Origin of the sequence: Escherichia sp. E14V7, from assembly GCF_004212225.1 — a bacterium.
Lineage (GTDB): Bacteria > Pseudomonadota > Gammaproteobacteria > Enterobacterales > Enterobacteriaceae > Escherichia.
The window spans coordinates 1-57,671 of sequence record NZ_RHJJ01000009.1; the positions used below are offsets into that span (position 1 = coordinate 1).

Genomic DNA, 57,671 nt, shown 5'->3' on the forward strand with positions numbered 1-57,671 from the left:
GAGTCCCGTCCGTTCCGCCACCCTAATTAGGGGCGTAGTTCAATTGGTAGAGCACCGGTCTCCAAAACCGGGTGTTGGGAGTTCGAGTCTCTCCGCCCCTGCCAGAAATCATCCTTAGCGAAAGCTAAGGATTTTTTTTATCTAAAATAACCCTCTCCGAAGTAAATCCTTCCACCGGCGTCCTTGCCAGCCATTCAGATTAATACACTTCATCCAGTACGTTAATTTTTAATAGATCTCGAATCAGCGCGTGTTTGTCGCTATTTTGCAGCCATATGGCATAGAGCGGCCGTGAAAGTGTTGTACTGTCGACCACAGTATGCAAACCGCCTTTTTTGCGCGCCCAACTTACCGGTAGCCAGGTGCAGCCATTAAGCATTTCAATCTGTTGTTGTGCCAGTTCAGCAGAACTGGTTGTCAGGATAGGAACTTCATCAGCACCGATCAAACCTGCCTCATGCTGTTGAAAATCCGGTCCCCATTCCAGACGCAGATAGTTAAGATCACCCTTTAACTTAGAGGGGGCGCTGGCATAGAGCGCTAAAGTGAAATGTCCCAATAACTGGCTACTAAATTCGTCCATTTTGGGCGCTTCAGTGGTAATAAGAAGATCAAGTTGACGTTCATGTAGCTGTTTTACCAGAGACTGTCGTTGGGCAATCCGCGCTTCAAATTGCAGGCCTGTGTGGGCATCCTGATTCTGATACAAGCGCCCCAGCCACTGATTAAGCATACACTCCCACAGCGAGGCGCTGGCACCAATAGAAAACTCATTATGTCGTGAGGTATGCGCCACCTCCTTGCGGGCGGCCTGCCAGGTGCTCATTAGCGTTTCTGCATAAGGCAGAAGCTTTTCTCCGGCAGCGGTTAAACGGATATTGTTTCTGTGGCGGGTGAAAAGATTCACACCCAGTTGATTTTCCAGTTGTCTGATTCGAAAGCTCACGGCTGATTGGGTCAGATAGAGCGATTCAGCAGCTCGACCAAAGTGACGCGTTCGGCTAACTTCCAGGAAAGTTTTTAACAATTCCGTATCCACAGTGCTCTCCGCAAAATTATTTGTCGTTATGATTTAAATGTTTTGTTTTACACTCTGTCAAGCGTAACTAATACTCCGCGCCATAACTAGCTCGGTCAAAGAATTAGGAGCGTGCAGGATGGCGGAAAGCTTTACGACGACTAATCGATATTTCGACAATAAACATTATCCACGTGGATTCTCTCGTCATGGTGATTTCACCATCAAAGAGGCACAACTGCTTGAACGTCATGGTTATGCCTTCAATGAGCTGGATCTCGGCAAACGCGAGCCGGTTACCGAGGAAGAGAAACTCTTCGTAGCAGTATGCCGTGGCGAACGTGAGCCAGTGACAGAAGCAGAACGCGTGTGGTCCAAGTATATGACGCGTATTAAGCGTCCAAAACGTTTTCATACCCTTTCCGGCGGTAAACCGCAGGTTGAAGGAGCTGAAGACTACACCGATTCCGACGATTAATAAAAAGGGCGAAATGCCCTTTTTTTATGTCAGCAGTTTTTGCAAATGGATGAGCAAGCGGTCAATCGCACGATAGCTAACTGCCTCCTGCAAATGCTGCCGTGTGATAATGTCAGATTGATCAATATCAGCAATGGTTCGTGCAACTTTCAGTAACCGCTGCCAGGCACGAATCGATAATCCCAGATGGATCAGCGTTTCTTCCAGCCACTGCGCATCTGCGCTCTCAAGCTTGCAGAATTGGCGTATTTCCGGGCTATCCAGCCAGGCATTCAGTTTATTCTGCCGCTTAAATTGGCGCTCTCTGGCGGCCATTACACGTTGTTTAACGGTGGCGCTGCTTTCTCCCGGCACTACCGTTTTACTCAAAATGCCGGGGGGCGGTAGTGGGATCTCCAGTGAGAGGTCAAAGCGGTCGAGAAAGGGCCCCGAGAGCCGGTTGAGATAACGTAATGTTTGTTCTGGTGTGCAGCGGTTATGGTTTCCCTGATAATGTCCGGTAGGGCTGGGATTCATCGCCGCGACAAGCTGGAAACGGGCCGGATAGGTTATTTTGGCCCGCGTGCGTGAAAGATGGATCTGTCCAGACTCAATGGGTTCCCGCAAGGCATCCAATGTACGCCGTTCAAATTCAGGTAGCTCATCCAGAAAAAGCACGCCGTTATGCGCCAGCGAAATTTCACCTGGCCCTGGAATTGCACCACCGCCCACCATCGCAGTTAACGACGCACTGTGATGCGGTGAGCGGAACGGGCGCTGCCGCCATTGTTTTTGCACTGACTCGGCACTCACCAGGCTTAATATTGCGGCACTTTCCAGAGCTTCTTCATTACTTAAATCTGGCAATAAGCCATTAATACGGCTGGCGAGCATTGTTTTACCTGTTCCTGGTGGCCCAATCAGTAAAAGGTTGTGGCCCCCTGCGGCGGTAATTTCCAGCCCTCGCTTTCCTTGCTCCTGACCGACAACATCACTGAGATCATGTTGTAATATCCGGGATGCAACATCAGTTGGTGACGGGCGTTCGAGAGCATGCTTACCTTCCAGAAACGCACAGACAGCCTGCAGATGATCGGCTATCAGGCATCCTTCACCGTTAATTAGCCCCACTTCATCTTCGTTATCTTTCGCGACGATAATTTTTCTGCCCGACTTAATGGCTTCAGTTGCACTGGAGATTGCGCCAGGAACGCCGCGCAGAGCGCCTGTAAGCGCCAGTTCCCCGACTAATTCATATTCATGCAACTTATTGGCTGTAAGCTGTTCAGAGGCTGCCAGCAAAGCAACAGCGATAGGTAAATCATATCGCCCTCCTTCTTTCGGCAGGTCGGCTGGTGCAAGGTTAATGGTGATTTTTTTTGCCGGATATTCATATCCGCTATTGATAATGGCGCTGCGCACGCGATCGCGTGCTTCTTTTACCGTTGTTTCTGGTAAGCCCACCATCGTTAATCCTGGTAGACCTTTACTGATATGAACCTCAACAGTGATCGGGGGAGCGTTTACCCCCAGAGCCGCACGAGTATGAACAATTGACAGTGACATAAGCCCTCCTTGAGCCACCATTATGTGCATAAGAGATCACTGCTGTAGTCTGCCAAATTGCGTTAATTAGCGGCTGATTCCCGTTTATTTATGCAACGTGATCTGAGTTGTATGAGTGATGGAATAACTCTCGCAAAAATGAGAAGTAAAAAAATTAGCCTCTGAGTGAGGGCAAGAAATATACGGAAATTGAATTTTTTTCACTCACCTTTTTTTATATAAAAAACAATGCTTTTTATCGAAATGATTGGGAATACAACAAAACGTGATTAAAAAATATCTTGTGCCATTCGCAAAATCTATGGTAACTCTTTAGGCATTCCTTCGAACAAGATGCAAGAAAAGACAAAATGACAGCCCTTCTACGAGTGATTAGCCTGGTCGTGATTAGCGTGGTGGTGATTATTATCCCACCGTGCGGGGCTGCACTTGGACGAGGAAAGGCTTAGAGATCAAGCCTTAACGAACTAAGACCCCCGCACCGAAAGGTCCGGGGGTTTTTTTTGACCTTAAAAACATAACCGAGGAGCAGACAATGAATAACAGCACAAAATTCTGTTTCTCAAGATTCAGGACGGGGAACTAACTATGAATGGCGCACAGTGGGTGGTACATGCGTTGCGGGCACAGGGTGTGAATACCGTTTTCGGTTATCCGGGTGGCGCAATTATGCCGGTTTACGATGCATTGTATGACGGCGGCGTGGAGCACTTGCTGTGCCGACATGAGCAGGGAGCGGCAATGGCGGCTATCGGCTATGCCCGTGCTACTGGCAAAACTGGCGTATGTATCGCCACGTCTGGTCCGGGCGCAACCAACCTGATAACCGGGCTTGCGGACGCGCTGTTAGATTCCATCCCTGTCGTTGCCATCACCGGTCAGGTGTCCGCACCGTTCATCGGTACCGACGCATTTCAGGAAGTGGATGTCCTGGGATTGTCATTAGCCTGTACCAAACACAGCTTCCTGGTACAGTCGCTGGAAGAGTTGCCGCGCATCATGGCTGAAGCATTCGAAGTTGCCAGCTCAGGTCGTCCTGGTCCGGTTCTGGTCGATATCCCAAAAGATATCCAGTTAGCCAGCGGCGATCTGGAACCGTGGTTCACCACCGTTGAAAACGAAGTGACTTTCCCACATGCCGAAGTCGAGCAAGCGCGCCAGATGCTGGCAAAAGCGCAAAAACCGATGCTGTACGTTGGGGGTGGCGTGGGTATGGCGCAGGCAGTTCCTGCTTTACGTGAATTTCTCGCTGCCATAAAAATGCCTGTCACCTGCACGCTGAAAGGGCTGGGTGCAGTTGAAGCGGATTATCCGTACTATCTGGGGATGCTGGGGATGCACGGCACCAAAGCGGCAAACTTCGCGGTGCAGGAGTGCGATTTGCTGATCGCCGTGGGCGCACGTTTTGATGACCGGGTGACCGGCAAGCTGAACACCTTCGCACCGCACGCCAGTGTTATCCATATGGATATCGACCCGGCAGAAATGAACAAGCTGCGTCAGGTGCATGTGGCATTACAGGGTGATTTAAATGCTCTGTTACCAGCATTACAGCAGCCGTTAAATATCAATGACTGGCAGCAATACTGCGCGCAGCTGCGTGATGAACATGCCTGGCGTTACGACCATCCCGGTGATGCTATCTACGCGCCGTTGTTGCTAAAACAACTGTCGGATCGTAAACCTGTAGATTGCGTTGTGACCACAGATGTGGGGCAGCATCAGATGTGGGCTGCGCAGCACATCGCCCACTCTCGCCCGGAAAATTTCATCACCTCCAGCGGCTTAGGCACTATGGGATTCGGTTTACCGGCAGCGGTTGGCGCGCAAGTCGCACGACCGAACGATACCGTCGTCTGTATCTCCGGTGACGGCTCTTTCATGATGAATGTGCAAGAGCTGGGCACCGTAAAACGCAAGCAGTTACCGTTGAAAATCGTCTTACTCGATAACCAACGGTTAGGGATGGTTCGACAATGGCAGCAACTGTTTTTCCAGGAACGATATAGCGAAACCACCCTTACCGATAATCCCGATTTCCTCATGTTAGCCAGCGCCTTCGGCATCCCTGGCCAACACATCACCCGTAAAGACCAGGTTGAAGCGGCACTCGACACCATGCTGAACAGTGATGGGCCATACCTGCTTCATGTCTCAATCGACGAACTTGAGAACGTCTGGCCGCTGGTGCCGCCTGGTGCCAGTAATTCAGAAATGTTGGAGAAATTATCATGATGCAACATCAGGTCAATGTATCGGCTCGCTTCAATCCGGAAACCTTAGAACGTGTTTTACGCGTGGTGCGTCATCGTGGTTTCCACGTCTGCTCAATGAATATGGCCGCCGCCAGCGATGCACAAAATATAAATATCGAATTGACCGTTGCCAGCCCACGGTCGGTCGACTTACTGTTTAGTCAGTTAAATAAACTGGTGGACGTCGCACACGTTGCCATCTGCCAGAGCACAACCACATCACAACAAATCCGCGCCTGAGCGCAAAAGGAATATAAAAATGACCACGAAGAAAGCTGATTACATTTGGTTCAATGGGGAGATGGTTCGCTGGGAAGACGCGAAGGTGCATGTGATGTCGCACGCGCTGCACTATGGCACCTCGGTTTTTGAAGGCATCCGTTGCTACGACTCGCACAAAGGACCGGTTGTATTCCGCCATCGTGAGCATATGCAGCGTCTGCATGACTCCGCCAAAATCTATCGCTTCCCGGTTTCGCAGAGTATTGATGAGCTGATGGAAGCTTGTCGTGACGTGATCCGCAAAAACAATCTCACCAGCGCCTATATCCGTCCGCTGATCTTCGTCGGTGATGTTGGCATGGGCGTAAACCCGCCAGCGGGATACTCAACCGATGTGATTATCGCTGCTTTCCCGTGGGGAGCGTATCTGGGCGCAGAAGCGCTGGAGCAGGGGATCGATGCGATGGTTTCCTCCTGGAACCGCGCAGCACCAAACACCATCCCAACCGCGGCAAAAGCCGGTGGTAACTACCTCTCTTCCCTGCTGGTGGGTAGCGAAGCGCGCCGCCACGGTTATCAGGAAGGTATCGCGTTGGATGTGAATGGTTACATCTCTGAAGGCGCAGGCGAAAACCTGTTTGAAGTGAAAGACGGTGTGCTGTTCACCCCACCGTTTACCTCCTCCGCGCTGCCGGGGATTACCCGTGATGCCATCATCAAACTGGCGAAAGAGCTGGGAATTGAAGTGCGTGAGCAGGTGCTGTCGCGCGAATCACTGTACCTGGCGGATGAAGTGTTTATGTCTGGGACAGCGGCAGAAATCACGCCAGTGCGCAGCGTAGACGGTATTCAGGTAGGTGAAGGCCGTTGCGGCCCGGTTACCAAACGCATCCAGCAAGCCTTCTTCGGCCTCTTCACTGGCGAAACCGAAGATAAATGGGGCTGGTTAGATCAAGTTAATCAATAAATACAAAAAATGGGACGGCACGCACCGTCCCATTTACGAGACAGACACTGGGAGTAAATAAAGTATGCCTAAGTACCGTTCCGCCACCACCACTCATGGTCGTAATATGGCGGGTGCTCGTGCGCTGTGGCGCGCCACCGGAATGACCGACGCCGATTTCGGTAAGCCGATTATCGCGGTTGTGAACTCGTTCACCCAATTTGTACCGGGTCACGTCCATCTGCGCGATCTCGGTAAACTGGTCGCCGAACAAATTGAAGCGGCTGGCGGCGTTGCCAAAGAGTTCAACACCATTGCGGTGGATGATGGGATTGCCATGGGCCACGGGGGGATGCTTTATTCACTGCCATCTCGCGAACTGATCGCTGATTCCGTTGAGTATATGGTCAACGCCCACTGCGCCGACGCCATGGTCTGCATCTCTAACTGTGACAAAATCACCCCGGGGATGCTGATGGCTTCCCTGCGCCTGAATATTCCGGTGATCTTTGTTTCCGGCGGCCCGATGGAGGCCGGGAAAACCAAACTGTCCGATCAGATCATCAAGCTCGATCTGGTTGATGCGATGATCCAGGGCGCAGACCCGAAAGTCTCTGACTCCCAGAGCGATCAGGTTGAACGTTCCGCTTGCCCAACCTGCGGTTCCTGCTCCGGGATGTTCACCGCTAACTCGATGAATTGCCTGACCGAAGCGCTGGGCCTGTCGCAGCCGGGTAATGGCTCGCTGCTGGCAACCCACGCCGACCGTAAGCAACTGTTCCTCAACGCTGGTAAACGCATTGTTGAGCTGACCAAACGTTACTACGAGCAGGATGATGAAAGCGCCCTGCCGCGTAACATCGCCAGCAAAGCGGCGTTTGAAAATGCCATGACGCTGGATATCGCGATGGGCGGCTCTACCAACACCGTTCTCCACCTGCTGGCGGCGGCGCAGGAAGCGGAAATCGACTTCACCATGAGTGATATCGACAAGCTTTCGCGTAAAGTCCCGCAGTTATGCAAAGTTGCGCCGAGTACCCAAAAATACCATATGGAAGATGTTCACCGGGCTGGTGGGGTTATCGGCATTCTCGGCGAACTGGATCGCGCGGGATTACTGAACCGTGATGTGAAAAACGTACTTGGCCTGACGTTGCCGCAAACGCTGGAACAATACGACGTTATGCTGACCCAGGATGACGCGGTAAAAAATATGTTCCGCGCTGGCCCAGCGGGCATTCGTACTACACAGGCATTCTCGCAGGATTGCCGTTGGGATTCTCTCGATGACGATCGCGCAAACGGCTGTATCCGCTCGCTGGAACACGCCTACAGCAAAGACGGTGGTCTGGCGGTGCTCTACGGTAATTTCGCAGAAAACGGCTGCATCGTTAAAACCGCAGGCGTGGATGACAGCATCCTCAAATTCATCGGCCCGGCGAAAGTATACGAAAGCCAGGACGACGCGGTAGAAGCGATTCTCGGCGGCAAAGTTGTCGCGGGCGATGTTGTGGTGATCCGCTACGAAGGTCCGAAAGGCGGGCCGGGTATGCAGGAGATGCTCTATCCGACCACCTTCCTGAAATCGATGGGCCTCGGCAAAGCCTGTGCGCTGATCACCGATGGCCGTTTCTCCGGCGGGACTTCCGGTCTCTCCATCGGCCACGTCTCGCCGGAAGCGGCAAGCGGCGGCAGCATTGGCCTGATTGAAGACGGCGATCTTATCGCTATCGACATTCCGAACCGTGGCATTCAGTTGCAGGTAAGCGATGCCGAACTGGCGGCGCGTCGTGAAGCGCAGGAAGCCCGTGGCGACAAAGCCTGGACGCCGAAAAACCGTGAACGCCAGGTTTCCTTTGCCCTGCGCGCTTATGCCAGCCTGGCAACCAGCGCCGACAAAGGCGCGGTGCGCGATAAATCGAAACTGGGGGGTTAATAATGGCTGACTCACAACCCCTCTCCGGCGCCCCGGAAGGTGCCGAATATTTAAGAGCGGTGCTACGCGCACCGGTCTACGAGGCGGCGCAGGTCACGCCGCTACAAAAAATGGAAAAGCTCTCGTCGCGTCTTGATAACGTCATTCTAGTGAAGCGCGAAGATCGCCAGCCAGTGCACAGCTTTAAGCTGCGCGGCGCATACGCCATGATGGCGGGCCTGACGGAAGAACAGAAAGCGCATGGCGTGATCACCGCCTCGGCGGGTAACCACGCGCAGGGCGTGGCGTTTTCTTCCGCACGGTTAGGTGTGAAGGCGCTGATCGTCATGCCAACCGCCACCGCCGACATCAAAGTCGATGCGGTGCGCGGCTTCGGTGGCGAAGTGCTGCTTCACGGCGCAAACTTTGATGAAGCGAAAGCCAAAGCAATTGAACTGTCGCAGCAGCAGGGCTTCACCTGGGTACCGCCGTTCGATCATCCGATGGTGATCGCCGGGCAAGGCACGCTGGCGCTGGAACTGCTCCAGCAGGACGCCCATCTTGATCGCGTATTTGTACCGGTCGGCGGCGGCGGCCTGGCGGCGGGTGTAGCAGTGCTGATCAAACAGCTGATGCCGCAAATCAAAGTGATCGCCGTGGAAGCGGAAGACTCCGCCTGCCTGAAAGCGGCGCTGGATGCCGGTCATCCGGTTGATTTGCCGCGCGTAGGGCTGTTTGCTGAAGGTGTTGCGGTAAAACGCATCGGCGATGAAACCTTCCGTTTGTGCCAGGAGTATCTCGACGACATCATCACCGTCGATAGCGATGCTATCTGTGCGGCGATGAAAGACCTGTTCGAAGATGTGCGCGCGGTGGCGGAGCCGTCTGGCGCGTTGGCGCTGGCGGGAATGAAAAAATATATCGCCCAGCACAACATTCGCGGCGAACGACTGGCGCATGTACTTTCGGGGGCAAACGTCAATTTCCACGGTCTGCGCTACGTCTCGGAACGCTGCGAACTGGGCGAACAGCGTGAAGCGTTGCTGGCGGTGACCATCCCGGAAGAAAAAGGCAGCTTCCTCAAATTCTGCCAGCTACTTGGCGGGCGTTCGGTCACTGAGTTCAACTACCGCTTTGCCGATGCCAAAAATGCCTGCATTTTTGTTGGCGTGCGCCTGAGCCGCGGCCTCGAAGAGCGCAAAGAAATTTTGCAGATGCTCAACGACGGCGGCTACAGCGTGGTAGATCTCTCCGACGACGAAATGGCGAAGCTGCATGTGCGCTATATGGTCGGCGGACGTCCATCGCATCCGTTGCAGGAACGCCTCTACAGCTTCGAATTCCCGGAATCACCGGGCGCGCTGCTGCGCTTCCTCAACACGCTGGGTACGCACTGGAACATTTCTCTGTTCCATTATCGCAGCCACGGTACCGACTACGGGCGCGTATTGGCGGCGTTCGAACTTGGCGACCATGAACCGGATTTCGAAACCCGGCTAAATGAGCTGGGCTACGATTGCCACGACGAAACCAATAACCCGGCGTTCAGGTTCTTTTTGGCGGGTTAGGGAAAAATGCCTGATGGCGCTTCGCTTATCAGGCCTACTCACGCGTCAACGTTATTTGTGGTTGGGTAAAATCTTCCAGAACGCTTCAATCAGTGGCTCATGCAGCCGCTTTTTTTGTGCACAAACGCCCAGCTCAAACGGCGTTTTCTCATCGCTACGCTCTAAAATCATTACACGGTTACGCACCGGTTCGGGGCTGTTTTCCAGCACCACTTCTGGCAACAAGGCCACGCCGCAACCGAGCGCCACCATCGATACCATCGCTTCATGCCCGCCAACCGTGGCGTAAATCATCGGGTTGCTGATTTTATTGCGTCGAAACCACAGTTCAATACGGCGGCGTACCGGTCCTTGATCGGCCATGATAAACGGCACTGTAGACCAGTCGGGCTTCTCTACCGAAACCTGATTACGCACCGGGCAGGGTAGCGCGGGGGCAATCAGCACTACTGCCAGATTCTCCAGCATCGAAAACGCCACTGCGCCGGGCAAGGTTTCCGGTTTACCCGCAATCGCCAGATCCGCTTCTCCCGTGACCACTTTTTCCATTGCATCTGCCGCATCACCGGTAGTGAGTTTGATCTCCACCGACGGGTGTTCCGCGCGGAAGCGATCCAGAATCGGCGGCAGATGGCTGTAGGCAGCGGTGACCGAGCAGAAGATATGCAGCTCGCCGGAGAGCGACGGACCTTGCTGATCGATGGTGTGGCGCAATTGCTGATACTGCAACAGTGTTTGCTGGGCGAAAACGCGCAGCTCTTCGCCCGCTTCCGTCAGCGTTACCGTGCGGTTATCGCGCACAAACAGCGGCTGACCGAGATCTTCTTCCAGCCGCTGAATCTGACGCGAAAGCGTGGACGGGCTAACGTGCATCGCCCGCGCACTACGGCCAAAATGACGGCTTTCCGCCAGATGCAGGAAGGTTTTCAGATCGCGTAAATCCAATGGCGCAGCCCTCAATGTTGACGTTGCAGAAATTGCAATGTGACGTTGTGAATATATCAATTTCCGCAATAAATTTCCTGTCATATAGTGAATTCAATCTCGCAAACGCGAACCGAACAATAAGAAGCACAACATCACGAGGAATCACCATGGCTAACTACTTCAATACACTGAACCTGCGCCAGCAGCTGGCACAGTTGGGCAAATGTCGCTTTATGGGGCGCGACGAATTCGCCGATGGCGCGAGCTACCTTCAGGGTAAAAAAGTGGTCATCGTCGGCTGCGGCGCACAGGGTCTGAACCAGGGCCTGAACATGCGTGATTCAGGTCTGGATATCTCTTACGCCCTGCGTAAAGAAGCGATTGCCGAAAAGCGCGCATCCTGGCGTAAAGCGACCGAAAACGGTTTTAAAGTTGGCACTTACGAAGAACTGATCCCGCAGGCGGATCTGGTTGTTAACCTGACGCCAGACAAGCAGCACTCTGATGTAGTGCGCACCGTACAGCCGCTGATGAAAGACGGCGCGGCGCTGGGTTACTCGCACGGTTTCAACATCGTGGAAGTGGGCGAGCAGATCCGTAAAGACATCACCGTGGTGATGGTTGCGCCGAAATGCCCAGGCACCGAAGTGCGTGAAGAATACAAACGTGGATTCGGCGTACCGACGCTGATTGCCGTTCACCCGGAAAACGATCCGAAAGGCGAAGGCATGGCGATCGCTAAAGCATGGGCGGCAGCAACCGGTGGTCACCGTGCGGGCGTGCTGGAATCGTCCTTCGTTGCGGAAGTGAAATCTGACCTGATGGGCGAGCAAACCATCCTGTGCGGTATGTTGCAGGCGGGCTCTCTGCTGTGCTTCGACAAGCTGGTGGAAGAAGGCACCGATCCGGCATACGCAGAAAAACTGATTCAGTTCGGTTGGGAAACCATCACCGAAGCGCTGAAACAGGGCGGCATCACCCTGATGATGGACCGTCTGTCTAATCCAGCGAAACTGCGAGCTTATGCGCTGTCAGAACAACTGAAAGAGATCATGGCACCGCTGTTCCAGAAACATATGGACGACATCATCTCTGGCGAATTCTCCTCCGGCATGATGGCGGACTGGGCCAACGACGATAAGAAACTGCTGACCTGGCGTGAAGAGACCGGCAAAACCGCGTTTGAAACCGCGCCGCAGTATGAAGGTAAAATCGGCGAGCAGGAGTACTTCGATAAAGGCGTACTGATGATCGCAATGGTGAAAGCGGGCGTTGAACTGGCGTTCGAAACCATGGTTGATTCCGGCATCATTGAAGAATCTGCTTACTATGAATCACTGCACGAACTGCCGCTGATTGCCAACACCATCGCCCGTAAGCGTCTGTACGAAATGAACGTGGTTATCTCTGATACCGCCGAGTACGGTAACTATCTGTTCTCTTACGCCTGTGTGCCGCTGCTGAAACCGTTTATGGCAGAGCTGCAACCGGGCGATTTGGGTAAAGCTATTCCGGAAGGCGCGGTAGATAACGCGCAGCTGCGTGATGTGAATGAAGCCATTCGCGGTCATGCGATTGAGCAGGTAGGTAAGAAACTGCGCGGCTATATGACGGATATGAAACGTATTGCTGTTGCGGGATAATAGCGATTCAGAGTTCAAGGCCTTCTCCCGGAGAAGGCCTTGCTATTAGTTACGGTACAGCACCTTAATGATGTGGTAACCGAACTGGGTGTGCAGCGGGCCGGTTGGCTCCAGTACCGGACAAGAGAACACCACTTTATCGAACGCCGGAACCATCTGACCCTGGCGGAATTCACCTAAATCACCGCCGCGTTTGCCTGACGGGCAAATGGAGTGTTTCTTCGCCAGCTTGCCGAAATCGGCACCGTTCTTAATCTGCTCGAGAAGATCCAGAGCCAGTTTCTCTTCTTTTACAAGGATATGCAGTGCTGCTGCTGTTTTTGCCATGATCGTGCCTTGAGTGGTAAGGATGAGGCTGGCTATACTACCACGCTGTTATTTTCCCCTCCCGACTTTCATTGAGCGATTTTCCTATGCGTCTAAACCCCGGCCAACAACAAGCTGTCGAATTCGTTACCGGCCCTTGCCTGGTGCTGGCGGGCGCGGGTTCCGGTAAAACTCGTGTTATCACCAATAAAATCGCCCATCTGATCCGCGGTTGCGGTTATCAGGCGCGACATATCGCGGCGGTGACCTTTACCAATAAGGCGGCGCGCGAGATGAAAGAGCGTGTCGGGCAGACGCTGGGGCGTAAAGAGGCGCGCGGGCTGATGATCTCCACCTTCCACACGCTGGGGCTGGATATCATCAAACGCGAGTATGCAGCATTGGGGATGAAGGCGAACTTCTCGTTGTTTGACGATACCGATCAGCTTGCTTTGCTTAAAGAGTTGACCGAAGGGCTGATCGAAGATGACAAAGTTCTCTTGCAACAGCTAATTTCGACCATCTCCAACTGGAAGAACGATCTCAAAACACCGGCGCAGGCGGCGGCAGAGGCAAAGGGCGAGCGGGATCGAATTTTTGCCCATTGTTATGGACTGTATGATGCGCACCTGAAAGCGTGCAATGTTCTCGACTTCGACGATCTGATTTTATTGCCGACGCTACTTCTGCAACGCAATGAAGAAGTACGTGAGCGCTGGCAGAACAAAATTCGCTACCTGCTGGTGGATGAGTATCAGGACACCAACACCAGCCAGTATGAACTGGTGAAACTGCTGGTGGGCAGCCGCGCGCGCTTTACCGTGGTGGGTGATGATGACCAGTCGATCTACTCCTGGCGCGGCGCACGTCCGCAAAATCTGGTGCTGTTAAGCCAGGATTTTCCGGCGTTGAAGGTGATTAAACTCGAGCAGAACTACCGCTCTTCCGGGCGTATTCTGAAAGCGGCGAATATTCTGATCGCCAATAACCCGCACGTCTTTGAAAAGCGTCTGTTCTCCGAACTGGGCTACGGCGCGGAGCTAAAAGTTTTAAGCGCGAATAATGAAGAACATGAAGCCGAGCGCGTCACCGGTGAACTGATTGCGCATCACTTCGTCAATAAAACGCAGTACAAAGATTACGCCATTCTCTATCGCGGCAACCATCAGTCGCGGGTGTTTGAAAAATTCCTGATGCAAAACCGCATCCCGTACAAAATATCTGGTGGTACGTCGTTTTTCTCTCGTCCTGAAATCAAGGATTTGCTGGCTTATCTGCGCGTGCTGACTAACCCGGACGATGACAGCGCATTTCTGCGTATCGTCAACACGCCGAAGCGAGAGATTGGCCCGGCGACGCTGAAAAAGCTGGGTGAGTGGGCGATGACGCGCAATAAAAGCATGTTTACCGCCAGCTTTGATATGGGCCTGAGTCAGACGCTTAGCGGACGTGGTTATGAAGCATTGACCCGCTTCACTCACTGGTTGGCAGAAATCCAGCGTCTGGCGGAGCGGGAGCCGATTGCCGCGGTGCGTGATCTGATCCACGGCATGGATTATGAATCCTGGCTGTACGAAACATCGCCCAGCCCGAAAGCCGCCGAAATGCGCATGAAGAACGTTAACCAGTTATTTAGCTGGATGACGGAGATGCTGGAAGGCAGCGAACTGGATGAGCCGATGACGTTAACCCAGGTGGTGACGCGCTTTACTCTGCGCGACATGATGGAGCGGGGGGAAAGCGAGGAAGAGCTGGATCAGGTGCAACTGATGACTCTGCACGCGTCGAAAGGGCTGGAGTTTCCCTATGTCTACATGGTCGGTATGGAAGAAGGATTTTTGCCGCACCAGAGCAGCATCGATGAAGACAATATCGATGAGGAGCGGCGGCTGGCCTATGTCGGCATCACCCGCGCCCAGAAGGAATTGACCTTTACGCTGTGTAAAGAACGCCGTCAGTACGGCGAACTGGTGCGCCCGGAGCCGAGCCGCTTTTTGCTGGAGCTGCCGCAGGATGATCTGATTTGGGAACAAGAGCGTAAAGTGGTCAGCGCCGAAGAACGGATGCAGAAAGGGCAAAGCCATCTGGCGAATCTGAAAGCGATGATGGCGGCAAAACGAGGGAAATAATCACTCCCCGGGGAAGCCGGAAAAGATGCGTCAGTATCGCATCCAGCACCTTGCACGTTAATGCACTTCCAGCGGCCAGTGGACATAGCTCTGCCACTGGCTTTCCTGATCGATAACCTCTGTACCCAGCGGATGCTGGGTCAGCCAACCTTGTGGCAGCGTTAAGGTCAACTGCTCATGATCGGCCTGTAATTTAATATCTGGTACTAAATCATCACGACGACGGCTGGCAAAAATGATGGCGAGGCGCAGTAAACGACAGAGTTGTTCTGCGACGCGCGGCGGTACGGCATTTTGCTGATGCAGCGATGAGAGATCGACCGGATTCGTCTGGTTGAGTAATAACGTCGCCAGCAGCTTTTTCTGCGCGGGGGTAAAACCAGGAAGATCCAGGTTACGCACCAGATAAGCGGCATGTTGCGGCGCTTGTTTGAAGTCAACGCTAAGGCCAATTTCATGAAGCTGACAGGCGCTGATCAGTAAATCGCGGCTAATCGCTTCAAGATGCCAGGTATTTTCGACCTGATCGAACAAGTTAGCGGCAAGTTTAGCCACACGCTGTGCTTGATCGGTATCAATCATAAAGCGACGTTGAATATTACGCAGTGTTCGGCTGCGAATATCCTGCTCGACCGCCAGATGTAACATGCCGTAAACCAGGCCTTCACGCAGTGCGCCGCCGGCCAGCGTCATACACTGGATATTCAGCTCGGTAAAAATGGCTATCAGGATCGCCAGACCACTTGGGAATACTAACGCGCGTTCCAGCGTCAGCCCTTCGATTTCCAGCTCTTCCAGCCTGCCACAGTGAATAGCGCGCTGTTTCAGTTGCTGCAATTTCGCCAGGGTAATGCGTTCATCCATACCCTGCGCCATCATGATTTCCTGCAAAGCCTGCACGGTGCCGGAAGCACCAACGCACACCTTCCAGCCGTGATACCGTAATTCATCGGCAACAGGACGTAGCACTTCGCGCGCGGCTTGTTCGGCTGCGACAAAGTTTTCTTGCCCCAGATTACGATCGGAAAAATAGCGCTCAAGCCAGGTAACGCAGCCCATAGACAGGCTGAACAAGGACGTCGTTTGTGCGCCAGTGCCGGTTACCAGTTCAGTACTGGCGCCGCCGATATCTACCACCAGGCGCTGATCTGCACCGCCAGTGGTGTGAGCAACGCCCTGATAAATCAGGCGTGCTTCCTCTTCACCGCTAATGACCTGTACCGGACAGCCAAGGATTTCCTGCGCTTTTGCGATGAAATCACCAGCATTGACGGCAAGACGTAACGTCGCCGTGGCGACAACGCGAATTTGCGAGGGAGGGATATCTTGCAAACGTTCAGCAAACAGACGCAGGCATTGCCAGCCGCGCTCCATTGCTTCATTAGACAGGGCATTTTCGCTGTTCAGGCCAGCAGCCAGACGCACTTTGCGTTTAATTCGCGTCAGCGTCTGGATACTGCCAGCCACCTCGCGCACAACCAGCATATGAAAACTATTCGAACCGAGATCAATAGCGGCATAAAGCGACGAGGTGGAACCCATACTCTTCATCCTTCAATCTGTCTCTGCGTTGGCTGCGTTCTTTCACCCGAATCACTTACTACAGTAAGCTCGTCGGGATTCATTCTCTTGCCATCTTGATACAGTTTGAATGATTTTGAGTATGACATTTTTTATTTAACCTGAACGACGACGATTACGCGGAGCGCCAGTACGACGCGGACCATTGCCTGTACGTGGGCGCGTGAGGCGCAGCGGTTTTGGCAGATCGGTCATCAATGCGTCCGGATTGTATTTGCTTACCGGAATTGAGTGACCAATATAGGTCTCAATAGCAGGCAAATTCAATGCATACTCTTCACATGCCAGGCTGATGGAATGACCACTTGCGCCAGCGCGACCTGTACGACCAATACGGTGAACGTAATCTTCACAGTCATCGGGTAAATCGTAGTTAAAGACGTGCGTCACAGCCGGGATATGCAGGCCACGCGCGGCAACATCGGTGGCAACCAGAATATCCAAATCACCACGGGTAAATTCATCAAGAATACGCAGACGTTTTTTCTGCGCTACATCACCCGTTAACAGGCCAACACGATGACCATCTGCCGCCAGGTGACCCCAGATCTCTTCACAACGATGTTTGGTGTTGGCGAAAATAATCGCTCTGTCTGGCCACTCTTCTTCGATCAGCGTTTGCAATAAACGCATCTTTTCTTCGTTAGAAGGGTAGAAAAGTTCTTCTTTAATGCGGTGGCCCGTTTTCTGTTCCGGTTCCACTTCAATATATTCGGCATTGTTCATCTGCTCGAACGCCAGTTCACGTACCCGGTACGAAAGCGTGGCGGAGAACAACATGTTGAGACGCTGGTTTGCAGGCGGCATACGGCGGAACAGCCAGCGGATATCTTTAATAAAGCCCAGATCGTACATACGATCGGCTTCGTCCAGCACCACTACCTGAATGGCGCCGAGGTTGATGTGGTTCTGTTTGGCGTAGTCGATCAAACGACCCGTGGTGCCAATCAAAATGTCAACGCCGCTTTCCAGCACTTTCAGCTGTTTGTCGTAGCCGTCGCCACCGTAAGCCAGACCCAATTTCAGGCCAGTAGCTTGCGCCAGTGGTTCCGCATCGGCGTGGATCTGCACGGCAAGTTCACGCGTCGGTGCCATAATTAAGGCACGCGGTTGATTCACCTTGCGATCGGCAATCGCGGGATGAGAGAGAAGATAATGAAACGTTGACGTAAGAAACGCCATCGTTTTTCCGGTACCGGTTTGCGCCTGCCCGGCTACGTCACGACCCACCAGCGTTAGTGGAAGGGCCAGTGCCTGAATGGGCGTACAGTTATGAAACCCTTTTTTTTCAAGGGCTTCTACAACTTTCGGATGCAGGGCGAAGTCGGAAAACTTCTGTTCTGTTAAATGTGTTTTGCTCATAGTGTGGTAGAATATCAGCTTACTATTGCTTTACGAAAGCGTATCCGGTGAAATAAAGTCAACCTTTAGTTGGTTAATGTTACACCAACAACGAAACCAACACGCCAGGCTTATTCCTGTGGAGTTATATATGAGCGATAAAATTATTCACCTGACTGACGACAGTTTTGACACGGATGTACTCAAAGCGGACGGGGCGATCCTCGTTGATTTCTGGGCAGAGTGGTGCGGTCCGTGCAAAATGATCGCCCCGATTCTGGATGAAATCGCTGACGAATATCAGGGCAAACTGACTGTTGCAAAACTGAACATCGATCAAAACCCTGGCACTGCGCCGAAATATGGCATCCGTGGTATCCCGACTCTGCTGCTGTTCAAAAACGGCGAATTGGCCGCAACCAAAGTGGGCGCACTGTCTAAAGGTCAGTTGAAAGAGTTCCTCGACGCTAACCTGGCGTAAGGGAATTTCATGTTCGGGTGCCCCGTCGCTAAAAACTGGACGCCCGGCGTGAGTCATGCTAACTTAATGTTGACTTCGTATTAAACATACCTTATTAAGTTTGAATCTTGTAATATCCAACGCTTCCTGTTTTTCTTAAATGCGAAGTGAACAGATTTCTGGCTCGTCACTCAATCCGTCTTGTCGTTTCAGTTCTGCGTACTCTCCTGTGACCAGACAGCGAAAAGACATGAGTTGATGACCGTAAACAGGCATGGATGATCCTGCCATACCATTCACAACATTAAGTTCGAGATTTACCCCAAGTTTAAGAACTCACACCACTATGAATCTTACCGAATTAAAGAATACGCCGGTTTCTGAGCTGATCACTCTCGGCGAAAATATGGGGCTGGAAAACCTGGCTCGTATGCGTAAGCAGGACATTATTTTTGCCATCCTGAAGCAGCACGCAAAGAGTGGCGAAGATATCTTTGGTGATGGCGTACTGGAGATATTGCAGGATGGATTTGGTTTCCTCCGTTCCGCAGACAGCTCCTACCTCGCCGGCCCTGATGACATCTACGTTTCTCCTAGCCAAATCCGCCGTTTCAACCTCCGCACTGGTGATACCATCTCTGGTAAGATTCGCCCGCCGAAAGAAGGTGAACGCTATTTTGCGCTGCTGAAGGTTAACGAAGTTAACTTCGACAAACCAGAAAACGCCCGTAACAAAATCCTCTTTGAGAACTTAACGCCGCTGCACGCAAATTCTCGTCTGCGTATGGAACGTGGTAACGGTTCTACCGAAGATTTAACCGCACGCGTACTGGATCTGGCATCGCCTATCGGTCGTGGGCAACGTGGTCTGATTGTGGCACCGCCAAAAGCGGGTAAAACCATGCTGCTGCAGAACATTGCTCAGAGCATCGCTTACAACCATCCAGACTGCGTACTGATGGTTCTGCTGATTGACGAACGCCCGGAAGAAGTGACCGAGATGCAGCGTCTGGTTAAAGGTGAAGTTGTTGCTTCTACCTTCGACGAACCAGCATCTCGCCACGTTCAGGTTGCGGAAATGGTGATCGAGAAGGCAAAACGCCTGGTTGAGCATAAGAAAGACGTTATTATTCTGCTCGACTCCATCACTCGTCTGGCTCGTGCCTACAACACCGTCGTACCGGCTTCCGGTAAAGTGTTGACCGGTGGTGTGGACGCCAACGCCCTGCATCGTCCGAAACGCTTCTTCGGTGCAGCACGTAATGTGGAAGAGGGCGGTAGCCTGACCATCATTGCAACGGCGCTAATCGATACCGGCTCCAAAATGGACGAAGTTATCTACGAAGAGTTTAAAGGTACAGGTAACATGGAACTGCACCTTTCTCGTAAAATCGCTGAAAAACGCGTCTTCCCGGCAATCGACTACAACCGTTCTGGTACTCGTAAAGAAGAGTTGCTTACCACTCAGGAAGAGCTGCAGAAAATGTGGATCCTGCGCAAAATCATTCACCCGATGGGCGAAATCGACGCAATGGAATTCCTCATTAATAAGCTTGCGATGACCAAGACCAATGATGATTTCTTCGAGATGATGAAACGCTCATAAGTTAGTGTTACAGCAAAACGCCACGTGTTTACGTGGCGTTTTGCTTTTATATCTGTAATCTTAGCGGTATACCTGTGATGGTGTGAAAATTCCTGGTTTTTGCGGGTGTTTTATGCGATTTACATATCAATTGGTTGATTTTTGCTCATTTCTGAGAGATTCAGAAAGTAGTTTCCCTTCTGAATAAAGGTCTTCGTGGGTATACTTCAGCTAATAATTTTCTCTGAGAGCATGCATTGTGAATTTACTGACAGTGAGTACTGATCTCATCAGTATTTTTTTATTCACGACACTGTTTCTGTTTTTTGCCCGCAAGGTGGCAAAAAAAGTCGGTTTAGTGGATAAACCTAACTTCCGCAAACGTCACCAGGGATTGATACCGCTCGTTGGGGGTATTTCGGTTTACGCAGGGATTTGCTTCACGTTCGGAATTGTCGATTACTATATTCCACATGCAGCTCTCTACCTGGCTTGTGCCGGTGTCCTTGTGTTCATCGGCGCGCTGGATGACCGTTTTGATATCAGCGTAAAAATCCGCGCTACCATACAAGCTATCATTGGCGTCGTTATGATGGTGTTCGGCAAACTTTATCTCAGTAGTTTGGGTTATATCTTTGGCTCCTGGGAGATGGTGCTCGGACCGTTTGGTTACTTTCTGACGCTGTTTGCTGTCTGGGCGGCGATTAATGCCTTCAACATGGTCGATGGTATTGATGGCTTGCTGGGCGGGTTATCCTGTGTCTCGTTTGCGGCAATCGGTATGATTTTGTGGTTCGACGGGCAAACCAGCCTCGCTATCTGGTGCTTTGCCATGATCGCCGCCATCCTGCCTTATATCATGCTAAACCTTGGTATTCTGGGGCGTCGCTACAAAGTCTTTATGGGCGATGCGGGTAGTACGTTGATTGGTTTTACTGTTATCTGGATCCTGTTGGAAACTACCCAGGGAGCCACACATCCAATCAGCCCGGTTACCGCCTTATGGATCATTGCTATCCCGCTGATGGACATGGTGGCGATTATGTATCGTCGTTTGCGTAAAGGCATGAGTCCATTCTCACCTGACCGACAGCACATTCATCATTTGATCATGCGCGCTGGATTTACTTCTCGTCAGGCGTTTGTGTTGATTACCCTTGCTGCAGCGCTACTCGCTTCTATTGGCGTACTGGCAGAATATTCTCATTTTGTCCCGGAATGGGTCATGCTGGTGCTCTTTTTGCTAGCATTCTTCCTCTATGGCTATTGCATTAAGCGTGCCTGGAAGGTTGCTCGCTTCATCAAACGCGTGAAACGTCGACTGCGCAGAAACCGTGATGGCAGCCCTAATTTAACCAAATAAAATGAGGATGTAATGACGCAACCAATGCCTGGGAAACCAGCCGAAGACGCTGAAAATGAACTGGATATTCGTGGGTTGTTTCGTACCTTGTGGGCTGGGAAGCTGTGGATTATTGGCATGGGGCTGGTGTTTGCCTTAATCGCGTTGGCGTATACTTTTTTTGCGCGTCAGGAGTGGAGTGCGACGGCGATTACCGATCGTCCAACCGTGAATATGCTGGGCGGGTACTACTCGCAGCAGCAATTTTTGCGTAACCTGGATGTTCGTTCAAATATGGCCCCTGCCGACCAACCATCGGTTATGGATGAAGCCTATAAAGAGTTTGTTATGCAACTGGCGTCGTGGGATACCCGCCGCGATTTCTGGTTGCAGACTGACTATTACAAACAGCGGATGGTCGGTAACAGTAAAGCCGATGCGGCTCTGCTGGATGAAATGATCAACAACATCCTGTTTATTCCTGGTGATTTCGCCCGCGCGGTCAATGACAGCGTTAAGCTGGTTGCCGAAACCGCCCCCGATGCTAATAACCTGCTTCGTCAATATGTTGCTTTTGCCAGCCAGCGTGCAGCCAGCCATCTGAATGATGAGCTGAAAGGCGCATGGGCGGCGCGCACTATTCAGATGAAAGCTCAGGTGAAGCGTCAGGAAGAAGTGGCTAAGTCCATCTACGACCGCCGGATGAACAGTATTGAACAGGCACTTAAAATCGCCGAGCAACACAATATTTCTCGCAGTGCGACAGACGTGCCAGCCGAGGAATTACCTGATTCAGAAATGTTCCTGTTGGGGCGCCCGATGCTCCAGGCGCGACTCGAAAATTTACAGGCTGTCGGCCCAGCCTTTGATCTCGACTATGATCAGAATCGGGCCATGTTAAACACCCTTAATGTTGGTCCAACCCTGGATCCGCGTTTTCAGACCTATCGCTATTTGCGTACACCGGAAGAACCGGTAAAACGCGATAGCCCACGTCGTGCCTTCCTGATGATTATGTGGGGCATTGTCGGGGGGCTGATCGGGGCTGGTGTCGCATTAACCCGCCGTTGCTCGAAATAGCAACACAGCTGTGGTGAGCGCAAAGGCGCTCGCCGCTTATTCGAAGAGAATCGATGTGAAAGTACTGACTGTATTTGGTACGCGCCCGGAAGCCATCAAGATGGCGCCGTTGGTGCATGCGTTGGCAAAAGATCCTTTTTTTGAGGCTAAAGTTTGCGTCACTGCGCAGCATCGGGAGATGCTCGATCAGGTGCTGAAACTCTTTTCCATTGTACCTGACTACGATCTCAACATAATGCAGCCAGGACAGGGCCTGACAGAGATAACCTGTCGGATTCTGGAAGGACTAAAACCTATTCTTGCCGAGTTCAAACCAGACGTTGTGCTGGTTCACGGTGATACTACCACCACATTGGCAACCAGCCTGGCAGCGTTTTATCAGCGAATTCCTGTTGGTCACGTTGAGGCCGGACTGCGCACGGGCGATCTCTATTCGCCGTGGCCGGAAGAGGCTAACCGTACATTGACCGGGCATCTGGCGATGTACCATTTCTCACCAACTGAAACTTCCCGGCAAAATTTGCTGCGTGAAAACGTCGCTGACAGCCGAATATTTATTACCGGTAATACAGTAATTGATGCGCTGCTGTGGGTGCGCGACCAGGTAATGAGCAGCGATACGCTGCGTTCAGAACTGGCGGCAAATTACCCGTTTATCGACCCCGATAAAAAGATGATTCTGGTGACCGGTCACAGGCGTGAGAGCTTTGGTCGTGGTTTTGAAGAAATCTGCCATGCGCTGGCTGAAATCGCTACCACTCATCAGGACATCCAGATTGTTTATCCGGTACACCTTAACCCGAATGTCAGAGAGCCGGTCAATCGCATTCTGGGGCATGTGAAAAATGTCATTTTGATTGATCCCCAGGAGTATTTACCGTTTGTCTGGTTGATGAACCACGCCTGGTTGATTTTGACTGACTCTGGCGGCATTCAGGAAGAAGCACCTTCTCTGGGTAAACCGGTGCTGGTGATGCGCGATACCACCGAACGCCCAGAAGCGGTGACCGCAGGTACGGTACGTCTGGTGGGGACGGATAAGCAACGGATCGTCGAGGAAGTGACGCGTCTTTTAGAAGACGAAGATGAATATCAAACTATGAGCCGCGCCCATAACCCGTATGGTGATGGTCAGGCATGCTCTCGCATTTTGGAAGCGTTAAAAAATAATCGGATATCACTATGAGTTTTGCGACCATTTCTGTTATCGGACTAGGTTATATCGGGCTGCCAACGGCGGCTGCGTTTGCCTCACGGCAAAAACAGGTGATTGGTGTTGATATCAACCAACAAGCGGTTGATACCATCAATCGTGGCGAAATCCATATCGTCGAACCTGATTTAGCGAGCGTGGTAAAAACTGCCGTAGAAGGTGGTTTTTTACGAGCGAGTACGACGCCGGTTGAGGCTGATGCCTGGCTGATTGCTGTCCCAACGCCATTTAAAGGCGATCATGAGCCGGATATGGCCTACGTCGAATCGGCTGCCCGCTCCATTGCGCCGGTGCTGAAAAAAGGCGCGTTGGTGATTCTTGAATCCACCTCGCCGGTGGGCTCAACCGAGAAGATGGCAGAATGGTTAGCAGAGATGCGTCCGGACCTGACTTTCCCGCAGCAGGTGGGTGAGCAGGCGGACGTCAATATTGCTTATTGCCCGGAACGCGTGTTGCCGGGCCAGGTGATGGTCGAGCTGATTAAAAACGATCGCGTCATTGGCGGCATGACGCCAGTTTGCTCGGCGCGCGCCAGCGAACTGTACAAAATTTTCCTCGAAGGTGAGTGTGTCGTCACTAACTCGCGGACGGCGGAAATGTGTAAGCTCACAGAAAACAGCTTCCGCGACGTGAATATTGCTTTTGCTAACGAACTGTCGCTGATTTGTGCCGAGCAAGGAATTAACGTCTGGGAACTGATTCGTCTGGCGAATCGCCATCCACGAGTCAATATTCTCCAGCCTGGTCCGGGCGTGGGCGGTCACTGTATCGCTGTTGATCCGTGGTTTATCGTGGCACAGAACCCGCAGCAGGCGCAGCTTATCCGTACCGCGCGCGAAGTGAACGATCACAAGCCTTTCTGGGTTATCGATCAGGTGAAAGCGGCGGTCGCTGATTGTCTGGCTGCCACTGATAAACGCGCCAGCGAGCTGAAAATTGCCTGCTTTGGTCTGGCGTTTAAACCGAATATAGATGATCTGCGCGAAAGCCCGGCGATGGAAATCGCTGAACTGATCGCCCAGTGGCACAGCGGCGAAACGCTGGTTGTTGAGCCTAATATTCACCAGTTGCCGAAAAAACTGACCGGGCTTTGTATGCTGGCGCAGCTTGACGAGGCGCTGGCGACGGCAGATGTGCTGGTGATGCTGGTAGATCACAGCCAGTTTAAAGCCATTAGCGGCGATGATGTACAGCAGCTGTATGTGGTGGATACCAAAGGAGTCTGGCGCTGATACTGATTACAGTAAAAGACTGTGTTGAGGGAGATAGAGAATGCCCGTCCGCGCCAGTATTGAACCACTAACCTGGGAAAACGCCTTCTTTGGCGTTAACAGCGCCATCGTGCGCATTAGTCCTGATGCACCGCTCCTGACACCAGACGTTTTGGCGCCGTGGTCACGGGTGCAGGCAAAAATTGCCGCATCCAATACCGATGAACTGGATGCTCTGCAACAGCTGGGATTCTCTCTGGTAGAAGGGGAAGTGGATTTGGCTCTCCCCGTGATCAACGTCAGTGAAAGCCATGCGGAAGTGGCTCAGGAATCAGATATTCCAGTACTACGCCAGTTAGCCCGTGAAGCATTCGCGCAAAGCCGTTTTCGTGCGCCGTGGTATGCGCCTGACGCCAGCGGCCGCTTTTATGCGCAGTGGATTGAAAATGCCGTGCGCGGCACCTTTGATCATCAATGCCTGGTTTTACGCGCGGCTTCCGGCGAGATTCGCGGCTATGTTTCTCTGCGAGAGTTGAATGCCACTGACGCGCGCATTGGTTTACTGGCAGGACGCGGAGCAGGTGCGCACCTGATGCAAGCAGCGCTAAACTGGGCGTATGCTCGCGGTAAAACAACTTTGCGGGTGGCGACCCAGATGGGCAACACCGCCGCGCTTAAACGATACATACAAAGTGGTGCGAATATAGAAAGCACCGCGTACTGGTTATACAGGTGATCACATGATTCCATTTAACGCACCGCCGGTGGTGGGAACCGAACTCGACTATATGCAGTCGGCAATGGGTAGCGGCAAACTGTGTGGCGATGGCGGTTTTACCCGTCGCTGCCAGCAGTGGCTGGAGCAACGTTTTGGCAGCGCCAAAGTGCTGCTGACGCCGTCCTGCACCGCTTCGCTGGAGATGGCGGCGTTGCTGCTCGATATCCAGCCTGGCGATGAAGTGATCATGCCGAGCTACACCTTTGTCTCCACCGCCAATGCCTTTGTGCTACGTGGAGCAAAAATCGTTTTTGTTGATGTTCGCCCGGACACCATGAACATCGACGAAACGCGGATTGAAGCGGCGATCACCGATAAAACGCGCGTTATCGTGCCGGTGCATTACGCGGGCGTGGCCTGTGAAATGGACACCATTATGGCGTTGGCGAAAAAGCATAACCTGTTTGTGGTGGAAGATGCCGCTCAGGGCGTGATGTCCACTTACAAAGGGCGCGCGCTGGGAACCATTGGCCATATTGGCTGCTTTAGCTTCCATGAAACCAAAAATTACACGGCGGGTGGTGAAGGCGGGGCGACGCTGATTAACGATAAAGCGTTGATTGAACGTGCCGAGATCATTCGCGAAAAAGGGACTAACCGCAGCCAGTTCTTCCGTGGTCAGGTTGATAAATATACCTGGCGCGATATCGGCTCCAGCTATTTGATGTCCGATCTGCAAGCTGCGTATCTGTGGGCGCAACTGGAAGCAGCCGAACGCATCAACCAGCAACGTCTGGCGCTGTGGCAAAACTACTACGATGCGTTAGCACCTCTGGCGAAAGCCGGGCGTATCGAGCTGCCGTCGATTCCGGATGACTGCGTGCAGAACGCGCATATGTTCTACATCAAGCTGCGGGATATTGATGACCGGAGCGCGTTGATTAGCTTCCTGAAGGAAGCGGAAATCATGGCGGTGTTCCATTACATTCCGCTGCACGCAAGCCCTGCGGGGGAACGCTTTGGTGAGTTTCATGGTGAAGATCGTTACACCACCAAAGAGAGCGAGCGCCTGCTGCGCCTGCCGCTGTTCTACAACCTGTCGTCCGTCAATCAGCGCACGGTAATTGCGACCTTGTTGAACTACTTCTCCTGATATGTCACTGGCAAAAGCGTCCTTGTGGACGGCGGCCAGTACACTGGTCAAGATTGGCGCTGGGTTACTGGTTGGTAAATTACTGGCGGTGTCATTTGGTCCGGCAGGACTAGGGCTGGCGGCAAATTTCCGCCAGTTGATTACCGTGCTCGGCGTGCTTGCCGGGGCGGGCATCTTTAATGGCGTAACCAAATACGTTGCCCAGTACCATGATAATCCGCAGCAGCTGCGCCGTGTGGTCGGCACTTCATCTGCGATGGTGCTTGGCTTCTCCACGCTGATGGCGCTGGTCTTTGTGCTGGCGGCTGAGCCAATCAGCCAGGGATTGTTTGGTAATACCGACTATCAGGGGCTGGTGCGTTTAGTGGCGCTGGTGCAAATGGGGATCGCCTGGGGCAACCTGTTGCTGGCGCTAATGAAAGGCTTTCGCGATGCCGCGGGTAATGCATTATCACTGATTGTCGGCAGCCTGATTGGCGTTATCGCTTATTATGTCAGTTACCGTTTTGGCGGTTATGAAGGCGCGTTGCTTGGTCTGGCGCTGATTCCCGCGCTGGTGGTAATGCCTGCCGCTGTCATGTTAATTAAGCGTGGCGCTGTCCCGTTAAGCTATCTGAAACCCAGTTGGGATAACGGTCTGGCAGGGCAGTTGAGCAAATTTACGCTCATGGCGTTGATTACGTCGGTGACCTTGCCCGTTGCGTACATCATGATGCGTAAACTGCTGGCGGCGCAGTATAGCTGGGATGAAGTGGGGATCTGGCAAGGGGTGAGCAGTATTTCCGACGCCTACCTGCAATTTATTACCGCATCGTTCAGTGTATATTTACTGCCCACGTTGTCGCGGCTAACGGAAAAACGCGATATCACCCGGGAAGTGGTGAAGTCGCTGAAATTTGTTTTACCGGCCGTGGCAGCAGCGAGTTTCACCGTCTGGCTACTGCGTGATTTTGCCATCTGGCTACTGTTGTCGAATAAATTTACCGCCATGCGGGATCTCTTTGCCTGGCAGTTGGTCGGCGATGTGTTGAAAGTGGGCGCCTATGTCTTTGGTTATCTGGTGATCGCCAAAGCGTCGCTGCGGTTTTATATTCTGGCGGAAGTCAGCCAGTTCACTTTATTGATGGTATTTGCCCACTGGTTGATCCCCGTGCATGGCGCCCTGGGCGCGGCGCAGGCCTACATGGCAACCTATATCGTCTATTTCTCTCTTTGTTGTGGCGTGTTTTTACTCTGGCGTAGGCGGGCATGACTGTACTGATTCACGTACTGGGATCGGATATCCCTCACCATAACCAAACCGTTCTGCGGTTTTTCAATGACGCGCTGGCCGCGACGAGCGAGCACGCGCGCGAGTTTATGGTTGCTGGCAAGGACGACGGCTTAAGTGATAGCTGTCCGGCGCTTTCTGTGCAATTTTTCCCTGGGAAAAAATCGCTGGCGGAAGCGGTCATCGCGAAAGCAAAAGCTAACCGTCAGCAGCGGTTTTTCTTCCACGGTCAGTTCAATCCAAAGCTGTGGCTGGCGCTGCTTAGTGGCGGAATCAAGCCCAGCCAGTTTTACTGGCATATCTGGGGGGCAGATCTGTATGAGCTTTCCAGTGGCTTGAGATATAAACTCTTTTATCCTCTGCGCCGACTGGCACAAAAGCGTGTGGGCTGTGTGTTTGCCACTCGGGGAGACTTGAGCTTTTTTGCCAAAACGCATCCAAAGGTGCGGGGCGAACTGATTTACTTCCCAACCCGGATGGACCCTTCTCTCAATACAATGGCGAACGATCGGCAACGTGAAGGGAAAATGACCATTTTAGTAGGGAACTCCGGCGATCGCAGCAATGAGCATATCGCCGCTTTGCGTGCTGTTCATCAGCAGTTTGGCGATACGGTAAAAGTGGTTGTACCGATGGGCTATCCGCCTAATAACGAAGCGTATATCGACGAAGTTCGTCAGGCGGGGCTCGAGTTATTCAGCGAAGAAAATCTGCAAGTGCTGAGCGAAAAACTGGAATTTGACGCCTATCTGGCGCTACTTCGCCAGTGCGATCTCGGCTACTTTATTTTTGCCCGCCAGCAGGGCATTGGTACGCTGTGCTTGCTGATTCAGGCGGGCATTCCTTGTGTGCTTAACCGGGAAAATCCGTTCTGGCAGGATATGACAGAACAGCATTTGCCGGTGCTGTTTACCACTGACGATCTCAATGAAGATATTGTGCGTGAAGCGCAGCGCCAGTTGGCGTCGGTGGATAAAAACAACATTGCCTTCTTTAGTCCGAACTATCTGCAAGGCTGGCAGCGGGCGCTGGCTATTGCCACCGGGGAGGTCGCATGAGCCTGCTGCAATTCAGCGGTCTTTTTGTTGTCTGGCTGCTCTGCACGCTGTTTATCGCCACGCTGACATGGTTTGAGTTTCGCCGCGTGCGCTTTAACTTCAATGTCTTCTTTTCATTGCTGTTTTTGCTGACCTTTTTCTTCGGCTTCCCGCTGACCAGCTTGCTGGTGTTTCGCTTTGATGTTGCCGTGGTGCCGCCAGAGATCTTGTTGCAGGCGTTACTTTCTGCGGGGGGATTTTACGCAGTTTACTACGTCACTTACAAAACACGTTTACGCAAACGCGTTGCCGATGCACCGCGCCGTCCAGTGTTTACCATGAACCGCGTAGAAACCAATCTCACGTGGGTGATTCTGATGGGCATCGCGCTGGTGAGCGTTGGCATCTTTTTCATGCATAACGGTTTTTTGCTGTTCCGGCTTAACTCCTACAGCCAGATCTTCTCCAGCGAAGTCTCCGGCGTGGCGTTAAAGCGTTTCTTTTACTTTTTCATCCCGGCAATGTTAGTGGTCTACTTTCTGCGCCAGGACAGCAAAGCGTGGTTGTTTTTCCTCGTCAGCACGGTTGCCTTCGGTTTGCTGACTTACATGATTGTCGGCGGCACTCGCGCCAATATCATTATCGCGTTTGCTATCTTCCTGTTTATCGGCATTATTCGCGGCTGGATTTCGTTGTGGATGCTGGCGGCGGCGGGCGTGCTGGGGATTGTTGGCATGTTCTGGCTGGCGCTAAAACGCTATGGAATGAGCGTCAGCGGCGATGAGGCGTTCTATACGTTTCTCTATCTCACCCGCGACACCTTCTCGCCGTGGGAGAATCTGGCGCTGCTGTTGCAGAACTATGACAACATCGACTTCCAGGGCCTGGCTCCAATTGTCCGCGATTTCTATGTCTTTATCCCTTCCTGGCTGTGGCCGGGGCGTCCGAGTATGGTGCTGAACTCCGCCAACTACTTTACTTGGGAAGTGCTGAATAACCACTCCGGGCTGGCGATCTCGCCTACGCTTATAGGCTCACTGGTTGTTATGGGCGGCGCGTTGTTCATCCCGCTCGGGGCGATTGTGGTTGGTCTGATCATCAAATGGTTCGACTGGTTGTATGAGCTGGGTAACCGCGAAACTAATCGCTATAAGGCTGCGATTCTCCACAGTTTCTGCTTCGGGGCGATCTTCAATATGATCGTGCTGGCGCGCGAAGGGTTGGATTCGTTTGTCTCGCGTGTCGTCTTTTTTATCGTGGTCTTCGGCGCAAGCCTGATGATTGCAAAACTGCTGTACTGGCTTTTTGATAGCGCCGGACTCGTTCATAAACGAATAAAATCATCGCTCCGGACGCAGGTTGAAGGATAACAATGAATAACAACACCACGGCACCGACCTATACGCTGCGTGGCTTACAGTTGATCGGTTGGCGTGATATGCAGCATGCCCTCGATTATCTGTTCGCTGACGGGCAGCTTAAGCAGGGAACGCTGGTTGCCATTAATGCCGAAAAAATGCTGACCATTGAAGATAACGCCGAGGTCAGGGAGTTAATTAACGCTGCCGAATTTAAATATGCCGATGGCATTAGCGTTGTGCGGTCGGTGCGTAAAAAGTACCCGCAGGCACAGGTTTCCCGCGTTGCCGGTGCCGATCTCTGGGAAGAAGTAATGGCGCGCGCTGGCAAGGAAGAGACGCCGGTATTTCTTGTGGGCGGTAAATCTGATGTGCTGGCGCAGACCGAAGCTAAACTGCGCGACCAGTGGAATGTGAATATCGTTGGCAGCCAGGACGGTTATTTCAAGCCTGAGCAGCGTCAGGCGCTGTTTGAGCGTATTCACGCCAGTGGTGCGCAAATCGTCACTGTCGCAATGGGGTCACCAAAGCAGGAGATCTTCATGCGCGACTGCCGCCTGGTGCACCCTAATGCGCTGTATATGGGCGTTGGCGGGACTTATGATGTTTTCACCGGTCACGTAAAACGCGCGCCGAAAATCTGGCAAACGCTGGGACTGGAGTGGCTTTATAGACTGCTTTCGCAGCCGAGTCGCATTAAGCGCCAGCTTCGTTTGCTGCGTTATTTACGCTGGCATTACACCGGCGATCTCTGATTTTCCTCTCTCTGTAAAGCGACGGAGTGGTCACTTCGTCGCCTGCCTGTCTTTTTATTACACAAAGCATTCAAATTTTTAATGCTTTATTTGCCATTTCTCCTGAATTACGAAAACATTCGCAACACTCGATGTACCCATAACGATAACCGGTAACACCGGAAAGCATGCAAACACAACACGAGGATTTATGGCAGATAACAAACCAGAGCTACAGCGTGGGCTGGAAGCTCGACATATCGAACTCATCGCCCTGGGGGGCACCATTGGCGTCGGCCTGTTTATGGGGGCCGCCAGTACCCTGAAATGGGCCGGGCCATCCGTATTGTTGGCCTATATCATCGCCGGGCTGTTCGTCTTTTTCATCATGCGTTCAATGGGCGAAATGTTGTTCCTCGAACCGGTTACCGGTTCGTTCGCCGTTTATGCGCATCGTTACATGAGCCCGTTCTTTGGCTATCTCACTGCCTGGTCTTACTGGTTTATGTGGATGGCGGTGGGGATCTCAGAAATCACCGCCATTGGCGTTTATGTTCAGTTCTGGTTCCCGGAGATGGCGCAGTGGATACCCGCATTGATCGCGGTGGCGCTGGTGGCACTGGCGAATCTGGCAGCGGTGCGGTTGTACGGTGAAATCGAGTTCTGGTTCGCGATGATCAAAGTCACCACGATTATCGTGATGATTGTCATTGGCCTGGGCGTGATTTTCTTTGGCTTTGGCAATGGTGGGCAGTCGATTGGTTTTAGCAATCTCACAGAGCATGGCGGTTTCTTTGCGGGTGGCTGGAAAGGGTTCCTGACCGCTCTGTGTATTGTGGTGGCGTCCTACCAGGGTGTGGAGCTGATTGGCATCACCGCTGGTGAAGCGAAGAATCCGCAGGTGACGCTGCGCAGTGCCGTAGGCAAGGTGCTGTGGCGAATCCTGATTTTCTACGTTGGCGCGATTTTCGTTATCGTCACCATCTTCCCGTGGAATGAAATAGGCAGCAACGGCAGCCCGTTCGTACTGACTTTTGCCAAAATCGGTATTACCGCAGCGGCGGGCATTATCAACTTTGTGGTGCTGACGGCTGCGCTCTCTGGCTGTAACAGCGGCATGTACAGTTGCGGACGTATGCTCTACGCGCTGGCGAAAAACCGTCAGTTACCGGCGGTGATGGCGAAAGTTTCCCGTCACGGTGTGCCGGTTGCAGGAGTGGCGGTATCCATTGTTATCCTGCTAATTGGCTCATGCCTAAACTATATCATCCCTAACCCACAGCGCGTGTTTGTCTACGTCTACAGTGCCAGCGTGCTTCCGGGCATGGTGCCGTGGTTTGTGATTTTGATAAGCCAGCTGCGTTTTCGTCGTGCACACAAAGCGGCGATTGCCAGCCATCCGTTCCGCTCAATCCTGTTCCCGTGGGCCAACTACGTAACAATGGCATTCCTGATTTGCGTTTTGATCGGTATGTACTTTAATGAAGATACCCGTATGTCGCTGTTTGTCGGCATCATCTTCATGCTGGCGGCGACGGCGATTTATAAAGTTTTTGGCCTTAATCGCCACGGTAAAGCGCATAAACTGGAGAAATAAGCAGCAAAGCGCGCAAACCGTAACCAAACGCGCATTTTATTTAAAAAGGGACTAGACAGAGGGGTGGGAAGTCCGTATTATCCACCCCCGCAACGGCGCTAAGCGCCCGTAGCTCAGCTGGATAGAGCGCTGCCCTCCGGAGGCAGAGGTCTCAGGTTCGAATCCTGTCGGGCGCGCCATTTAGTCCCGGCGCTTGAGCTGCGGTGGTAGTAATACCGCGTAACAAGATTTGTAGTGGTGGCTATAGCTCAGTTGGTAGAGCCCTGGATTGTGATTCCAGTTGTCGTGGGTTCGAATCCCATTAGCCACCCCATTATTAGAAGTTGTGACAATGCGAAGGTGGCGGAATTGGTAGACGCGCTAGCTTCAGGTGTTAGTGTTCTTACGGACGTGGGGGTTCAAGTCCCCCCCCTCGCACCACGACTTTAAAGAATTGAACTAAAAATTCAAAAAGCAGTATTTCGGCGAGTAGCGCAGCTTGGTAGCGCAACTGGTTTGGGACCAGTGGGTCGGAGGTTCGAATCCTCTCTCGCCGACCAATTTTGAACCCCGCTTCGGCGGGGTTTTTTGTTTTCTGTGCATTTCGTCACTCTCCCTTCGCAATAAACGCCCGTAATAACTCATTGCCCCACGGTATGATTTCGCCCTTAACGTATTGAAGGATGACTTCAGGCAAGGAGCGACCATGCTGCAACAGGTTCCAACGCGTGCGTTTCACGTGATGGCGAAACCGAGCGGTTCCGATTGTAATCTGAACTGTGACTACTGTTTTTATCTCGAAAAACAATCCCTTTATCGCGAAAAGCCAGTCACGCATATGGACGATGACACGCTGGAAGCGTATATCCGTCACTATATTGCCGCCAGCGAACCGCAAAACGAAGTCGCTTTTACCTGGCAGGGCGGCGAACCAACGTTACTCGGGCTGGAGTTTTACCGCCGTGCCGTGACGCTACAGGCGAAATACGGTGCTGGCAGGAAGATAAGTAACAGCTTCCAGACTAACGGCGTGCTGCTCGATGACGAATGGTGCGCGTTTTTGGCAGAAAATCATTTTCTTGTTGGGTTATCGCTGGATGGTCCGGCTGAGATCCACAATCAATATCGCGTGACCAAAAGCGGCAGACCAACGCATAAGCTGGTGATGCGTGTCCTGACGCTGCTGCAAAAGCATCATGTCGACTATAACGTGCTGGTCTGCGTTAACCGCACCAGCGCGTTACAACCTTTGCAGGTCTATGATTTTCTGCGTGATGCGGGCGTGGAGTTCATCCAGTTTATTCCGGTAGTGGAGCGTCTGGCTGATGAAACAGCTGCCCGCGATGGACTGAAACTACATGCGCCCGGCGATATTCAGGGCGAACTGACGGAATGGTCGGTGCGCCCCGATGAGTTTGGTGAGTTTCTGGTGGCGATATTCGACCACTGGATCAAACGCGACGTCGGCAAGATTTTCGTGATGAATATCGAATGGGCGTTTGCCAATTTTGTCGGTGCGCCGGGTGCGGTTTGCCATCATCAGCCAACCTGTGGGCGCTCGGTGATTGTTGAGCACAACGGCGACGTTTACGCCTGCGATCACTATGTTTATCCGCAATATCGACTGGGGAATATGCACCAGCAAACAATTGCAGAAATGATCGATTCCCCGCAACAGCAGGTGTTTGGTGAAGATAAATTTAAGCAGTTACCGACGCAGTGTCGCAGTTGTAACGTGTTAAAAGCGTGCTGGGGAGGCTGCCCGAAACACCGCTTTATGCTCGATGCCAGCGGCAAGCCGGGGCTGAATTATTTGTGTGCCGGATATCAGCGTTATTTCCGCCATCTACCGCCATATCTTAAAGCAATGGCTGATTTGTTGGCGCACGGTCGCCCGGCCAGCGACATTATGCAGGCGCGTTTGATGGTGGTGAATAAGTAAAAATCGGCGGTCGCCTGCGGTTGATTGCCGGATGCGATGCTGACGCATCTTATCCGGCCTACAGAATGCTGCAATTTATTGAATTTGCAAGGCTTGTAGGCCGGATAAGGCGTTCACGCCGCATCCGGCAAGGTCAGTGTGGCCCGATGTAGCGATATCGCCGGCTTAATCAGATTTAATCTGCGCGCGTGGAGGATATTTCTTCAGGATCTCCATATACGCGTGCATTTCGGTCTGTAGCGGTACACCCATCGGAATATGGCGCACGCCGATGGAGTCGCTTTCCTGCAGATCGGTGTACAGGTTAAACACCGACGATCCGGCCGTTTGCATTACTGTGCCGGTGAACCCACCCTGATACCCGCTCTGGGTATAAGCGTATGGCTGCTGAATCAGCACATGGTATTTGAACTCATCCATACGTACAGCAGAGAGTTTGCCGTTGAGGAAGTAGTGCTCGGCCTTACGGTTAGACTGGCCGTTTGTTCCCAGGAAGAAAGATGTCTGGTCTACACCATCGATAAAGGTGGTTTTCGGTACTAAATTCGCCACTTTCGCCCCAGGATGCCCCGCCAGATCCAGTGCTGTTGGGAAGAGATCTGCCAGATCAACCATACCGTCAGATTTACGCGGTTGGATCATGCCTTTCCAGTACACGAAAGTCGGAACGCGAACGCCGCCTTCCCAGGTAGATCCTTTCGCACCACGGAACGGTGTGCGGCCGTGCGGAGGCACTTCGGCTTCCGGACCGTTATCGGAGGTGAAGACAATAAGCGTGTTATCCAGCTGACCGTTTTTCTCCAGCGTTTTGTAGAGATTAGCGAACACATCGTTCATCTCTACCATGCAGTCACCATACGAGGTGCGTGCCGGAGAGCTACCCGCATATTTGGCGTTCGGGTAGTTATCGAAGTGGCAGCCGCGAGTGCCATAATAGAGGAAGAAAGGTTTATCACTCTTCGCCATCTTGTTGAGGAACTTAACGCCATATTCCATCCAGCGTTGATCCAGGTCTTCCATATATTTCGGCGTAATGTCAGCAATGGCCTCCTGTTCGCCGCCGCGCACCGCATGAACATCATCTTTGCTAAATGGTAATTGCTTGATGTATTCAGAACGGTCCGGACTCAGGGCGACTTCCGGGTTGACGTGAACATCGCGCCATTCGGTATACATATCGGACACTGAGTTGAAGCCACGGAAATCATCAAAGCCGACGTTCTGCGGCTGCGACTCTTTGTTTTCCCCCATATGCCATTTCCCGATAGCCTGGGTGACGTAACCTTGGTCGTGCAGCAATTGCGGCAGGGTGGTTAACCCTTGCAGACCGCCCGGTTGCCCGTACATCGGCGGCATCAGAATGCCGTGGTGGATGGAGTATTGTCCGGTGAGAATGGTGGCGCGGGTAGGGGAAGAACTTGGTTGAGAATATGCAGAGGTTAAAATCAATCCCTGGCTGGCAACGGCGTCAATATCTGGCGTTGGGTTACCTACCGCCACGCCACCGCCATTAAAGCCGACATCCATCCAGCCCACGTCATCCAGTAAGAAAACAACCACGTTCGGTTTCTTACCGGTCTTTTTCTCTAATTCCGCCAGCTTCTGCTGGGTTTCTTTATCCTGTGCCGGATGCTGCATCACAGGCATCATATTATCGGCAATGGTGGTCGCCGGTTTAACCAGGTACTGGTTAGGGTGATCATACCCGGCATAGCCTTCGCGCGCGGTAGCGGTTGACGGGGTATCTGCAGCACTGGCCAGCAAAGGAATAGCGGCGGCGATTGCGATCACCAGTAGTTTGGGTGAAAACGAAATTTCCATGCAAAATGCTCCGGTTTCATGTCATTAAATGGATGACATAATCAAGCATTGATAATTGAGGTCCCTCTCCCTGATAAAATGGGGTTATAAATAATTATGATGAAAATATATTATTTATTTGCCATGAGGATGAATCGAAAGATCAGGAGAGCGTTTTCAATCCTACCCTTGGTGCGGGGCATATGTAAGGCAGGTTTATTGTATGGTGTTGATTATTGATGCTGTTTTTGATTAGGAGTGTAATTAATATATATTGGTTATTAAATATTTTTAACAATTCACAGTATTTATAATTAAAGAGAGTAAGGTGCTGGATAATATTTGCTCAGGTAATTATTGCGAATGAAAGAAACCTGGATTGCAGAATTATCTCATAACAACTATTAAAGGATGTTATTTCCCGGGCCTGTGTGGCATAATAATTGGGTAGATGCTCATTCCATCTCTTATGTTCGCCTTAGTGCCTCATAAACTTAGGAATGACGCAGAGCCGTTTACGGTGCTTATCGTCCACTGACAGATGTCGCTTATGCCTCATCAGACACCATGGACACAACGTTGAGTGAAGCACCCACTTGTTGTCATACAGACCTGTTTTAACGCCTGCTCCGTAATAAGAGCAGGCGTTTTTTTATGTATCAGAAAGGCCCCGGAGGTGCTTGCCTCCGGGTTAGAAAGAACTATTGCGGTGGGTTGTTCTGCAACGTCAACATCAAGCCGTCGCGGCGCATCGATGCGGCTTCTTCCGGTTTACGCAGTCTGTCCAGCGCGTCGGCAAGCCATGCGTAATCGTAGGCGTCCGGGCGTTGTTTCAGTGCCGCGCGGAAGGCGAGGGATGCTTCCTGCCATTCGCCGTGCTTCATCAGTGACTGGCCCAATGTGCTCCACAACAGCGGGCGATCGCCGACGTTTTTGATTTGCTGGCGTAGCACTTTTTCAAGCTGTTCCGGATTGTTGGTTTTCAGTCGTGGGATCGGCAGCAGTAGGCGATCGTCATACTGGCGTTTCAGGCCGTCGATGATGATTTGCTGGGCAGTATCATGATCGTCACACTCAATAAGATGTTCCGCCATTGCCACCTGCAACGCCACTTGATGACGCGTTTTCCGGCTTTGGTTTTTCCACCAGTTACGCAGACCTTCGCTGCCGTCATCGGCCCGTGCCTGATTCATCAGGCCAATCCATGCCTGTTGTTCGAGCATTGCGCGATGTTCTTCGTCACCAACGTGGGCTTTCGCCATTGACGGGATGATGTCCAGCAGTGAACTCCACGCGCCGGTACGGATATAAGCCTGTTCCGCCAGACGCAGCACTTCCGGATGGCGTGGTGTGACTTCGAGTAACTTATCCACGCCGTGGCGTGCCGCATGGTTTTCATTACGTGCCAGTTGCAGGCGAACGCGGGCGATTTCCACCGGAATGGTGTCGTTACCCGCCAGTTCCGCTGCGCGTTCCAGATGCTGATTGGCGCGCGCTTCATCCCCGCGTTGCTGTGCGGCTTCGGCAGCCAGCAGGTAGTTCACCACCGGCTGTTCAGCGTGATCGGCATTTTTTGACATCAGCTTTTCAACTTGCTGATAATCGCCTTCCGCCAGTTTTAGCAGCGCTTGTTCTGTCTGCTTACGTGCGCGGCGACGCTTACGTCCGACAAACCAACCCCGGGTGTGCGCGCCGGTGCGGAAGATCCGCCGCAGTAGCCACTCAATGGCAAACAGCACGACCATCGCCAGAATCAAAATGATCGCCAGGCCAGTTACGCTGGTTTCGATATTGTAGTTGTCGGTCTGGATCAGTACGTAACCCTGATGACCGGCAATCATCGGGCCGACCACGATCCCCGCAATCAGCAACACAAAGAGCAATAACACTTTTAGCATGGTTATTCTCCTTGCGGCGCGGCTGCCGGGGCATCAGCTTGCGGTGCAGGTGCAGGTGCAGGTGCAGGTGCAGGTGCAGGTGCAGGTGCAGGTTTAGCTTCCGTTGCCCCTGCTGCCGGTTGCGCCAGCAGGTTACGCACGCGAGTCTGCATCAGTTTTTCCAGCATCGCCTGGCTTTGCAGTGTTTCCGGGAGATCCATCGAGATATTTTGCTGGCTTAACTGGTCCACCTCGTCGAGAAACGCTTTGGTGGTGGCATCTTCAGTATCGTAATAAGCACGAACCCAGGTGGAGACGTTCTCCAGCGCCTGGCGGTACGTCTCTTCCTGATGACGCGGCACAGCTTGTGCGGCGACCAGCAGACGGGAACGAATATTTTCGCGCAGATAGATATCCTGATTCGGCGCTAACAGCGGTACGGCAGTATCATCACGACGGCGAATCGTAATGAAGTTGTCCATAAAATTCTGCCAGCTTTTTTGCAGATTGATGCGCCATTCGCTGATGGAGCTGGAAAGCTCTTCACCATCGGAATCCATTGGCGAACCGTCGCTATCATTGTCGGCCAGACGCAGGTTATCCACTTGATTAGAGAGCTGATTCAACTTGAGGATAATACCGTCATAATCCACCTGCGATACCGCAGAAAGGCTGGCGATATCATCGGTAATTGCCCGACGAACAGCAATAAGGCTGGGGTCATTCATATCTGCCAGGCTGGCATCAGCGCTTTTCAGTAACGCTGCTGCGGTGGTAACGTCCTGATCGCTCCAGAGTTTACGTCCGGCAAGTTTTACCAGAAAGTCCGCCTGTGCCAGAAGCCAGGTTTTGGCATCGCTACCAGAGATGGTAGCGACCTTTTGTTGGACTTCATCCAGCTGTTTTGCCAGCGTTTCTTGCTGTCGATTCGCCTGCTCTAACTGTACAGCCTGTTGCTTAATAATGCCTTCCAGCTCCGCTTTTTGGCTTTCCTGGGCTTTTTGCAGTGCCGTGAGTTGGCTCGCCAGGGCATCGCTGGTGGCAGTCTGACTGACGGCCTGTTGTTTACCCCAGCCATACAAACCGACGCCTGCTGCCAGAGCAATGGCGATAGCCACCGCACTGAGAATCAGAGCGGTACTGTTCTTACTCTTCTTTTCTGCAACGACAGGTTGTGGCGTGGTGTCCACGGCCTCCCTGGTATCTTCAACCACGGCGGAGGTTTTTTCTTGTTCCGTCATTATGGCTTCCTGTTATGAGAGTTATTGTAATGCCCGTAATAGCGCATCGTTGTCAGCGTTATCGGCGACCTTAATGTCATTCCAGCCCAGTTCCTGGGCGAGTTTCGCCAAACGCTCACTGACGACCAAAAGCCGACAGCGTAGTAACCAGTGCTCACGATACCATTGTGGGATCAATGACCAGAGTTGATGCAACATTTCACCGCTGGTAACAACGACGGTCGTCACCTCGCGGGATTGCCAACGCATCGCCTCTTCTGCACCGTCATAATGAATGGCGCACCTTTGATAACATTCACAAAAAGTGACTTCAGCACCGCGTGCCGTCAGAGTTTCTCCAATCAGCTCACGACCGCCGTTGCCACGTAATATCAGCGCACGTTTACCCGCAATACTTTGTAATTCCGGTAATTGTAGCAAGACTTCACTGATTTCCCGATCCTGCGGATAACGAACCTGGTGCCCGCTCACGGTATGCAGCGCCAGCGCAGTGGTGCGGCCGATGGCGAAATAATCAGCAAGTAATGGCCATTTAAGAGCTTGTTGATGCAGTTGTGATTGGGCAAAAGCAACGGCGTGTTGCGAAAGGGCAAACAACAGATCGCCTTCACCAAGTGCTGATAGCTGGTCGGCAAGTTGTGGCAATTGCCGACCCGGGGAAAACTCTATCAGCGGAAAATGCCAGGCCACCTGCCCCAGTGTGCGCAGACGGCTCACTAACTCTTCTCCAGCTGGAGATGGGCGGGTGACCAGGATACTCATGCTGGCGCGTCTCCGTTATAGACTTCAGCGAGAATCTCCCGTGCGCCGTTATTCAGTAGCTCTTCCGCCAGTGAAATCCCCATTTGCTCGGCATCCTGCGGCGCACCGCGGCGTTCACCACGAATAATCTGCGAACCGTCCGGCGCACCGACCAGCGCACGCAACCAGATTTTGCCGTCGACAAGTTCGGCATAGCTGCCAATCGGCACCTGACAACCCCCTTCCAGACGGGTATTCATCGCACGTTCAGCGATGACGCGTAGCGCGGTTTCATGGTGATTAAGCGCGGCAAGAAGCTCGCGGGTACGCGTATCATCAAGGCGGCATTCAATACCTACGGCACCTTGTCCGACTGCCGGAAGAGAAATTTCAGGGGGCAGCGCAGCGCGAATGCGGGACTCCAGCCCTAAACGTTTTAATCCAGCCACGGCAAGAATAATGGCATCGTATTCGCCGTTATCCAGCTTGCTAAGGCGTGTTCCAACGTTGCCGCGCAGAGAGCGGATAATCAGGTCCGGGCGGCGTTCCGCCAGTTGGCACTGGCGACGTAAGCTGGAAGTCCCGACGATACTGCCAGCCGGTAATGCATCCAGACTGTCATAATTATTGGACACAAAGGCATCACGCGGATCCTCGCGTTCGCAAATGGTGACCAGCCCCAGACCTTGCGGGAATTCAACCGGCACATCTTTCATCGAATGTACGGCGATATCGGCGCGGTTTTCCAGAAGCGCGACTTCCAGCTCTTTAACAAATAAGCCTTTTCCGCCTACTTTCGCCAGCGGCGTATCAAGAATTACATCGCCGCGCGTCACCATCGGTACTAGTTCAACGACTAATCCCGGATGGCTCGCCATCAACTTGTCTTTGACATAGTGTGCCTGCCAGAGTGCAAGTGGGCTTTGGCGTGTGGCAATTCTTAAAACATTGTCTAACATGCTTGTTACCGTCATTATCATCCGTGGTCCATCCTAACATCCTTGCTGGAGCGATGTCAGTGTTGTGGTGAAACGTTGACGTTAATGCAAAACGTAAATGGAATCCTGACAGGCGTTTCAAGCCGTCGTAATAAGGAATTTACAGAGAATAAACGGTGCTACACTTGTATGTAGCGCATCTTTCTTTACGGTCAATCAGCAAGGTGTTAAATTGATCACGTTTTAGACCATTTTTTCGTCGTGAAACTAAAAAAACCAGGCGCGGAAAGTGGTAACAGTTACCTTTGACATACGAAATATCCCGAATGCCGCGTGTTTCCGTTGATGTTGCCGGAATCACAGACATGACGGGTAGCAAATCAGGCGATACGTCTTGTACCTCTATATTGAGACTCTGAAACAGAGACTGGATGCCATAAATCAATTGCGCGTGGATCGCGCGCTTGCTGCCATGGGGCCTGCATTCCAACAGGTTTACAGTCTGCTGCCGACATTGTTGCACTATCACCATCCGCTAATGCCGGGTTACCTTGATGGTAACGTTCCCAAAGGCATTTGCCTTTACACGCCTGATGAAACCCAACGTCACTACCTGAACGAACTTGAACTGTATCGTGGAATGTCAGTACAGGACCCGCCGAAAGGCGAGCTTCCGATTACTGGTGTATACACGATGGGCAGTACTTCGTCCGTAGGGCAAAGTTGTTCCTCTGACCTGGATATCTGGGTCTGTCATCAATCCTGGCTCGATAGCGAAGAGCGCCAATTACTACAACGTAAATGTAGCCTGCTGGAAAGCTGGGCCGCCTCGCTGGGGGTGGAAGTTAGCTTCTTCCTGATTGATGAAAACCGTTTCCGCCACAACGAGAGTGGCAGTCTGGGGGGCGAAGATTGCGGCTCTACCCAGCATATACTGCTACTTGATGAATTTTACCGTACTGCCGTGCGTCTCGCTGGTAAGCGTATTCTGTGGAATATGGTGCCTTGCGACGAAGAAGAGCATTACGATGACTACGTAATGACGCTCTACGCGCAGGGCGTGCTGACGCCAAATGAATGGCTGGATCTCGGCGGCTTAAGCTCGCTTTCCGCTGAAGAGTACTTTGGTGCCAGCCTTTGGCAACTCTACAAAAGTATCGATTCCCCGTACAAAGCGGTGCTGAAGACACTGCTGCTGGAAGCCTATTCCTGGGAATATCCGAATCCACGCCTGCTGGCGAAAGATATCAAACAGCGTTTGCACGACGGCGAAATTGTGTCGTTTGGCCTCGATCCGTACTGCATGATGCTCGAGCGTGTTACTGAGTACCTGACGGCGATTGAAGATTTCACCCGTCTGGATTTAGTACGCCGCTGCTTCTATTTAAAAGTGTGCGAAAAACTCAGCCGTGAACGCGCCTGCGTAGGCTGGCGTCGTGAAGTGTTAAGCCAGTTGGTGAAAGAGTGGGAATGGGACGATGCTCGTCTGGCAATGCTCGATAACCGCGCTAACTGGAAGATAGATCAGGTGCGTGAGGCGCACAACGAGCTGCTCGACGCAATGATGCAGAGCTACCGTAATCTGATCCGCTTTGCGCGCCGCAATAACCTTAGCGTCTCCGCCAGCCCGCAGGATATCGGCGTGCTGACGCGTAAACTGTACGCCGCGTTTGAAGCATTACCGGGTAAAGTGACGCTGGTAAACCCGCAGATTTCACCTGATCTCTCGGAACCGAATCTGACCTTTATTTATGTACCGCCGGGCCGTGCTAACCGTTCAGGTTGGTATCTGTATAACCGCGCGCCAAATATTGAGTCGATCATCAGCCATCAGCCGCTGGAATATAACCGTTACCTGAATAAGCTGGTGGCGTGGGCATGGTTTAACGGCCTGCTGACCTCGCGCACCCGTTTGTACATTAAAGGCAACGGCGTTGTCGACTTGCCGAAGTTGCAGGAGATGGTCGCCGACGTGTCGCACCATTTCCCGCTGCGCTTACCTGCACCGACACCGAAGGCGCTCTACAGCCCGTGTGAGATCCGCCATCTGGCGATTATCGTTAACCTGGAATATGACCCGACAGCGGCGTTCCGCAATCAGGTGGTGCATTTTGATTTCCGTAAGCTGGATGTCTTCAGCTTTGGCGAGAATCAAAATTGCCTGGTAGGTAGCGTTGACCTGCTGTACCGCAACTCGTGGAACGAAGTGCGTACGCTGCACTTCAACGGTGAGCAGTCGATGATTGAAGCCCTGAAAACCATTCTCGGCAAAATGCATCAGGACGCCGCACCGCCAGATAGCGTGGAAGTCTTCTGCTATAGCCAGCATCTGCGCGGTTTAATCCGTACTCGCGTGCAGCAACTGGTTTCTGAGTGTATTGAACTGCGTCTTTCCAGCACCCGCCAGGAAACCGGGCGCTTTAAGGCGCTGCGCGTTTCTGGTCAAACCTGGGGCTTGTTCTTCGAACGCCTGAATGTATCGGTACAGAAACTGGAGAACGCCATCGAGTTCTATGGCGCTATTTCGCATAACAAACTGCACGGCCTGTCAGTGCAGGTTGAAACCAATCACGTCAAATTACCGGCGGTGGTGGACGGCTTTGCTAGTGAAGGGATCATCCAGTTCTTCTTCGAAGAAACGCAGGATGAAAATGGCTTTAATATCTACATTCTCGACGAAAGCAACCGGGTTGAGGTGTATCACCACTGCGAAGGTAGCAAAGAGGAGCTGGTGCGTGACGTCAGTCGCTTCTACTCGTCATCGCATGACCGTTTTACCTACGGCTCAAGCTTCATCAACTTCAACCTGCCGCAGTTCTATCAGATTGTGAAGGTTGATGGTCGTGAACAGGTGATTCCGTTCCGCACCAAATCTATCGGCAACATGCCGCCTGCCAATCAGGACAACGATACGCCACTGTTACAGCAGTATTTTTCGTGATGAGCGTGCCGGAAAGCGAGGCTTATCCGGCATGCAATCTTAGCGGAAACTGACTGTTTCACCCGCCTGCTGCGTTGCCGCCTGTTCCAGCAAATCCCAGAAGGTTTCGCCGCTGCGATCACAAATCCACTCATCGCCTTTCAGGTCAAAATGGTAGCCGCCCTGTTTGGTTGCCAGCCATACCTGGTGCAGCGGTTCCTGACGATTAATAATGATTTTGCTGCCGTTTTCAAAGGTAATGGTCAGCACGCCACCGTTGATTTCGCAGTCGATATCGCTGTCGCCATCCCAGTCGTCCAGATGCTCTTCAATGGTCAGCCACAGTTGGTCAGCCAGGCGATGAAATTCACTGTCGTTCATTGTTGTATCCTGTTTTTAAGTGATGGCGGCAGTATAGCGGCATGGGGTCAGGGCTTCAAAGGTTGCACCTCTGCTGCTGCGTTCCGGCATGATTCATCCGTCACCGGAATAATAATGTCTCTGTATAGCGAAAGATTTGTCTCTTCATTAGGGCGCAGGTACACCACGCCTTTCCCTGTTTCTGGTAAACATTATGATCAGGTTCACCGAGCGAGCATCCCCACGCTGACGGAACTAAAAAAGCCAACAAACAAACCACATTGCGATAGTGCATAAAGCCATCCTGGCGCGAGGTGCCGATCACGAAACTACCAGCAAAACATAAATCCCCACGTGTAAGCGTTATACTCGCAGCATTTCCTCACTTTTCAGACTTCATAAAGAGTCGCTAAACGCTTGCTTTTACGCCTTCTCCTGCGATGATAGAAAGCAGAAAGCGATGAACTTTACAGGCAATCCATAATGAAAAACGTGTTTAAGGCACTCACTGTATTACTTACTCTCTTCAGCCTGACGGGCTGCGGTCTGAAAGGTCCGCTCTATTTCCCGCCTGCAGATAAAAACGCGCCGCCGCCGACCAAACCGGTAGAGACGCAAACGCAATCCACGGTGCCGGATAAAAACGACCGCGCCACTGGCGATGGTCCATCCCAGGTGAATTACTAAAAGTCAGTTTCTGTACCCGCGTGATTGGAGTAAATGATGCAGTTCTCGAAAATGCATGGCCTTGGCAACGATTTTATGGTCGTCGACGCGGTAACGCAGAATGTCTTTTTTTCACCGGAACTGATTCGTCGCCTGGCGGATCGGCACCTGGGAGTAGGGTTTGATCAGTTGCTGGTGGTTGAGCCGCCGTATGATCCTGAACTGGATTTTCACTATCGCATTTTTAATGCTGATGGCAGTGAAGTGGCGCAGTGCGGCAACGGCGCGCGCTGCTTTGCCCGTTTTGTGCGTCTGAAAGGGCTGACCAATAAGCGCGATATCCGCGTCAGCACCGCCAACGGGCGGATGGTTCTGACCGTCACCGATGATGATCTGGTCCGCGTAAATATGGGCGAGCCCAACTTCGAACCTTCCGCTGTGCCGTTTCGCGCTAACAAAGCGGAAAAGACCTATATTATGCGCGCCGCCGAGCAGACAATCTTATGCGGTGTGGTGTCGATGGGAAATCCGCACTGCGTGATTCAGGTCGATGATGTCGATACTGCGGCGGTAGAAACACTGGGGCCTGTTCTGGAAAGCCACGAACGTTTTCCGGAGCGCGCCAATATCGGTTTTATGCAAGTGGTTAAGCGCGAGCATATTCGTTTACGCGTTTATGAGCGTGGGGCAGGAGAAACCCAGGCCTGCGGCAGCGGCGCGTGTGCGGCGGTTGCGGTAGGGATTCAGCAAGGTTTGCTGGCCGAAGAAGTACGTGTGGAACTCCCTGGTGGTCGTCTTGATATCGCCTGGAAAGGTCCGGGTCATCCGTTATATATGACGGGTCCGGCAGTACATGTTTACGACGGATTTATTCATCTATGAAGCAACCAGGGGAAGAACTACAGGAAACACTCACGGAGCTTGATGACCGGGCGGTTGTCGATTATCTGATTAAAAATCCTGAGTTTTTTATCCGCAATGCGCGCGCAGTAGAAGCGATACGTGTGCCACATCCGGTACGCGGTACCGTTTCGTTGGTCGAATGGCATATGGCTCGCGCGCGTAACCATATTCATGTTCTGGAAGAGAACATGTCGCTGTTGATGGAACAGGCTATCGCCAACGAAGGCCTGTTTTATCGCTTACTCTACCTGCAGCGCAGTCTCACCGCCGCCAGCAGTCTCGACGATATGCTGATGCGTTTTCACCGCTGGGCGCGCGATCTCGGTCTGGCGGGCGCGAGTGTGCGTCTGTTTCCGGATCGCTGGCGCTTAGGTGCGCCGTCGAACCATACTCATCTGGCATTAAACCGTCAGGCTTTCGAACCACTGCGTATTCAGCGTCTGGGGCAGGAGCAGCACTATCTGGGGCCGCTTAACGGGCCGGAGTTGCTGGTGGTGCTACCGGAAGCGAAAGCGGTGGGATCGGTGGCGATGTCGATGCTGGGAAGCGATGCTGATTTAGGCGTGGTGCTGTTCACCAGCCGCGATGCTAATCACTATCAACAAGGGCAGGGAACGCAGTTACTTGATGAAATTGCGCTGATGTTGCCGGAGCTTCTGGAGCGTTGGATTGAACGCGTATGACCAATTTACATACCGATGTAGAACGCTATCTACGTTATCTGAGCGTGGAGCGTCAGCTTAGCCCGATAACCCTGCTTAACTACCAGCGCCAGCTTGAGGCGATCATCAATTTTGCCAGCGAAAACGGCCTGCAAAGCTGGCAGCAATGTGATGTGACGATGGTGCGCAATTTTGCTGTACGCAGTCGCCGTAAAGGGTTGGGCGCGGCAAGCCTCGCATTACGCCTCTCTGCGCTACGTAGCTTTTTTGACTGGCTGGTCAGCCAGAACGAACTCAAAGCTAACCCGGCAAAAGGTGTTTCGGCACCGAAAGCGCCACGTCATCTGCCGAAGAATATCGACGTCGACGATATGAATCGGCTGCTGGATATTGATATCAACGATCCCCTCGCCGTGCGCGACCGGGCAATGCTGGAAGTGATGTACGGCGCGGGCCTGCGTCTTTCCGAACTGGTGGGGCTGGATATCAAACACCTCGACCTGGAGTCCGGCGAAGTGTGGGTGATGGGGAAAGGCAGCAAAGAGCGCCGCCTGCCGATTGGTCGCAACGCTGTGGCGTGGATTGAGCACTGGCTTGATTTGCGCGACCTGTTTGGTAGCGAAGACGACGCGCTTTTTCTGTCGAAACTGGGCAAGCGTATCTCCGCGCGTAATGTGCAGAAACGCTTTGCCGAATGGGGCATAAAACAAGGGCTGAATAATCACGTTCACCCGCATAAATTACGTCACTCGTTCGCTACGCATATGCTGGAGTCGAGCGGCGATCTTCGTGGTGTGCAGGAGCTGCTGGGTCATGCCAACCTCTCCACCACGCAAATCTATACTCATCTTGATTTTCAACACCTTGCCTCGGTGTACGATGCGGCGCATCCACGCGCCAAACGGGGGAAATAATGCGTTTTTACCGGCCTTTGGGGCGCATCTCGGCGCTCACCTTTGACCTGGATGATACCCTTTACGATAACCGTCCGGTGATCCAACGTACTGAGCAAGAAGCACTTATCTTTGTGCAAAATTATCATCCGGCGCTGCGCAGCTTCCAGAATGAAGATCTGCAACGCCTGCGCCAGGCGGTACGGGAAGCGGAACCCGAGATTTATCACGACGTGACGCGCTGGCGTTTTCGTTCGATTGAACAAGCGATGCTCGACGCCGGGCTGAGTGCCGAAGAAGCCAGTGCAGGCGCACACGCAGCAATGATCAACTTTGCCAAATGGCGCAGCCGAATCGACGTCCCGCAGCAAACCCACGACACCTTAAAACAGCTGGCGAAGAAATGGCCGCTGGTGGCGATCACCAACGGTAACGCCCAGCCGGAGCTGTTTGGTTTGGGGAATTATTTTGAGTTTGTGCTGCGCGCTGGCCCGCACGGGCGCTCGAAACCGTTCAGCGATATGTACTTCCTGGCGGCGGAAAAACTCAACGTGCCGATCGGCGAGATCTTACATGTCGGGGACGATCTCACCACTGACGTGGGCGGGGCAATTCGCAGCGGAATGCAGGCCTGTTGGATCAGACCGGAAAATGGCGATCTGATGCAAACCTGGGACAGCCGTTTACTCCCGCATCTGGAAATTTCCCGGTTGGCATCTCTGACCTCGCTGATATAATCAGCAAATCTGTATATATACCCAGCTTTTTGGCGGAGGGCGTTGCGCTTCTCCGCCCAACCTATTTTTACGCGGCGGTGCCAATGGACGTTTCTTACCTGCTCGATAGCCTTAATGACAAACAGCGCGAAGCGGTGGCCGCGCCACGCAGCAACCTTCTGGTGCTGGCGGGCGCGGGCAGTGGTAAGACGCGCGTACTGGTGCATCGTATCGCCTGGCTGATGAGCGTGGAAAACTGCTCGCCATACTCGATTATGGCGGTGACGTTTACCAACAAAGCGGCGGCGGAAATGCGTCATCGTATCGGGCAACTGATGGGCACCAGCCAGGGCGGCATGTGGGTCGGCACCTTCCACGGGCTGGCGCATCGCCTGCTGCGTGCGCACCACATGGACGCCAACCTGCCGCAGGATTTCCAGATCCTCGACAGTGAAGACCAGCTGCGCCTGCTTAAGCGTTTGATCAAGGCGATGAACCTCGACGAGAAGCAGTGGCCGCCGCGCCAGGCAATGTGGTACATCAACAGCCAGAAAGATGAAGGCCTGCGTCCGCATCATATTCAAAGCTACGGTAACCCGGTGGAGCAGACCTGGCAGAAGGTGTATCAGGCGTATCAGGAAGCGTGTGACCGCGCGGGCCTGGTGGACTTCGCCGAGCTGCTGCTGCGCGCCCACGAACTGTGGCTTAACAAGCCGCATATCCTGCAACACTACCGCGAACGTTTTACCAATATCCTGGTGGACGAATTCCAGGATACCAACAACATTCAGTACGCGTGGATCCGCCTGCTGGCGGGCGACACTGGCAAGGTGATGATCGTCGGTGATGACGACCAGTCAATCTACGGCTGGCGCGGGGCGCAGGTCGAGAACATTCAGCGTTTCCTCAATGATTTCCCCGGTGCTGAAACTATCCGTCTGGAGCAGAACTACCGCTCTACCAGCAATATTCTGAGCGCCGCTAACGCCCTGATTGAAAACAACAACGGGCGTCTGGGTAAAAAACTGTGGACCGATGGCGCGGACGGTGAGCCGATTTCCCTCTATTGCGCTTTTAACGAACTCGACGAAGCGCGTTTTGTGGTTAACCGCATCAAGACCTGGCAGGACAACGGCGGGGCGCTTGCCGAGTGCGCGATTCTCTACCGCAGCAACGCCCAGTCGCGCGTGCTGGAAGAGGCGTTATTGCAGGCGAGTATGCCGTACCGTATTTACGGCGGGATGCGCTTCTTCGAACGCCAGGAAATCAAAGATGCGCTCTCGTATCTGCGCCTGATTGCCAACCGCAACGACGACGCGGCCTTTGAGCGCGTGGTCAATACGCCAACGCGGGGTATTGGTGATCGGACGCTGGACGTGGTGCGTCAAACATCGCGCGATCGCCAGTTAACACTCTGGCAGGCATGTCGTGAACTGTTGCAGGAAAAAGCCCTCGCCGGACGTGCAGCCAGTGCCTTGCAGCGGTTTATGGAACTGATCGACGCTTTAGCGCAGGAAACTGCCGATATGCCGCTGCATGTACAGACTGACCGGGTAATTAAAGACTCCGGTCTGCGCACCATGTACGAGCAGGAGAAGGGCGAAAAAGGTCAGACGCGTATCGAAAACTTAGAGGAGCTGGTGACGGCAACGCGCCAGTTCAGCTACAACGAAGAAGACGAAGATTTAATGCCGCTGCAGGCGTTCCTCTCCCATGCGGCACTGGAAGCAGGTGAAGGGCAGGCGGATACCTGGCAGGACGCGGTGCAGTTGATGACGCTACACTCGGCGAAAGGTCTGGAGTTCCCGCAGGTGTTTATCGTCGGGATGGAAGAGGGCATGTTCCCAAGCCAGATGTCGCTGGATGAAGGTGGGCGTCTGGAAGAAGAACGCCGTCTGGCCTACGTTGGCGTAACCCGCGCGATGCAGAAACTGACGCTGACCTACGCGGAAACTCGCCGTCTGTATGGCAAAGAGGTTTACCATCGCCCGTCGCGCTTTATCGGCGAGCTGCCGGAAGAGTGTGTGGAAGAGGTGCGCCTGCGCGCCACGGTAAGCCGCCCGGTTAGCCATCAGCGGATGGGTACGCCGATGGTCGAGAACGACAGCGGCTACAAACTCGGCCAGCGCGTGCGCCACGCCAAGTTTGGTGAAGGCACTATCGTCAATATGGAAGGCAGCGGCGAGCATAGCCGTTTGCAGGTGGCATTCCAGGGCCAGGGAATCAAATGGCTGGTGGCGGCTTACGCCCGGCTGGAGGCGGTGTAATTTACGATCACGTTGCCGGATGCGGTGCTGCGCACCTTATCCGGCCTACGAGAATTGCACCCGCCAGGCCGGATAAGGCGTTTACGCCGCATCCGGCATCAGCACCTTACTTAGCGCACTTCTTCACATCAATATTCCAGTCAGCACCAGACGCAACCTGATGTTTCTGCGCAAAATTATCCATATTCAGCGCCACGGAAACATTCAATAAGCTGTTCAGATACACCATTGGCTGGCCTTCCGGCACATCGCCGAAGCTGGCGACATACGGCATTTTCCCTTCGTATTTTTTCTCGGAACCTTCGGAAATGGTCACACATAACGTATCGTTGAGTTTGATCCCCGCCTGATTCAATAACTCGTCGCTGATATTGCTCCAGACGTTACCGTACTGAATATCGAGAATCGGGATATTGCCCTTCACTTCACCTTTTGTCGCTTTCGCTTTCTGATAAGGCAGTTCGACAACTTTTGCCGGAAGCTCAGGCCCCACCTGCTCAAAGGAAATCGCGCCGGATGCCAGACGCGCACCGGTGTAGGCATACACGTCACGACCGTGGAAGGTATATGACTTTTCGGAACCTTTCAGGCGGTTGGTTTTTTCATCGATTTGCCGGACGCTCTCAATACCCAGCGATTCCGCCACCAAAGTGAGCGTACCGTTATCCGGTGAAACGAAGTATTGACCGTTTTTGGTTTTCAGCACTACCGATTTACGGTCAGTGCCTACGCCCGGATCGACCACACTGACAAACACCGAACCTTGCGGCCAATAACTGGCGGTCTGATACAGGCGATAAGCACCTTCCCAGATGTTATACGGTGGAATTTCGTGGGTTAAATCAAAGATTTTAAGATTATGGTCAACGCCGAAAGCGACCCCTTTCATTGCCGAGACGGCACCATCTTTCAGGCTAAAATCCGTTTGTAAAATCAAAGCGTTATCCGCATAAGCGGACGATGATCCCAGACACGTTAATAAAAATAACGTCGCGAGCTTTTTTTTCATTTTTGTTTCCCTTCATTTATCTGATGATTTTCCAGCTGTATAGCCAGCCCCAGTTTGTCTGGCCTCCTCGAGTGTACAATGTTTAACCTTTTCGCTCGACGGAAATCATGGTGACAAAAGGATAGCGTTGCCAGGGAATCGCTCCGCCTTTCACATACATATGTGAGATAGTGCCATCAAGATAAAGCAGCTGCTCGACGTCCAGTTTCGCTTTGGCATAGCAGGCAAAATCATAAAAATTTGTCGCTTGCTGGCTCAACAAAAACATGGCGTTCCCTTGTTTATTAATCCCAACACCGTTACGAATTTTGCGTGAGGCGACGTTGGGATGAATGCGCGGATTAATTACGCCATTTTCCATCAGCATTGGCCCTGACTGCACCGCAAACTGAATCTCTTTACTGGTTTTAAAGGCATCCAGACGAACGATGCCGACTTTATTTCCCGCAACATAAAAAACGCCGCCAGGACGGATAAAGAAATTACCTTCCCCCGAGGCGAGATTTAACGCCACTTTCTGCTGACCGTTTTCGATGTACAAACCGAGCGGCGCATAGCTTTCATCATAGATGCCGCCGTTCATCACCATCTGAGCTTGCCCCTGGCTATTAATATCCTCCAGCAGTGCATGTAACGTTCCCCACGCTTCGCCATTGGCTTTTTTCCAGTACATTTTCACCCGTTCGGTTTGAGGATTAACGGTATACGCCTGCACAGTCAGCGTTGGGTCAGAGAGCGCGCAGTCATCAGCAGCAACAGCAAACAAGGGGAGCAAGGTGAGGGCGAGAAAAATCCGTTTGAGATTCAAGGTGATCATTCCTTTACCAATGAGTAGCCGATGCGCCATTATAGGTCCTGGATGTGGGATTTTTTTATCCTGTTAATGACCTTGACGAGTACCAAAAAGCGCGAAGTTCAACTATTGTTCTGTGGTGTTCCGTTGCGTGTTGACGGCAAAATTTTGCTGGCGTAACATGCGCGCACGATCACTCTAAGAGGACATTCGCCTTGGACACACCCAGTAGATACTGGCTCACTATCCTGTCATCCAGGATCAACTCCTAAGGCTATCCCCTTTTGCTGATAGCCTTAGCGGTTGTCAGCGACCTCAATTTTCCCGTCGCGCTGAGTCAGGCTGTTTAATGGTCTGAAACTCAATTTGTTTCTGTGTGCCCACCGAACTGTCCGATATATTAAGCATTGGGAGTCCCGGTCATGCTGAGCGCATTTCAACTGGAAAATAACCGACTGACCCGGCTGGAAGTCGAAGAGTCACAACCCCTTGTAAATGCAGTATGGATTGATCTTGTCGAACCGGATGACGACGAGCGACTGCGCGTACAATCTGAACTTGGCCAGAGCCTGGCAACCCGCCCGGAACTGGAAGACATCGAAGCATCGGCGCGTTTCTTTGAAGACGATGACGGCCTGCATATTCACTCCTTCTTCTTCTTTGAAGATGCGGAAGATCACGCCGGTAACTCTACTGTAGCATTTACCATCCGCGATGGTCGTCTGTTTACACTGCGTGAACGCGAGCTGCCTGCATTCCGTCTGTATCGTATGCGCGCCCGCAGCCAGTCGATGGTAGACGGTAACGCTTACGAGCTGCTGCTGGATCTGTTCGAAACCAAAATCGAACAGTTAGCGGATGAAATTGAAAACATCTACAGCGATCTGGAGCAACTGAGCCGGGTGATTATGGAAGGGCGTCAGGGCGATGAGTACGACGAGGCACTCTCCACATTGGCAGAACTGGAAGATATCGGCTGGAAAGTTCGCCTGTGTCTGATGGATACCCAGCGCGCGCTCAACTTCCTGGTACGTAAAGCACGCTTACCGGGTGGGCAACTGGAGCAGGCGCGTGAAATCCTGCGAGATATCGAGTCCCTGCTGCCGCATAACGAATCCTTGTTCCAGAAGGTGAACTTCTTGATGCAGGCAGCGATGGGCTTTATCAACATCGAGCAGAACCGCATCATCAAAATCTTCTCGGTGGTATCCGTCGTGTTCCTGCCGCCAACGCTGGTCGCTTCCAGCTACGGGATGAACTTTGAGTTTATGCCAGAGTTGAAGTGGAGCTTCGGCTACCCGGCAGCGATTATCTTTATGATCCTCGCGGGCCTGGCACCGTATCTGTACTTTAAGCGCAAGAACTGGTTGTAAAAAGAAGGCGGTGGCTTAGCCTGGCTAAGCCATCTCTTATTCAAAGACTCCAGGTATTTAACCCTTTTACTTCTTTCTCATAGAACCATTTGTTCGTGTTAACAGCAACATAGGCTGCTACGGCAATTCCCAGAATGTTAACGCCAATTAGTGCACCAACAAATAGAGATAGAATACCAAGTAATAGAACTATAATTGCTTTTTTCCATAATCCCAGGACAAATAAATATATCCAGGAACAGAAGAAAGCAATGAAATTCATTTGAATAGTTAAGCGTTGTCTTACTTTTAATGCTTTAAATGCTGCTTTATATTCTGGTGTTGCCCCCCAGAATCCAGGAAAACCATGTTGATCATAAAAATTAAATCGATATTTCCATTTTTCACTTAATGAACCATCGTTCATATATTCCTTACTCATAAATACTCCGTACTATTGTTTTGATGAATCAGTAGGTGCAAGCATTAGCATACTGAAAGTGGAAAAGTAGCAAATTAAAAAAATCATCGAACCATTGCCTGAACAGGCAAAATCTTCGGCTATCATTGTGATGATAGAGGTAATATATACTGCCAATGTACCAAAAACATAAGTTTTTATATATATGAAACCACTATCACGGAGTCGTTGGCAATTCATGTTGATGACGAGATAATGGAGTGCGATGGTAGAGACTATAACAAGAAAACCTGCTTCCCCATCGTTAAAAAAGATAATAAGAAAGGCAAAAATGAAATTTATTAAAATAAATGAAAATATATATCGGCGTCTGGAAATCTTACCGTTAGATGTTGGGATAAATATACGCAACATAAATTTTACATCCTTGTGTGAGTCTCCTGTCAGCATGGCAATATGCCCACTCTCATGCAAGAGCAGGCATATTTTTTCAGAATATATTTATTTTTTATTTGGACGTTCTACGCTGCGTATAAATCGCATCCATCACAAAAATTGCCAGCGCCACCCAAATAAAGGCGAAAGTCACCATCTTATCGGCACCTGGTTTTTCACCATAAAACGTCACAGCCAGCAGGAACATCAGCGTCGGGCCAATGTACTGGAAAAAGCCTAACGTTGAGAGACGCAGGCGCGTGGCAGCGGCGGTAAAACACAACAGCGGTACGGTAGTGACAATACCGGCGGCGATCAGCAGTAAATTCAGCGACATAGGGTTTTGCCCCATATGGCTGGTTGAGCTGTCGGCAATAGCAAACAGGTAAATCGCCGCCACGGGCAGCAACCACATGGTTTCGATTAACATGCCGGTTTGCGCTTCAACGGCAATCTTCTTGCGTACCAGGCCGTAGAAGGCAAAACTAAACGCCAGCCCCAGCGCGATGATTGGCAGCGAACCAAAAGTCCACAGCTGGACCAACACGCCACATATCGCCAGAATCACCGCCAGCCATTGCATCCGGCGGAATCGCTCGCCGAGGAAAATCATCCCCAGCACTATATTCACCAGCGGATTAATAAAGTACCCAAGACTGGCTTCCAGCATATGGTGATTGTTCACCGCCCAGATAAACAGTAGCCAGTTGCCGCCAATCAGCACGGCAGAGACTGCCAGCATAAAAATTTTCTGTGGCGTCTGAATCAGCGTTTTTAAATAGGACCACTGGCGGCAGATGCTCATCAGTACCACCATAAAGAAAAACGACCAGATCACGCGATGCGTCAGGATCTCATCGGCGGGCACGTAGTAAATCAGCTTGAAGTACGCTGGGGCGATACCCCAAATAAAATAAGCGGCAAGAGCGAGTAATACGCCCTGCCGCGTTTGTTTTGCATCCATTGGAAAACTCATTTTTTGTTGTTGATAGCAGTTGACCTGCTCAGTTTGCTGACAAAGTGTGCTTTGTTCATGCCGGATGCGGCGTTAACGCCATATTCAGCCTACAAAACTATGCAAATTCAATATATTGCATTTCTCTGGTAGGCCTGATAAGCGTAGCGCATCAGGCAATTTTGCGTTTGTCATAAGTCTCAGCAGTTTACCTGCTTTTATGTATTCAACCTACCATATAGGTGGCGGTAGCACTGGCAATATAAAGCTGTTCTTCATTATGCAGTTCAACGCGGGCGACGGCGACTTTATTACCCGCACGCAGCAGGCTACTGGTAGCTGTAAAACGCTCGCCTCTGCCTGGACGTAGATAATCGACGCGAAGATCAATTGTCCCCATCCGCGATAGCCGCTGGCGCAGTTCATCCTCACTGATGGTTTCGTGGCGGGTTAAGGTGCTACCTACACACACCAGACCCGCGGCGACGTCCAGCGCCGACGCAATGACCCCACCGTGCAAAATGCTTTGCGCCCAGTTACCAACCATCATCGGCTGATTTTTAAAGGCCAGCTGTGCAAATTCTTTTTCGTAACGCTCCAGCTCCATCCCCAATGCGCGGTTAAATGGCATGTGATAAACAAACATTTCACCCACTAATTTCAGGGCTTGTTCGGCGGTCAGTACGGCAGACATATCATCCTTACACCTCATTGGTTAATGAAATGTTGATTTTATGCTTCTTTGTTGTTGGTTTCTACTTTAGGAAGGGATAACTAACGGCAATTGAGTTAAGTATGTAAAATAGCCCGCAGAAAAAATATTCATCTAATCAATAATTCGTTACGGAGAACACGAGCGATGCGGACTCTACTGGGCTGCTTGTTGCCGATGTGTATGCTGCCGATAGTGGCAAATGCGCAAGAGGCAACGGTGAAAGATGTGCATGACGCGCCAGCAGTACGTGGCAGCATTATCGCCAATATGTTGCAGGAGCATGACAATCCTTTCACCCTTTATCCTTATGACACCAACTACATCATCTATACCCAAACAAGTGATCTCAATAAAGAAGCGATAGCCAGTTACGACTGGGCAGAAAACGCGCGTAAGGATGAAGTAAAGTTCCAGTTGAGCCTGGCGTTTCCGCTGTGGCGTGGGATTTTGGGGCCAAACTCTGTACTGGGCGCCTCCTACACCCAGAAATCCTGGTGGCAGCTTTCTAATAGCGATGAGTCATCACCGTTTCGTGAAACTAACTACGAACCGCAATTGTTCCTCGGTTTTGCCACCGATTATAGTTTTGCTGGCTGGACGTTGCGCGATGTGGAAATGGGCTACAACCACGACTCAAACGGACGTTCAGACCCGACTTCCCGTAGCTGGAACCGTATCTACACCCGCCTGATGGCAGAGAACGGCAACTGGCTGGTGGAAGTGAAACCGTGGTATGTGGTGGGTAATACGGACGATAACCCGGATATCACCAAATATATGGGTTACTACCAGCTTAAAATTGGTTATCACCTCGGTGATGCTGTGCTGAGCGCGAAAGTGCAGTACAACTGGAACACCGGTTATGGTGGTGCGGAGTTAGGCTTAAGCTACCCGATCACTAAACATGTGCGTCTTTATACCCAAGTCTACAGCGGCTATGGCGAATCGCTCATCGACTATAACTTTAACCAGACCCGCGTCGGTGTGGGAGTTATGCTAAACGACCTGTTCTGATGTGAGTTGATTGAAAGGCAAATCTGGAATCCAGCATCCAGGATTACCCTCTCAGAGACTAAAAGCATTGCAGTTTCTCGCGCAGGCGCTGAAAATAGCGCCTGTTTTTATTTCAGGCAATCGGGGTGAATGTGGCGCAGGCGGAAGTGTTGAATCTGGAGTTCGGAGCTAAGCAGGTTTTACAAGAAACCTTTGGCTACCAACAGTTTCGCCCTGGTCAGGAAGAGATTATCGACACCGTACTTTCCGGTCGCGATTGCCTGGTCGTCATGCCCACTGGTGGCGGAAAATCCCTTTGCTATCAAATTCCTGCCTTATTGCTAAACGGCCTTACCGTGGTTGTTTCACCGCTGATTTCGTTGATGAAAGATCAGGTGGATCAACTGCAAGCCAACGGCGTGGCGGCGGCGTGCCTTAACTCGACGCAAACCCGCGAGCAG

General features: G+C 52.2%; 54 protein-coding genes, 5 tRNA genes and 1 pseudogene (1 of these 60 running past the window's edge). 41 read left to right on the forward strand and 19 right to left on the reverse strand.

Annotated elements, in window-relative coordinates:
• The first annotated feature begins 28 nt into the window (after positions 1-28).
• Positions 29-104 (forward strand) — tRNA-Trp (locus D9741_RS10695).
• Between the two features lie 95 nt (positions 105-199).
• On the opposite strand, the gene hdfR is transcribed toward D9741_RS10695, so the two are convergent.
• Positions 200-1,039 carry an HTH-type transcriptional regulator HdfR gene (gene hdfR / locus D9741_RS10700; RefSeq protein ID WP_130219563.1) on the reverse strand — a complete coding sequence of 280 codons (840 nt, stop codon included), beginning with the start codon at positions 1,037-1,039 and terminating at the stop codon, positions 200-202.
• 118 nt (positions 1,040-1,157) lie between these two features.
• Between hdfR and maoP the strand changes: the two genes are divergently transcribed.
• Entirely contained in the window at positions 1,158-1,496 is a 339-nt protein-coding gene (gene maoP / locus D9741_RS10705) for a macrodomain Ori organization protein MaoP (RefSeq protein ID WP_000841001.1), read from the forward strand.
• Between the two features lie 24 nt (positions 1,497-1,520).
• Here the strand turns inward: maoP and D9741_RS10710 are convergent, their stop codons facing one another.
• Entirely contained in the window at positions 1,521-3,041 is a 1,521-nt protein-coding gene (locus D9741_RS10710; protein WP_130219561.1) for a YifB family Mg chelatase-like AAA ATPase, read from the reverse strand.
• Between the two features lie 350 nt (positions 3,042-3,391).
• Here D9741_RS10710 and ilvL point away from each other — a divergent pair, with 350 nt between their 5' ends.
• The 7 genes from ilvL to ilvA all read left to right on the forward strand — a co-directional run bounded on the left by ilvL (position 3,392) and on the right by ilvA (position 9,947).
• Positions 3,392-3,490, forward strand: a complete 99-nt coding sequence (ilvL, locus tag D9741_RS10715; RefSeq protein WP_001311244.1) for an ilv operon leader peptide — start codon at positions 3,392-3,394, stop codon at positions 3,488-3,490.
• 86 nt (positions 3,491-3,576) lie between these two features.
• Complete coding sequence (ilvX, locus tag D9741_RS10720) at positions 3,577-3,627, forward strand: peptide IlvX (RefSeq protein ID WP_001387183.1); 51 nt, start codon at positions 3,577-3,579, stop codon at positions 3,625-3,627.
• 2 nt (positions 3,628-3,629) lie between these two features.
• Positions 3,630-5,276: an acetolactate synthase 2 catalytic subunit gene (gene ilvG, locus D9741_RS10725; protein WP_130219559.1), complete on the forward strand. Its 1,647-nt coding sequence runs from the start codon at positions 3,630-3,632 to the stop codon at positions 5,274-5,276.
• The gene (gene ilvM, locus D9741_RS10730) at positions 5,273-5,536 is read left to right on the forward strand and encodes an acetolactate synthase 2 small subunit (protein WP_000983255.1); all 264 of its coding nucleotides are present in this window, start codon (positions 5,273-5,275) and stop codon (positions 5,534-5,536) included. The genes ilvG and ilvM overlap by 4 nt, the downstream gene beginning before the upstream one ends.
• 19 nt (positions 5,537-5,555) lie before the next feature.
• A complete protein-coding gene (ilvE, locus tag D9741_RS10735) occupies positions 5,556-6,485 on the forward strand; it encodes a branched-chain-amino-acid transaminase (RefSeq protein WP_000208520.1) in 930 nt (309 codons plus the stop codon).
• Positions 6,486-6,549: 64 nt separating this feature from the next.
• A complete protein-coding gene (gene ilvD, locus D9741_RS10740) occupies positions 6,550-8,400 on the forward strand; it encodes a dihydroxy-acid dehydratase (protein ID WP_130219557.1) in 1,851 nt (616 codons plus the stop codon).
• Positions 8,401-8,402: 2 nt separating this feature from the next.
• Positions 8,403-9,947, forward strand: coding sequence for a threonine ammonia-lyase, biosynthetic (ilvA, locus tag D9741_RS10745; RefSeq protein WP_044867235.1), 1,545 nt, complete (start codon positions 8,403-8,405; stop codon positions 9,945-9,947).
• Between the two features lie 51 nt (positions 9,948-9,998).
• On the opposite strand, the gene ilvY is transcribed toward ilvA, so the two are convergent.
• Entirely contained in the window at positions 9,999-10,892 is an 894-nt protein-coding gene (gene ilvY / locus D9741_RS10750) for an HTH-type transcriptional activator IlvY (RefSeq protein WP_000365791.1), read from the reverse strand.
• Positions 10,893-11,041: 149 nt separating this feature from the next.
• Between ilvY and ilvC the strand changes: the two genes are divergently transcribed.
• Positions 11,042-12,517, forward strand: a complete 1,476-nt coding sequence (gene ilvC, locus D9741_RS10755) for a ketol-acid reductoisomerase (RefSeq protein ID WP_130219555.1) — start codon at positions 11,042-11,044, stop codon at positions 12,515-12,517.
• 45 nt (positions 12,518-12,562) lie between these two features.
• Here the strand turns inward: ilvC and ppiC are convergent, their stop codons facing one another.
• Positions 12,563-12,844, reverse strand: coding sequence for a peptidylprolyl isomerase PpiC (gene ppiC / locus D9741_RS10760; RefSeq protein WP_001140251.1), 282 nt, complete (start codon positions 12,842-12,844; stop codon positions 12,563-12,565).
• Between the two features lie 86 nt (positions 12,845-12,930).
• On the opposite strand from ppiC, the gene rep reads away from it, so the two are divergent.
• Positions 12,931-14,952, forward strand: a complete 2,022-nt coding sequence (gene rep / locus D9741_RS10765) for a DNA helicase Rep (protein WP_001238867.1) — start codon at positions 12,931-12,933, stop codon at positions 14,950-14,952.
• A 57-nt stretch (positions 14,953-15,009) separates the two neighbouring features.
• Here rep and gppA read toward each other — a convergent pair whose 3' ends face one another.
• Positions 15,010-16,494, reverse strand: coding sequence for a guanosine-5'-triphosphate,3'-diphosphate diphosphatase (gene gppA / locus D9741_RS10770; protein WP_130219553.1), 1,485 nt, complete (start codon positions 16,492-16,494; stop codon positions 15,010-15,012).
• Positions 16,495-16,629: 135 nt separating this feature from the next.
• Positions 16,630-17,895 carry an ATP-dependent RNA helicase RhlB gene (rhlB, locus tag D9741_RS10775; protein WP_130209386.1) on the reverse strand — a complete coding sequence of 422 codons (1,266 nt, stop codon included), beginning with the start codon at positions 17,893-17,895 and terminating at the stop codon, positions 16,630-16,632.
• Positions 17,896-18,025: 130 nt separating this feature from the next.
• On the opposite strand from rhlB, the gene trxA reads away from it, so the two are divergent.
• The 19 genes from trxA (at position 18,026) to D9741_RS10870 (ending at position 34,553) form a co-directional block, all read left to right on the forward strand.
• Positions 18,026-18,355, forward strand: coding sequence for a thioredoxin TrxA (trxA, locus tag D9741_RS10780; protein WP_064530526.1), 330 nt, complete (start codon positions 18,026-18,028; stop codon positions 18,353-18,355).
• A 139-nt stretch (positions 18,356-18,494) separates the two neighbouring features.
• Complete coding sequence (rhoL, locus tag D9741_RS10785) at positions 18,495-18,593, forward strand: rho operon leader peptide RhoL (protein ID WP_032145636.1); 99 nt, start codon at positions 18,495-18,497, stop codon at positions 18,591-18,593.
• Positions 18,594-18,680: 87 nt separating this feature from the next.
• Complete coding sequence (rho, locus tag D9741_RS10790) at positions 18,681-19,940, forward strand: transcription termination factor Rho (protein ID WP_001054527.1); 1,260 nt, start codon at positions 18,681-18,683, stop codon at positions 19,938-19,940.
• A 238-nt stretch (positions 19,941-20,178) separates the two neighbouring features.
• Positions 20,179-21,282: a UDP-N-acetylglucosamine--undecaprenyl-phosphate N-acetylglucosaminephosphotransferase gene (wecA, locus tag D9741_RS10795; protein ID WP_130219551.1), complete on the forward strand. Its 1,104-nt coding sequence runs from the start codon at positions 20,179-20,181 to the stop codon at positions 21,280-21,282.
• Between the two features lie 12 nt (positions 21,283-21,294).
• Positions 21,295-22,341 carry an ECA polysaccharide chain length modulation protein gene (wzzE, locus tag D9741_RS10800; RefSeq protein ID WP_130219549.1) on the forward strand — a complete coding sequence of 349 codons (1,047 nt, stop codon included), beginning with the start codon at positions 21,295-21,297 and terminating at the stop codon, positions 22,339-22,341.
• A gap of 55 nt (positions 22,342-22,396) precedes the next feature.
• A complete protein-coding gene (gene wecB, locus D9741_RS10805; RefSeq protein WP_064530529.1) occupies positions 22,397-23,527 on the forward strand; it encodes a UDP-N-acetylglucosamine 2-epimerase (non-hydrolyzing) in 1,131 nt (376 codons plus the stop codon).
• Entirely contained in the window at positions 23,524-24,786 is a 1,263-nt protein-coding gene (gene wecC / locus D9741_RS10810; RefSeq protein WP_130219547.1) for a UDP-N-acetyl-D-mannosamine dehydrogenase, read from the forward strand. The genes wecB and wecC overlap by 4 nt, the downstream gene beginning before the upstream one ends.
• Positions 24,787-24,826: 40 nt before the next feature.
• On the forward strand, positions 24,827-25,501 hold the full coding sequence (gene rffC / locus D9741_RS10815; RefSeq protein ID WP_130219544.1) for a dTDP-4-amino-4,6-dideoxy-D-galactose acyltransferase: 675 nt from the start codon (positions 24,827-24,829) through the stop codon (positions 25,499-25,501).
• A 4-nt stretch (positions 25,502-25,505) separates the two neighbouring features.
• The gene (gene rffA, locus D9741_RS10820) at positions 25,506-26,636 is read left to right on the forward strand and encodes a dTDP-4-amino-4,6-dideoxygalactose transaminase (protein ID WP_130219542.1); all 1,131 of its coding nucleotides are present in this window, start codon (positions 25,506-25,508) and stop codon (positions 26,634-26,636) included.
• A 1-nt stretch (position 26,637) separates the two neighbouring features.
• Positions 26,638-27,888 (forward strand): lipid III flippase WzxE, encoded by a 1,251-nt coding sequence (gene wzxE / locus D9741_RS10825; protein WP_130219540.1) that lies wholly within the window; start codon positions 26,638-26,640, stop codon positions 27,886-27,888.
• Entirely contained in the window at positions 27,885-28,964 is a 1,080-nt protein-coding gene (rffT, locus tag D9741_RS10830; RefSeq protein WP_130219538.1) for a TDP-N-acetylfucosamine:lipid II N-acetylfucosaminyltransferase, read from the forward strand. Before wzxE ends, rffT begins: the two co-directional genes overlap by 4 nt.
• Positions 28,961-30,313: an ECA oligosaccharide polymerase gene (gene wzyE / locus D9741_RS10835; RefSeq protein WP_130219536.1), complete on the forward strand. Its 1,353-nt coding sequence runs from the start codon at positions 28,961-28,963 to the stop codon at positions 30,311-30,313. The genes rffT and wzyE overlap by 4 nt, the downstream gene beginning before the upstream one ends.
• 2 nt (positions 30,314-30,315) lie before the next feature.
• A complete protein-coding gene (wecG, locus tag D9741_RS10840; RefSeq protein ID WP_130219534.1) occupies positions 30,316-31,056 on the forward strand; it encodes a lipopolysaccharide N-acetylmannosaminouronosyltransferase in 741 nt (246 codons plus the stop codon).
• A gap of 190 nt (positions 31,057-31,246) precedes the next feature.
• Entirely contained in the window at positions 31,247-32,632 is a 1,386-nt protein-coding gene (locus D9741_RS10845) for an amino acid permease (protein ID WP_130219532.1), read from the forward strand.
• Between the two features lie 102 nt (positions 32,633-32,734).
• Positions 32,735-32,811 (forward strand) — tRNA-Arg (locus D9741_RS10850).
• Between the two features lie 58 nt (positions 32,812-32,869).
• Positions 32,870-32,945: transfer RNA gene (locus tag D9741_RS10855), tRNA-His, on the forward strand.
• Positions 32,946-32,965: 20 nt separating this feature from the next.
• Positions 32,966-33,052 (forward strand) — tRNA-Leu (locus tag D9741_RS10860).
• 42 nt (positions 33,053-33,094) lie between these two features.
• Positions 33,095-33,171: transfer RNA gene (locus D9741_RS10865), tRNA-Pro, on the forward strand.
• Between the two features lie 146 nt (positions 33,172-33,317).
• On the forward strand, positions 33,318-34,553 hold the full coding sequence (locus tag D9741_RS10870; RefSeq protein WP_130219529.1) for an anaerobic sulfatase maturase: 1,236 nt from the start codon (positions 33,318-33,320) through the stop codon (positions 34,551-34,553).
• 165 nt (positions 34,554-34,718) lie between these two features.
• On the opposite strand, the gene aslA is transcribed toward D9741_RS10870, so the two are convergent.
• The 5 genes from aslA to hemC form a co-directional block, all read right to left on the reverse strand.
• Entirely contained in the window at positions 34,719-36,374 is a 1,656-nt protein-coding gene (aslA, locus tag D9741_RS10875; RefSeq protein ID WP_130219527.1) for an arylsulfatase AslA, read from the reverse strand.
• A 680-nt stretch (positions 36,375-37,054) separates the two neighbouring features.
• Positions 37,055-38,251 (reverse strand): protoheme IX biogenesis protein HemY, encoded by a 1,197-nt coding sequence (gene hemY, locus D9741_RS10880; protein ID WP_130219525.1) that lies wholly within the window; start codon positions 38,249-38,251, stop codon positions 37,055-37,057.
• A gap of 2 nt (positions 38,252-38,253) precedes the next feature.
• Positions 38,254-39,471 (reverse strand): uroporphyrinogen-III C-methyltransferase, encoded by a 1,218-nt coding sequence (hemX, locus tag D9741_RS10885; RefSeq protein ID WP_130219523.1) that lies wholly within the window; start codon positions 39,469-39,471, stop codon positions 38,254-38,256.
• 21 nt (positions 39,472-39,492) lie between these two features.
• On the reverse strand, positions 39,493-40,233 hold the full coding sequence (gene hemD / locus D9741_RS10890) for a uroporphyrinogen-III synthase (protein WP_130219521.1): 741 nt from the start codon (positions 40,231-40,233) through the stop codon (positions 39,493-39,495).
• The gene (gene hemC, locus D9741_RS10895; protein WP_130219519.1) at positions 40,230-41,171 is read right to left on the reverse strand and encodes a hydroxymethylbilane synthase; all 942 of its coding nucleotides are present in this window, start codon (positions 41,169-41,171) and stop codon (positions 40,230-40,232) included. Before hemC ends, hemD begins: the two co-directional genes overlap by 4 nt.
• 373 nt (positions 41,172-41,544) lie before the next feature.
• On the opposite strand from hemC, the gene cyaA reads away from it, so the two are divergent.
• Positions 41,545-44,091 (forward strand): class I adenylate cyclase, encoded by a 2,547-nt coding sequence (cyaA, locus tag D9741_RS10900; protein WP_112826877.1) that lies wholly within the window; start codon positions 41,545-41,547, stop codon positions 44,089-44,091.
• 39 nt (positions 44,092-44,130) lie between these two features.
• On the opposite strand, the gene cyaY is transcribed toward cyaA, so the two are convergent.
• Positions 44,131-44,451 (reverse strand): iron donor protein CyaY, encoded by a 321-nt coding sequence (cyaY, locus tag D9741_RS10905; RefSeq protein ID WP_000999936.1) that lies wholly within the window; start codon positions 44,449-44,451, stop codon positions 44,131-44,133.
• A gap of 125 nt (positions 44,452-44,576) precedes the next feature.
• Positions 44,577-44,755: pseudogene (locus tag D9741_RS23835) on the reverse strand (DKNYY family protein); the annotation flags it as partial.
• Between the two features lie 158 nt (positions 44,756-44,913).
• On the opposite strand from D9741_RS23835, the gene D9741_RS10910 reads away from it, so the two are divergent.
• The 6 genes from D9741_RS10910 (at position 44,914) to uvrD (ending at position 50,537) form a co-directional block, all read left to right on the forward strand.
• Entirely contained in the window at positions 44,914-45,117 is a 204-nt protein-coding gene (locus tag D9741_RS10910; protein ID WP_000799889.1) for a lipoprotein, read from the forward strand.
• Positions 45,118-45,153: 36 nt separating this feature from the next.
• Positions 45,154-45,978 (forward strand): diaminopimelate epimerase, encoded by an 825-nt coding sequence (gene dapF / locus D9741_RS10915; protein WP_001160654.1) that lies wholly within the window; start codon positions 45,154-45,156, stop codon positions 45,976-45,978.
• Positions 45,975-46,682, forward strand: a complete 708-nt coding sequence (locus D9741_RS10920) for a DUF484 domain-containing protein (RefSeq protein ID WP_130219517.1) — start codon at positions 45,975-45,977, stop codon at positions 46,680-46,682. The genes dapF and D9741_RS10920 overlap by 4 nt, the downstream gene beginning before the upstream one ends.
• The gene (xerC, locus tag D9741_RS10925; protein WP_130209428.1) at positions 46,679-47,575 is read left to right on the forward strand and encodes a tyrosine recombinase XerC; all 897 of its coding nucleotides are present in this window, start codon (positions 46,679-46,681) and stop codon (positions 47,573-47,575) included. Before D9741_RS10920 ends, xerC begins: the two co-directional genes overlap by 4 nt.
• Positions 47,575-48,291 carry a 5-amino-6-(5-phospho-D-ribitylamino)uracil phosphatase YigB gene (gene yigB, locus D9741_RS10930; RefSeq protein ID WP_130219515.1) on the forward strand — a complete coding sequence of 239 codons (717 nt, stop codon included), beginning with the start codon at positions 47,575-47,577 and terminating at the stop codon, positions 48,289-48,291. The genes xerC and yigB overlap by 1 nt, the downstream gene beginning before the upstream one ends.
• An 83-nt stretch (positions 48,292-48,374) precedes the next feature.
• A complete protein-coding gene (gene uvrD / locus D9741_RS10935) occupies positions 48,375-50,537 on the forward strand; it encodes a DNA helicase II (RefSeq protein WP_130219513.1) in 2,163 nt (720 codons plus the stop codon).
• Positions 50,538-50,643: 106 nt separating this feature from the next.
• On the opposite strand, the gene D9741_RS10940 is transcribed toward uvrD, so the two are convergent.
• On the reverse strand, positions 50,644-51,546 hold the full coding sequence (locus tag D9741_RS10940) for an S-adenosyl-l-methionine hydroxide adenosyltransferase family protein (RefSeq protein WP_130219511.1): 903 nt from the start codon (positions 51,544-51,546) through the stop codon (positions 50,644-50,646).
• Positions 51,547-51,628: 82 nt separating this feature from the next.
• Positions 51,629-52,393, reverse strand: coding sequence for a phosphodiester glycosidase family protein (locus D9741_RS10945; RefSeq protein ID WP_130219508.1), 765 nt, complete (start codon positions 52,391-52,393; stop codon positions 51,629-51,631).
• A 161-nt stretch (positions 52,394-52,554) separates the two neighbouring features.
• On the opposite strand from D9741_RS10945, the gene ysgD reads away from it, so the two are divergent.
• A complete protein-coding gene (gene ysgD / locus D9741_RS23570; protein WP_211180520.1) occupies positions 52,555-52,611 on the forward strand; it encodes a protein YsgD in 57 nt (18 codons plus the stop codon).
• A gap of 150 nt (positions 52,612-52,761) precedes the next feature.
• On the forward strand, positions 52,762-53,712 hold the full coding sequence (gene corA / locus D9741_RS10950) for a magnesium/cobalt transporter CorA (RefSeq protein WP_130209436.1): 951 nt from the start codon (positions 52,762-52,764) through the stop codon (positions 53,710-53,712).
• Positions 53,713-53,752: 40 nt separating this feature from the next.
• Here the strand turns inward: corA and D9741_RS10955 are convergent, their stop codons facing one another.
• The 4 genes from D9741_RS10955 to yigI all read right to left on the reverse strand — a co-directional run bounded on the left by D9741_RS10955 (position 53,753) and on the right by yigI (position 56,196).
• A complete protein-coding gene (locus tag D9741_RS10955) occupies positions 53,753-54,133 on the reverse strand; it encodes a DUF2628 domain-containing protein (RefSeq protein ID WP_000032581.1) in 381 nt (126 codons plus the stop codon).
• A 12-nt stretch (positions 54,134-54,145) separates the two neighbouring features.
• Complete coding sequence (gene yigG, locus D9741_RS10960; RefSeq protein WP_276319975.1) at positions 54,146-54,526, reverse strand: protein YigG; 381 nt, start codon at positions 54,524-54,526, stop codon at positions 54,146-54,148.
• 94 nt (positions 54,527-54,620) lie between these two features.
• Positions 54,621-55,511: an EamA family transporter RarD gene (rarD, locus tag D9741_RS10965; protein WP_000339104.1), complete on the reverse strand. Its 891-nt coding sequence runs from the start codon at positions 55,509-55,511 to the stop codon at positions 54,621-54,623.
• Positions 55,512-55,728: 217 nt separating this feature from the next.
• Positions 55,729-56,196: an acyl-CoA thioesterase YigI gene (yigI, locus tag D9741_RS10970; protein WP_001277142.1), complete on the reverse strand. Its 468-nt coding sequence runs from the start codon at positions 56,194-56,196 to the stop codon at positions 55,729-55,731.
• A gap of 165 nt (positions 56,197-56,361) precedes the next feature.
• Between yigI and pldA the strand changes: the two genes are divergently transcribed.
• Positions 56,362-57,231 carry a phospholipase A gene (gene pldA / locus D9741_RS10975; protein WP_130219504.1) on the forward strand — a complete coding sequence of 290 codons (870 nt, stop codon included), beginning with the start codon at positions 56,362-56,364 and terminating at the stop codon, positions 57,229-57,231.
• Positions 57,232-57,362: 131 nt separating this feature from the next.
• Positions 57,363-57,671, forward strand: the 5' portion of a protein-coding gene (recQ, locus tag D9741_RS10980) for an ATP-dependent DNA helicase RecQ (RefSeq protein WP_130219565.1). Its footprint extends 1,521 nt past the window's final position; the window shows 309 of its 1,830 coding nt (coding positions 1-309); the start codon lies at positions 57,363-57,365; the stop codon falls past the right edge of the window.

What these genes read in the sequence shown, in the direction of transcription:
- maoP (WP_000841001.1), top strand. Translation starts at nt 1,158, where the DNA reads ATGGCGGAAAGCTTTACGACGACTAATCGATATTTCGACAATAAACAT.
- D9741_RS10710 (WP_130219561.1), bottom strand. Translation starts at nt 3,041, where the DNA reads ATGTCACTGTCAATTGTTCATACTCGTGCGGCTCTGGGGGTAAACGCT.
- ilvL (WP_001311244.1), top strand. Translation starts at nt 3,392, where the DNA reads ATGACAGCCCTTCTACGAGTGATTAGCCTGGTCGTGATTAGCGTGGTG.
- ilvG (WP_130219559.1), top strand. Translation starts at nt 3,630, where the DNA reads ATGAATGGCGCACAGTGGGTGGTACATGCGTTGCGGGCACAGGGTGTG.
- ilvM (WP_000983255.1), top strand. Translation starts at nt 5,273, where the DNA reads ATGATGCAACATCAGGTCAATGTATCGGCTCGCTTCAATCCGGAAACC.
- ilvE (WP_000208520.1), top strand. Translation starts at nt 5,556, where the DNA reads ATGACCACGAAGAAAGCTGATTACATTTGGTTCAATGGGGAGATGGTT.
- ilvD (WP_130219557.1), top strand. Translation starts at nt 6,550, where the DNA reads ATGCCTAAGTACCGTTCCGCCACCACCACTCATGGTCGTAATATGGCG.
- ilvA (WP_044867235.1), top strand. Translation starts at nt 8,403, where the DNA reads ATGGCTGACTCACAACCCCTCTCCGGCGCCCCGGAAGGTGCCGAATAT.
- ilvC (WP_130219555.1), top strand. Translation starts at nt 11,042, where the DNA reads ATGGCTAACTACTTCAATACACTGAACCTGCGCCAGCAGCTGGCACAG.
- ppiC (WP_001140251.1), bottom strand. Translation starts at nt 12,844, where the DNA reads ATGGCAAAAACAGCAGCAGCACTGCATATCCTTGTAAAAGAAGAGAAA.
- rep (WP_001238867.1), top strand. Translation starts at nt 12,931, where the DNA reads ATGCGTCTAAACCCCGGCCAACAACAAGCTGTCGAATTCGTTACCGGC.
- gppA (WP_130219553.1), bottom strand. Translation starts at nt 16,494, where the DNA reads ATGGGTTCCACCTCGTCGCTTTATGCCGCTATTGATCTCGGTTCGAAT.
- rhlB (WP_130209386.1), bottom strand. Translation starts at nt 17,895, where the DNA reads ATGAGCAAAACACATTTAACAGAACAGAAGTTTTCCGACTTCGCCCTG.
- trxA (WP_064530526.1), top strand. Translation starts at nt 18,026, where the DNA reads ATGAGCGATAAAATTATTCACCTGACTGACGACAGTTTTGACACGGAT.
- rhoL (WP_032145636.1), top strand. Translation starts at nt 18,495, where the DNA reads ATGCGAAGTGAACAGATTTCTGGCTCGTCACTCAATCCGTCTTGTCGT.
- rho (WP_001054527.1), top strand. Translation starts at nt 18,681, where the DNA reads ATGAATCTTACCGAATTAAAGAATACGCCGGTTTCTGAGCTGATCACT.
- wzzE (WP_130219549.1), top strand. Translation starts at nt 21,295, where the DNA reads ATGACGCAACCAATGCCTGGGAAACCAGCCGAAGACGCTGAAAATGAA.
- wecC (WP_130219547.1), top strand. Translation starts at nt 23,524, where the DNA reads ATGAGTTTTGCGACCATTTCTGTTATCGGACTAGGTTATATCGGGCTG.
- rffC (WP_130219544.1), top strand. Translation starts at nt 24,827, where the DNA reads ATGCCCGTCCGCGCCAGTATTGAACCACTAACCTGGGAAAACGCCTTC.
- rffA (WP_130219542.1), top strand. Translation starts at nt 25,506, where the DNA reads ATGATTCCATTTAACGCACCGCCGGTGGTGGGAACCGAACTCGACTAT.
- wzxE (WP_130219540.1), top strand. Translation starts at nt 26,638, where the DNA reads ATGTCACTGGCAAAAGCGTCCTTGTGGACGGCGGCCAGTACACTGGTC.
- rffT (WP_130219538.1), top strand. Translation starts at nt 27,885, where the DNA reads ATGACTGTACTGATTCACGTACTGGGATCGGATATCCCTCACCATAAC.
- wzyE (WP_130219536.1), top strand. Translation starts at nt 28,961, where the DNA reads ATGAGCCTGCTGCAATTCAGCGGTCTTTTTGTTGTCTGGCTGCTCTGC.
- wecG (WP_130219534.1), top strand. Translation starts at nt 30,316, where the DNA reads ATGAATAACAACACCACGGCACCGACCTATACGCTGCGTGGCTTACAG.
- D9741_RS10845 (WP_130219532.1), top strand. Translation starts at nt 31,247, where the DNA reads ATGGCAGATAACAAACCAGAGCTACAGCGTGGGCTGGAAGCTCGACAT.
- D9741_RS10870 (WP_130219529.1), top strand. Translation starts at nt 33,318, where the DNA reads ATGCTGCAACAGGTTCCAACGCGTGCGTTTCACGTGATGGCGAAACCG.
- aslA (WP_130219527.1), bottom strand. Translation starts at nt 36,374, where the DNA reads ATGGAAATTTCGTTTTCACCCAAACTACTGGTGATCGCAATCGCCGCC.
- hemY (WP_130219525.1), bottom strand. Translation starts at nt 38,251, where the DNA reads ATGCTAAAAGTGTTATTGCTCTTTGTGTTGCTGATTGCGGGGATCGTG.
- hemX (WP_130219523.1), bottom strand. Translation starts at nt 39,471, where the DNA reads ATGACGGAACAAGAAAAAACCTCCGCCGTGGTTGAAGATACCAGGGAG.
- hemD (WP_130219521.1), bottom strand. Translation starts at nt 40,233, where the DNA reads ATGAGTATCCTGGTCACCCGCCCATCTCCAGCTGGAGAAGAGTTAGTG.
- hemC (WP_130219519.1), bottom strand. Translation starts at nt 41,171, where the DNA reads ATGTTAGACAATGTTTTAAGAATTGCCACACGCCAAAGCCCACTTGCA.
- cyaY (WP_000999936.1), bottom strand. Translation starts at nt 44,451, where the DNA reads ATGAACGACAGTGAATTTCATCGCCTGGCTGACCAACTGTGGCTGACC.
- D9741_RS10910 (WP_000799889.1), top strand. Translation starts at nt 44,914, where the DNA reads ATGAAAAACGTGTTTAAGGCACTCACTGTATTACTTACTCTCTTCAGC.
- dapF (WP_001160654.1), top strand. Translation starts at nt 45,154, where the DNA reads ATGCAGTTCTCGAAAATGCATGGCCTTGGCAACGATTTTATGGTCGTC.
- D9741_RS10920 (WP_130219517.1), top strand. Translation starts at nt 45,975, where the DNA reads ATGAAGCAACCAGGGGAAGAACTACAGGAAACACTCACGGAGCTTGAT.
- xerC (WP_130209428.1), top strand. Translation starts at nt 46,679, where the DNA reads ATGACCAATTTACATACCGATGTAGAACGCTATCTACGTTATCTGAGC.
- yigB (WP_130219515.1), top strand. Translation starts at nt 47,575, where the DNA reads ATGCGTTTTTACCGGCCTTTGGGGCGCATCTCGGCGCTCACCTTTGAC.
- uvrD (WP_130219513.1), top strand. Translation starts at nt 48,375, where the DNA reads ATGGACGTTTCTTACCTGCTCGATAGCCTTAATGACAAACAGCGCGAA.
- D9741_RS10940 (WP_130219511.1), bottom strand. Translation starts at nt 51,546, where the DNA reads ATGAAAAAAAAGCTCGCGACGTTATTTTTATTAACGTGTCTGGGATCA.
- D9741_RS10945 (WP_130219508.1), bottom strand. Translation starts at nt 52,393, where the DNA reads ATGGCGCATCGGCTACTCATTGGTAAAGGAATGATCACCTTGAATCTC.
- corA (WP_130209436.1), top strand. Translation starts at nt 52,762, where the DNA reads ATGCTGAGCGCATTTCAACTGGAAAATAACCGACTGACCCGGCTGGAA.
- D9741_RS10955 (WP_000032581.1), bottom strand. Translation starts at nt 54,133, where the DNA reads ATGAGTAAGGAATATATGAACGATGGTTCATTAAGTGAAAAATGGAAA.
- yigG (WP_276319975.1), bottom strand. Translation starts at nt 54,526, where the DNA reads ATGTTGCGTATATTTATCCCAACATCTAACGGTAAGATTTCCAGACGC.
- rarD (WP_000339104.1), bottom strand. Translation starts at nt 55,511, where the DNA reads ATGGATGCAAAACAAACGCGGCAGGGCGTATTACTCGCTCTTGCCGCT.
- yigI (WP_001277142.1), bottom strand. Translation starts at nt 56,196, where the DNA reads ATGTCTGCCGTACTGACCGCCGAACAAGCCCTGAAATTAGTGGGTGAA.
- pldA (WP_130219504.1), top strand. Translation starts at nt 56,362, where the DNA reads ATGCGGACTCTACTGGGCTGCTTGTTGCCGATGTGTATGCTGCCGATA.